The following is a 57,671-nucleotide window of genomic DNA, read 5'->3' as shown; positions in this document are numbered from 1 at the left end:
GAATACCGGCAACGGATAAAATTAAAGCGACCATATAGAGCGGATAAACGAGACTAAAAATGCCAAGCACTTTATCTCCTGCAATATTTTGCAGGGGGATGCGAAAAATGCTGCCAAGCACTTTTGAAATAATCGTCCCAATCGTTAAAATGATCGTCCCTTTGACAAATGACTGGCTCATTTTCCGACAACCTTTTGTTTTAAAATCGTCCACGCAAACCGCGGCAACGCCAACATTCGTTTCGCCCGCGTCGGCTGCTTCAATAAACGATATAGCCACTCTAAATGAAGGCGAATCCATAGTTCGGGAGCGCGTTTGACCACCCCAGCAAGCACGTCAAAACTTCCGCCAACTCCCATCCATACACCTCGTCCTACCATCCCTATATGTTCCGCAATCCATTGCTCTTGTTTTCCCATTCCTAATGCAACAAAAACGAAATCTGGTTGCGCTTGTTTCACTTCTTCGACAATCGTTTTGTCATTCCAATCAAAGTAGCCGTTGCGTACCCCAACTACATGAACGTTTGGATAGTGGTTTCGAATATGCTGTGCGGCAGCTTGTACAACTTCTTCTTTTGCGCCAATCATATATACGCGATATTCGTGTTCATTCGCAAGCTGCAAGCATCGGCATAATAAATCGTAGCCAGCGACACGCTCAGGCAAAGGGGTGCCAAGCAGCTCGGCCGCCTTGACAACCCCAATCCCATCCGCAACGACATAATCTGCTTGTTGAATCGTTGCCATATATGTTGGTTCTTCTTTTGCTTTCATCACAATTTCAGGATTGGCCGTGACGATAAAACACGGCTTTTGTTGTTTGACGCGCTCATGAACGATGGCAACCATGTCATCCATCGTTGCGCGCACAAACGGGACTCCGAGTATATGAACCGTTTGAAACGACATACAAAACGCTCCTTCAATTCAATTGTTCGACAACATTATTAATGATATCACATGACTATGACATTGACTATTTCTTCTTCGACATAACATTGGTAAACTAATGGTATACATACACATAAAAGAAAGGATTGTGTACACAATGGAAAAATGGACAAATGATACGGTCAATCGGACAGTCATGGCACTTGTACAACAACTGACAAAAGACTGGACGAAAACGAAAGTACACTCAGAAATATTAGAAATTTTCATGAACATGCGTTTAGAAACGAAAAATGAGGAAGAATATGTGAATTTGCTTTTAACGAATGTCGCTTTTGCTACGGAATCGAGTTTTGCCTTACAAAAAATATTTGAGCTTATTTTATTAAATAAACAATTTCCACCTGCTGAAGCCGTACAAGCTTGGCTAACGGATGCGCATGAAAAAATTCAACAACAATTGCCAACGTTGCGCGACGTGTATTGGAAACATTTTAGCAACGCACAAGGCGAAGAAAATATGAAAAGAAAGCTAGAATTAAGCTATTGCCCTATGTTACTAAGTAATCGCATCAAAACAGATTTCATTTTCGCTTTCATTCACGAACAAAATCAACCGATGATGAAAGATTTTTTCGACGCAGATCCGAAAGCTGTGCTCGAAGCGCTTCATCATATCAGCGGCTTTTTCGCCAGCATGATTTTAGAAGGAATCGAACTCATATAATAAAGGGAGCCGCGCGCTCCCTTTATTCTTCATCGCAATCTTCACATACTTCGAATATATCTTCATCGTCCCAATCGTCATCGTCCCAATCGTCATCGTCCCAATCGTCCCAGTCTTCATCTACTCCAAGCGCTTCGGCTAATTCGTCAATCTGTTCTTCCAACATGAAATCTAAATCTTCAAGAGCGATATATAAATCATCAATGCGTTTCGAAAGCGTGCTTGCTGATATGCCGTACATTTCCGCCAGCTGTTTTTGTGACATCCATTCTTCTTGCAAAACGGTTTCTATAAGAAGGTAATGCAAAGCAGCCGCATACACTTCCGGCTTGCGAATGTTCGGGTTTTTCGCGCGACAATATTGGCGCCATACAATACGCGCAGTATCAAGAACGCTTCGATCGTCAATGTTTGCTTTTTGTTCAAGTATCGTTAATACTTCTTGATGTTTCGGTGACAACTCGTCCGTATCAATTAATGAAAGCGATAGCGACTGTTGAAAAATATATGGATATTGCTCGATCCATTGTTGACGGTCGTTGTTACATTGCTCGCAATGCTCTTGTACAAAATGTGTTACAGCGTTCGATAACACGATCGGCATCGGGAAAAATGTTGAAAAACAAGTGGTATATTGCCCATGTGGAACGAAAATGCCTGTTATCACTTGTCCCACTTCGAGATCGTAATCAATATGTTCATCTAAAAATTTAATTTGTTTCGTTTCGCCTGTGACGAGATCTGTTCCGAACGCAAACGAACCGTCCATATGATCGATTTGTACAAATGACGGAAACGCTTCTTTCCAAGATGTCAAAATAGACAGCACGGATGGGCGGACGTGATGTTTCCGAATCGTGCTTAAGTAATAATCGAGAATCGTCATGCCGCGCATATCTTTTTTAAAAAACATGACCCACACGCTAATAAAAAATCGGAAAATCATGAGCGCGTCTTCATCTCGTTCTTTTTGATTTATGTATGCTTTTGTATGTTGATATAAAAAGGACTCGTGTTCGAAAGCGGCATAGCGAATGAAATCGTGCATATGCTGTTCCACTTCTTGATCGACGAGCTTATGAATGGAAATGACATTATTGCCGCAACAATGTTTATACTTTTTCCCGCTTCCGCACGGACATAACGCATTTCGTGCTACTTTATTCATCGTCTTCACCTCAATCTCTTTTTCTTTATTGTATCACGCCAAACTGGAACAAGATACATCCTTTGTCTCTTTCATTTTAATCATGTACAATAATGGATAAACTACTTACAAAAAAGGAAGAGATACATGATTGGACAAATGGTTACATGGAAAGTAAAAGAACAAAAACCGTTCGGTTATATCGTCACAGACGGAAAAGAAACGGCGTTGCTTCATGAAAGTCAATGTGAAGGCGAATTACACATTGGGGAAGATGTGCATGTATTTTTATATCATGATCACGACGGACGCATGCGCGCGACGATGAAAAAACCGCTCATTACAACATCGTCATACGGTTGGGTAGAAGTGGTCGATGTTGTGCCGCAATTAGGCGTTTTCGTTCATATCGGCATCGAAAAAGATATGTTATTATCGATTGACGACTTACCGTCGCTTGCGACGCTTTGGCCTGAAAAAGGAGATGAATTGTACTGTTCACTCCAAGTGGACAAACGAGGGCGACTGCTCGCTAAACTGGCAGATGAAGAAACGATGAAACAAATAAGCGTTCCTGCGCCACCTTCTGCGTTTAATACAAACGTGCGCGGGCGCATTTATCGCCTCATCAAAGCTGGCTCTTTCCTCATCACAGACGTTGGCTATCTCGGATTTATTCACGAATCACAAAGAAGACGAGAGCCACGTCTTGGCGAACTTGTGGAAGGACGCGTCATCGCGGTGAAAGAAGACGGAACGATGAACGTATCACTCCTTCCTCGCAAACAAGAAAGTTTACAAACGGATGCCGAAACGATTTACCAATATCTCGAAAGTCGCGGTGGGGCGATGCCATATGGTGACAAAAGCGATCCCGAAGATATTCAAGCGCGCTTTCATATGAGTAAAGCTGCCTTTAAACGGGCGCTCGGACGATTAATGAAAGAAAACAAAGTGTACCAACAAGACGGTTGGACATACATCAAAGGGAGAGAAAACGAATGATTCGCTTTGCGACAATCGGAACAAACTGGATTACAGAGGCGTTTATTCGCGCCGCCAAACAAGTCCCGTCATTTCATTTACAAGCTGTATATTCTCGCCAAAAAGAAACGGCAGATGCTTTCGCCGAAAAAACAGGGGCCACGCAAACGTTTACTAATTTACACGAGCTTGCCGCAAGCGATGATATTGATGCCGTATATATCGCAAGCCCAAACGCGTTTCATGCCGAACAAGCGATCGTGCTTATGAATCACGGCAAACATGTCATATGTGAAAAGCCACTCGCTTCTAACGTAAAAGAAGTAAAAGCGATGATTGAAACAGTAAGAAAAAACGATGTCGTGCTCATGGAAGCGATGAAAACAACGTGCTTGCCAAACTTTCAAGCCATTCAACATCACTTGCCGAAAATCGGGCGCATTCGTCGTTACGTCGCAAGTTATTGCCAATATTCTTCGCGCTACGATGCGTTTAAGCAAGGAACGATTACCAACGCCTTTCATCCTGCCTTTTCAAGCGGCGCATTAATGGATCTTGGCGTATATTGTTTATATCCGCTCGTTGTTTTATTTGGCGAACCGAAGTCGATTCAGGCGCATAGCGTTCGCTTATCGTCTGGAGTAGATGGCGAAGGAAGCATTATACTCGATTACGGTGAGATGGATGCGGTTGTTATGTATTCAAAAATCGCAAACTCTTATACTCCTGCCGAAATTCAAGGGGAAGAAGGAACAATCGTGATCGACACGATTCATACTCCCACGCGCGTCCATATTCATTACCGCGACGGGCGTACAGAAGATATAAGCGTTCCGCAACCGCATGAGCCAATGTACTACGAGGCACTTGAATTTATGACGCTCATCGAACGAGGAGAAAAGGAATCAACGATCAACTCACACGCTCGTTCCCTCGTAACGATGAAAATTATGGAAGAAGCACGAAAACAAACAGGCATTGTCTTTCCTGCAGACGAACGTTTCGCTTAAAACGAAACGTTCTCTTTTTTTATAATGAGTATATTTTTATAAAAATAGGTTCACTATGTTATAATTAAATGTAATCATTTATAAACGAGGTGATATGATGCGCATATACAATTACGAGCTATTGAAACATCTCCCATACTCCATGGAAACGATTCAACTACTTACAAAAATTGATGAATACAAAGGGAAACAAGACTTATACAAAAAGCAATCTCCTCAAATACTCGAAACGCTGAAAAATGTAGCGATCATTCAATCCACAAAATCATCAAATGCGATTGAAGGAATTATCATTACAAATAAACGGCTGAAAAGCATTATGGCAGGACAGACGTTACCGATGGACCGATCGGAAGGGGAGATTGCTGGGTATCGGAACGTGTTAAAACTGATCCACGCCTCATCCGATGCCATTCCGATATCCCCTTCTATCATCAAACAACTACACCGTGATTTATACGAGTATGTCCCTTCACAAGGAGGAGAATGGAAAAGTCAAGATAACTATATTAGCGAAACGTTGCCGAATGGGGAAAAGTTTATTCGTTTCATTCCCGTACCTGCTTTTCAAACAGATGAGCACATGCGCCTTCTCTGTATGACTTTTCAAGATACCGTTCAAAAAGGTGACGTACATCCATTGATCGCAATTGCCATCTTCATTTTAGATTTCCTTTGCATTCATCCATTCCACGACGGCAATGGACGGATGTCACGTTTATTAACACTTCTTTTATTATACAAATTTGGGTACGAAGTCGGTCGTTACATTAGTATTGAAACGCTCATTGAAGAAAGCAAAGAAACATATTACGACGTGCTAAAGCGCTCATCAATCCATTGGCATGAAGGGAAAAACGATATTTTTCCTTGGCTACATTACTTTTTATCGATTATCGTTGCTGCATATAAAAAACTTGAAGAGCGTGTGGGCTATGTAGAAACAAGTCGCGGAAATAAACGAAAGCGCATTAAAGATTTCATTGAAGGGAAAATTGGATACTTTACAAAAGAAGAGATTCGCCATGCCTGTCCTGACATTAGTGAAGCAACGATCAATCGCGTCTTAAACGAATTAAAAGAAGCAAAAAAAATCACCCCAATTGGTAAAGGAAGAAGCGCAAAGTGGAAAAAAACTAGTGAATAAGCGAGCGAGCGTTTATGCTCGCTTATTCGCCTTCCAAACCATCCATAACACAATCGTCGCCCCGATCATATCGATGATGACGTCAGAAAATAGGGCCGTTCGGTTCGGTTGAAACGACTGGTGCCATTCATCAAATATCGCACAGACGAGCGTAAGCAACCATGCGAAGCGATAAGAAGCTGTCGCTTTCCATGCAAAAAACGCAAACGTTCCAAATACCGTCATATGCGCACATTTTCGAACAATAAAATTCCATGAAAATAATCCGTCGCTCACAGGATGGTTCGTATGAATGCCAACATATTCAAGCCAATAGCGAACCCATTGTGCCGTTTGTTCCCCGGTAAATAGCGGAGACTCGGTAAAATAGTAAATAAGCGCACACCATGCAAATACAAGACCCCACCATATCATACGATTTGTTTTAGTCATCATTCAGACCCTTTCTATATACGGAAATCTTCCCACCATTCTATCTCTTTTTCCTCTTTTTCACAACAAAAAAGCCCCTCCCAAATTGGGAAGGACAACATGTTACAGCTGACTAGCAGGACCGAAAAATTCATAATGAACCCGCTCCTCAGCCACCCCACATTGCTGCAGAGCTTCTTTGACAGTTTTCATAAAAGGAATTGGGCCGCACATGTATACATCGACATTCGTTTGCTCGATAACAGACCGCATAAATGAAGCGTCAATAAATCCTTCCTTCTTAAAATACGGATGAGTTCGGTCAGCTTCTGACGGTTGTTCATAACAAACATAATAAGATACGTTCGTTTGTTCTGCGAGCATGCGCAACTCTTGATCAAATGCATGAACGCGACGATTGATTGCCGCACAAATAAAAGTGATTGAACGATTTGGCTGTTGTTTTACGACTGACTTCGCCATACTTAATAATGGTGTAATACCTACGCCACCGCTAACGAATATAACAGGAGTTTCCTTGCTCATGTCGATTGTAAAATCACCAGCTGGTGCACTTAATTCAAGCACGTCCCCTTCTTTTACATGATCATGTAAATAATTCGATACAATACCGGCAGGCTTTTGTGCTGTTTCAACTTCCCGCTTTACACTTATACGGTAGTGCGATTTCCCTGGTACATCCGATAAACTATATTGACGAATGTGCGTATATTTTTCGCTTGGAATTTGCACTTTCACACTTACATATTGTCCTGGAAGAAAATCGCTTATTTCCCCTCCATCTTGTGGAACGAGATAAAATGATGTGATAACATCACTTTCTTTCACTTTTTTCTGCACAACAAAAGGACGAAAATCAACCCATCCTCCTTGTTTTTTCGCTACCTCATCGTACATTTGTTGTTCTACTTGAATAAATACATCAGCAATTACGCCGTAAGCTTCTCTCCATGCTTCAATCACTTCATCTGTCGCAGCTTCACCAAGTACATCTTTAATCGCCATCAATAAATGTTTACCAACGATCGGATAATGCTCCTTTTTTACCCCTAAACTACGATGTTTATGACCAATTTGTTTAACAACGGGCAAAATGTCCTCTAAACGATCAATATGCTTCGCTGCTGCATATACAGATGCGGCCAACGCCTTTTGTTGTCTCCCTTGCTTTTGGTGAGCATGGTTAAAAATGTTCAATAACTCCGGGTGATTAGAAAACATCAGTTCATAAAAACGCCGTGTAATTTGTTCCCCATATTGTTCTAACACAGGAACCGTTGATTTGATAATTTCAATTGTACGTTCGCTTAATAAAGATTTTATTGCGCCCATCACACATATCCCCCAAAAACATATATTTTATATACATGTTTATTGAATCATATAAAAAACAAAAAAGCAATATATAAAATACATGTTTTTTATCACATAACGGCGAGACGAAAGAATGTGCTACTATATAAAGTAAATAACAAATGAAAGGTGAAACATTATGCAGTTAACGAACTATACAGAATATGCGTTGCGTGTTCTTCTCTTTTTAGGAACGTTAGAAGAAGGTGAAAAAACAAACATTAAAGAAATTTCCCGCACGTTTTCCATTTCCGAAAACCATTTAAGTAAAATTGTATACGACCTCGGAAAACTCGGACTTATTGAAACGATTCGCGGGCGAAACGGCGGCATTCGCCTCGCTAAAAAACCAGAAGACATTCGCATCGGTGCTGTCGTTAGGCAAACGGAAGAGAATTTATCTCTCGTTGAATGCTTTGCCGCTCATGGAAACGATTGTGTTATTACACCCGTTTGTCAGTTGAAACATATTCTTCACGAAGCATTGCAAGCATTTTTACAAACACTTGACAATTATACACTTGCTGATTTGCTACAAAATAAGCAAACATTAAAAACATTTTTTAACTTCCCTCGTTTGTAAACAAACGGCGAGCATGCTAAAATAAGGACAAATTTAAGAGAAGGAGATGCTGTCATGTTACAGACGATGTTGCCGCAAGAGTTGATGACGAAAGCGGCTCAACGTGTCATAAAGCTGCTACCGTACAAAAAACATAGCGACATGATTAAACGCGCATGGCATTTGTATCGCACCGGGCATGTATATAACGTGACGATCGAGGACAATGTGCTGAAAGGGAAAGTAACGGATAAGGGACATACATATGAGCCGTCTTTTCGGTTAAAGCAGGTGGCGGGCTCATCGTGTACTTGCACAGCCGTCGGTCTATGTCCGCACAATGTTGCGTTATTTTTATATGCATACAATCAAATTGATGCGGTTGGGAATTTAATTAGAACATGGAAAGAACCAGCGACAAAACGAAAAAAAGCAGAAAGCAATGAAACACAAAAAGACGTACAAGTGAAACAACAAACCGTTCAGCAACAGAAGCTAAACGAGAAAAATAGAAGCAATACGTCAAACAACGCAAATATCGTTGACGCGTGGTGGCAATCGTTTGAAGAAAAATATCGCCGCATCCCGCTATACAATATAACGGAAGAAGAACATATGCGCAGGCTCGTTCAATCGTTTTTCCCAACATTTGAACGTCCGACATCTAAAGCATCGTTTTTAGACCATTTATATTATGTCCATGCCGCCTTATTTACATTTATTAAACTTGTTCATATTCCGCAAAAATCATGGGGCTACTTCGCGATCATGCAAGAGCGACATGTGGAACAATTTTCTTCAACCGTCCAACAAGCACTCACAAATTTAGCAAAAAAACCGCGTACAAAAAGTCATGAACAACTTTTATACGCTACTATCCCATACGTAAGAAACGTATTGTCGGGCGAATTAACGTACTTTAGACAAATATTAGATGTATACGAAATCATATGGACAACCGTATTGACCGACGAAACATATCGCCAAGAGGAATGTACATGGGCGATTGAGCAGTTAAATAAGAAACAAACCGTAGAAGAAAAAATACCGTTTATCGGCGCAGCTTCGTACGTGTCATTTTTGCTTGGAAACGATCAGCAAGCTTATCAGCTCATTGAACCGTTTCCATACTTAGCAACAGGACATATCGTCCGTTTTATGCATATGTCATTTGCGAAAAAGCAAATTCAACGTGGAGCTGATTGGTTTCATCGGCTCGAACAAAATGTGGAAACGTACTTATATTCACTTCATATAAGTGACCGTGAGTGGTTTGTTCAACATGTACTATCTGCCTATGTCCAATATCGTATCGCTACAAAAAATGAACAAACCGAACGGTACGAACAGCTTCTTCAAAGGCTGCTTCCGTACAGCTTTTATACGTACATCGATTACTTATTTGATGAACAAAAATGGAAAGAGCTTATTGAATTATATATGCTTGAAAAAACAACCGTCGATATGATTCATCCGCTCCATTTAAAAGCAGTCGAACAAGCGGATCGTTCGCTCGTTCTTCCGCTTTATCATCAAACGATTATGTATTACATCGAACAAAAAAATCGGAGCGCATACGAACAAGCGATCAAACATTTACGAAAACTACGGGCTCATTACCGTGCTTTAAAACAAATGCCTCGCTGGGAAACATATATTACAAAACTCGCTGAACAAACAAAACGATTACGTGCCTTTCAAGATTTATTACGGAAAGGGAAATTCATATGATGCAACTGGAATTACAAAGCCGCTGGCTTGAGGAACAAAAACAATTTTTCATTTATAGCGACGATACACACCCAAGTAATTGGAGAGGCATCGTTTTTTTATGGCATGAAGAAACGTTTTATGGCACATTCGCCCCTATCGAGACGATTGGGACACATATTGGCGTTCTTCTTTCTCCATGGGAGGCGCTTACGTTTTTTGCCTATCCGTCGACGAGCGCATTGATCGAAGTTGCATGGGATGACCAAAGCAAACAATTTCAAACATGGGCAAAACAAATCATGGGACATATCGAACAAAAGCAGTTTATGCCTGACTTTGAAACATGGAAAAAAGGGCAATTCGGCTGGAAAGGTACAGAAGAAGATCATCCGTTCGTTGCGATGTGGCGCTCCGAAGCAATAAACGACTGGATTCAATCGGACGTGGAGCTAAAACAAACGTGGCAACAAATCGTTGAAACATATCCGCTACTAACAAGCGACAGCGTTTCATTTATAGACGAGCATGACTGGCTCACCGAAATTGGCTGGGACAAAAACCGCCCGCCATTTATCATCGCCATACGTTTAAACGAACCAGAGGAAGATGGTGGAGCATGGTCGCTTGAAACGGTGCTCATCGACGCAGCAACAAACGACATCACCGTGTATCCGCATATGCCGAAAGCTTGGCAAGCGTACGCTAGTCATATTGAACGAGCTCAACAACGCTGGCAAACGATCGTTCCATGGCTGAGCGAAAATGGGGCGCTGCGCACGCAACTAAACGAAGAAGAAGCGTGGCGCTTTTTAGTGGAAGCGACAATCGAACTCACCGAAGCAGGCGTTCGCGTTATCGTGCCGGAATGGTGGGAAGTCGTCAAACAAACGCGCCTTCGTGTAAAAGCACGCGTGAAATCATCGGCAACATCTGTGTTCGGACTCGATGCACTCGTCGATTTCGACTGGCGTATCGCTACAAACGGCATCGAACTGACGGAGCAGCAATTCGCGGAACTCGTCGAACAAAAGCGCCGCCTCGTGCGCATTCGCGATCAATGGGTACAACTTGACCCTGCCGTCATTCAACACGTACAAAAGCTGATGAAACGAGCGAAACAAGAAGGTTTATCAATTCGTGACGTACTTATGCAAACGCTCGCGGAAAAAACAAACGAACAACATGAAGACGATGAAGCGATTGACATTGAACTGAATCGCCCGTTTGCCACGCTCGTACGAAAAATGAAAAACATTGACCATATCCCAAACGTCACCATTCCGAGCACGTTCCACGGCACGTTACGTCCATACCAACAGCGAGGCGTCGACTGGCTTGTCTTTTTACGCCAGCTCGGTTTTGGTGGCTGTTTAGCAGACGATATGGGTCTTGGGAAAACGATACAAATGCTAGCCTATCTCGCCTATGTGAAAGAAAACGAGAAACGAAACGGCCCTGCTTTACTTATTTGTCCAACGAGCGTCATCGGCAACTGGCAAAAAGAATGTCAGCAATTCGTTCCGTCTTTAACCGTCTACGTTCATCACGGATCCACTCGTGGACATGGAGATACGTTTATCGAAAAAGCAAAAAGCTGTGATCTTGTCATTACATCATACAGTTTGGCTCATTTAGATTTCGATGACCTCGCAAGCATCGATTGGGATGTCATTTGTTTAGATGAAGCACAAAACATTAAAAATGCCCAAACGAAACAAGCGCGTGCCATTCGTAAACTAAAAGGGCGTCATAAAATTGCGCTCACCGGTACACCGATTGAAAATCGACTAAACGAACTTTGGAGCATCTTCCACTTTTTAAACCCGGGCTACTTAGGCTCACAAACAGAGTTTCAACGTCGCTTTGCAACGCCGATTGAAAAAAACGGAGACGCACAAGCAACGGAAAAACTACAAAAACTCATTCGTCCATTTTTATTGCGGCGAACGAAAACAGACGAACGTATTGCGCTCGACTTGCCTGATAAACTCGAACAAAAAGAATATTGCCCGCTCACTGCCGAACAAGCATCCTTATACGAACAAATTGTGCAACAGTCGCTTGAAAAACTCGAACAAGTCGATGGGTTTGCGCGACGCGGCATCATTTTACAAATGTTAAACAGCTTAAAACAACTATGCAACCATCCAGCACTATACTTAAAAGAAAAACATCCGAAGCAAATCGTCGAGCGATCGCATAAAGTAGAAAAGCTGCTTGAACTTGTCGGGCAAATTCGCGACAGCGGAGAAAGTTGTTTAATTTTTACGCAGTACATTCAAATGGGCGAGATGATTCAACACCTTCTTTCTACGCATTTGAAAGAAACGGTCGTCTTTTTAAACGGCAGCACACCGAAACAAACACGCGATGAAATGATCGAACAATTTCAAAACGGGCAGTTTCATATATTCATTTTATCGCTCAAAGCGGGCGGGACAGGTCTAAACTTAACAGCCGCCAACCACGTCATTCATTTTGACCGTTGGTGGAATCCGGCTGTAGAAAACCAAGCGACAGACCGAGCGTATCGCCTCGGGCAAACGAAATTTGTTCATGTGCATAAATTCATTACAACCGGGACGATTGAAGAAAAAATCGACGATATGCTTGAGAAAAAACAAGCGCTCAATGAACAGCTCATCCAAAGTGAAACGTGGATTACCGAACTGTCCAACGAACAATTACGTGAACTATTTACCCTTTCATGAGGTGAAATATGGCAAAGAAAAAAGGAACGAAGCAACAAACATTATGGGAAAAACTGCTTGAACAAATGGCCAAAAAACTAGAAGAACGAAAAAAATAAACAGCCGGTCGCGTCGGCTGTTTATTTTTGAATATAAAACTTTCTCGATAACGTAAAGCTGTACACGACCGGAATGACAAATAACGTTAAAAAGGTGCTGCTCAATAGTCCACCAATGACAGTAATCGCCATCGGCTGATTAAGCTCCGCCCCGTCACCGATGCCAAAGGCGAGCGGCAACAGCCCTAAAATTGTCGTTAACGCCGTCATTAAAATCGGACGAAGACGAAGTTTTACCGCTGTGACAATAATGTCTCGTTCTCCGCGTGCACGCAATTGATTCATATAATCGACAAGGACAATCGCATTGTTGACGACAATACCGGCAAGTACGATACCGCCGATAATGACCATGACGCTTACTGGCGTCTGTGTCAACAATAATCCGCCCGCAATTCCGACGATCATTAACGGAATCGTAAACATAATGATGAACGGATGTTTAAACGACTCAAACTGCGCCGCCATGACGAGATATACAAACGTAACCGCCAATCCGAAAGCTAACGCTAAATCGTCAAGCGACGACTCAAGCAACTCCCGATCGCCGCTAAAGACGATGTCCGTCTCAGCTGGAAGATCGAGCTTTGCGATTTCACGGTCGACAAGCGCCGATATGTCGCCAAGCGTCACCGAACTTTTATATTTCACAGTAAACTGAACGGCACTTTGTTCATCGATTCGCTGAATGCGAACAGGGTTTTTGCCGACCGAAACGGATGCAATATCCCCAAGTTTTACGAACGTACCGTCCGGTTTTTTCACAAGCAATTTTTTTATATGTTCAACCGAATGGTTCGCACGATCATCGTATTGAACGTTTACATCGTATACGTTCGCGCTCGCATCAATGATGCGTGTCGCCGTCATTCCGCGCGTCATTTGTTGGGCAGCGATGGCGACTTGCGCAGGGGTTAAACCGTTTCGCAACGCTTTTTCACGGTCAATCTTCACTTGCATTTCATCAACTGTTTCTGATAAATCCGTTGTCACTTCTTTTACTTCTTTTAAGGTCTTTAATCGTTTTTCAATTTGACTAACGACTTCTTTCAACCTTTTCTCATCCGTATCTTTTACGCTAAATGTTAACGTATTTGGCGCACTTCCGGTCGATGCTTGCAAGTTAAACGACACTTCCGCCGTTTTATTCACTTTTTTCACCGCTTGTTGCACAGGAGATTTTAACTCATCAACGACAACGAACACCGAGCGATCACGCTTATCTTTCGGTTTCATTTTCACGTATATTTCCGCGACGTTGCTTTGCGCCGTTCCACGAAACGACTGTTCTTGTGTCGAACCGATCAGGCTGACGTACGTATCGATATCATCCACTCGCTTTAATTCATGTTCAATCGCCGCCACAACGCGCTCTGTCGCTTGCAGCGAAGCACCGTCATCTGTTTGGACGCGAATCGAGAAAAACCCTTCATCAGCATTCGGCAAAAACTGCATACCGACGGTCGTTAAACTAAACACCCCCGCACCGAGCAAGCCGAACGCGAGCAATAATACGACGAAACGATGACGCAACGACCATCGTACACTTCGCTCAAGCGCACGCATCGGAGCGGACGTTAAACGGGCTTCTTCGCGATACCGTCTGCGCGGGCGCAACCAACGGCTCGCAAGCATCGGCACAACCGTCAGCGCAACAAATAACGATGCTAGTAAACTAAACGCAATCGTTAGCGCAAACTCGGTAAATAAATCTCCAATTAAACCGGTAATAAATAATACCGGAATAAACACAGCTACACTCGTTAACGTCGATGCGACAATGGCGGTTCCGATTTCGCTTACCCCATCTTTCGCTGCTTCTTTCGGATCTTTTCCCATCGCTAAATGGCGGGAAATATTTTCAATAACGACAATCGAGTTGTCAACAAGCATCCCGATCCCAAGGGCTAATCCGCCAAGCGTCATAATATTTAACGTAAAATCGGAAAAATACATTAAAACAAACGTCACAATGACAGAGTACGGAATGGCGATGCCGATAATGATTGGACTTTTCATGTTTCGTAAAAAAATAAACAGCACCGCCATCGCAAAAGCGCCACCTAAAACGAGCGATTGTGCGATGTTGCGAATCGTTCGCTGAATAAATTCCCCTTGGTCAAACAATATGTCGACATGTACGTCTTGAAATTGTTCTTTTTTCAACAATTTATCCAACTGCTTTTGAAACGCTGTAGATACTTCCGCTGTGTTCGCATCTGCCTTTTGCAGCACGCTCATTAACACGGATGGCTTTTCGTTCGTTCTCGTAATCGTTTGTTGCTCGTCTGGAACGAGTTCAACGCTCGCTACATCTTGCAAACGAACGCGCTTACTTGTCATAGGGTCGATCAAAAGAACGAGATTTTTTAATTCATCGACAGACTGTACCGTGCTTAAAATGCGTGTCGATAGTTGCCGATCGTCGATGACGACCGTTTCCCCTGGCAACGACACGTTGTTAGCCGAAATGAAATTCACAACGTCTTGTTGGGAAAGTCGGTACGTTTGAAGCTTATTTGGATCGACGACTACGCGCACATGTTTCGTAAACGTTCCTGATACGTTGACGCTAGCTACTCCTTCCGTTTTGGCCAGCTCTGCTTTCAACTGTTGCGCCAACGTCTTCAGCTGTTCATGTTCCTTTTCCGTCGTCAACGTCAGTTGGATGACAGGAAACTGCGACGGGTCAAACTTTAAAAATCGCGGCTTTGACACGTCATCAGGAAGAGGCGCTTGATCAATACGCTGCATGACATCATTTTGGATGTCATCAATTACTGTCGTCCATGAAAACTGTAATAAGATGAGTGTCGAGCCTTCTTGCGACGTCGAAGTCATCGTCTTTAGCCCCGGCAACGTCGCTAAGCTGCTTTCTAACGGCTTCGTCACTTTCTCTAACACTTCCGTCGGCCCCGCTCCCGGATACGTTGCTACAACGACACCGACAGGGGGTTGAATATCAGGAATTAACTTCATCGGAATATTTAACAAAGATACCGCCCCTAAAAGAATGACGATCACCATCGATACGAACGTCAACACCGGGCGCCGAATCGAAAAATGGCTAATGTTCATAACTTGTCTGTTCACCGTCCTATTTTTTGTTCTACTGTTAGGGTAGCAAACAGAACAGCGAGTGTCAAACTTTAGGCAAAAAAATAATCGGTCAAGTCATGACCGATTATTTTTTCTTCATAAATGTTTCTTGTTTAAACGACCGCAACAAAGAAAGAATCATAAGAAGCATGATAACCGTAAATGGAAACGCCGCAATAATTGATGCGGTTTGAAGCGCCTGTAATCCGCCTGTCCAAAGTAAAATGATGGCGGTCGCGGACTGAATGATTCCCCAAGTCAATTTAACAGAGTTTGATGGATTTAAACTTCCATTTGTCGTCTGCATTCCTAGCACAAATGTCGCCGAATCGGCTGATGTAACGAAAAACGTACAAATGAGTAAAATCGCTAACCCCGATAAAATCGTGCTCAATGGGAAATGTTTAAAAACAGAAAAGAGCGCCATCTCAATGCCTGACTCATTCATCGTTTCCATAATGTCTGCCCCCTCAAACATTTCTAAATACAGGGCAGATCCGCCAAACACAGAGAACCATAGGGCGCTAAAAATCGTCGGAACGAGCAATACACCGATCATAAACTCTCGAATCGTTCGTCCGCGCGAAACGCGGGCAATAAACGAGCCGACAAATGGTGCCCATGCAATCCACCATGCCCAGTAAAAAATCGTCCACACCCTCGGCCATTCACTTTGTTCGAACGGACTTAACCGTAAACTCATAGATGGTAAGTTTTGAATATACGAGCCGACCGTTGCGGTAAATACATCCATAATGAAGTTTGTCGGTCCTGCAAACAGCAAGAAAAGCATTAAAAGCACTGCAAGCATCACATTCGTATCACTTAATATTTTAATGCCTTTATTCAATCCTGTTTGGGCTGACAACATAAATAATACCGTAACGACAATGATAACGACGAGCTGTGTCGCAAAACTGTTTGGTATACTTGGAGAGAGGTGAGACAATCCCCCACTAATTTGAATCGCCCCTAATCCAAGTGAAGTCGCTACACCGAAAATGGTCGCGTAAACCGCTAACGTATCGACGGCAATCCCCGTTAATCCATTTACACGCTCACCCAACACGGGACGCAGTACGCGGCTAATCACTCCCGGCTCTTTTTTCCGAAACTGGAAATAAGCTAACGCTAGCGCGACAACCGCATAAATCGCCCACGGGTGCAATCCCCAATGGAAAAACGCATATCGCATCGCTACACGAGCAGCTTCTGCTGTTTCTGCTTCACCAACAGGTGGGCTGTAAAAATGATACATCGGCTCAGCCACGCCCCAAAACACTAACCCGATTCCCATACCGGCACTAAACAACATGCCAAACCACGTTCGATAACGATACTCCGGTTTTTCATCGTCCGCACCTAGTCGAATGTTTCCATACTTTGAAAAGATCATAACGAAACAGAAGACGAGAAAAGCCGTTGCGGCTAGTAAATAAAACCAACCAAACTTATGCACTAGAAAACTTTGTACGTCGCCGCTCACTTTCGCCAAATGAAATTGCGGCAATACACTTTCCGGGATCACTCCCCAACCAATAAATAATAATGCGATGACGATAGAAATGTAAAAAACAGGTGTTGTTTTCCGCATCCAATCCCTCCTTCATTTTATATGCCTTATGGGGATCGTGTTAGCGTCTTCGGGTGTTAATGAAGCATGTATATTAACATGGTAACAAAATGGAAAAGAGAAGTCAAAATATTCGACTTCTCTTTTCTATGATGTATGTTTCTCGTGCCAACGCCATGCGCTTGCAATAATCTCTTCAAGCGAGCGCGTCGCTTTCCAGCCAAGTTCACGAGCAATTTTTTCAGACGAAGCGACGAGTCGAGCCGGATCTCCTGGACGACGCTCCGTATATTCGATCGTCGCCTGTTTCCCCGTCACACGCTCGCACATATCGATCACTTCTTTAACCGAATAACCGAGCCCGTTGCCAAGATTGTATGTCGCTGTCTTTTTTTCATTCGAAAGAAGCGCATGCAAAGCGATGATGTGCGCTTCGGCTAAATCGGTCACGTGAATGTAATCACGAATACACGTGCCGTCTGGTGTATCGTAGTCTGTACCGAACACCGAAATTTTATCGCGCAATCCGAGCAAATGTTGCAAAATAAGCGGAATTAAATGCGTTTCCGGATGATGGTCTTCCCCAATGCCCCCGCTTTCATGCGCACCTGCCGCGTTGAAATAGCGCAACACGACGTAACGTAAATCATACGCTGACGCAAAATCAGCAAGCATATGTTCAATCATCAATTTCGAACGACCGTATGGGTTAATTGGATTTGTTGGACATTGTTCTGTAATGACATCAACGTTTGGAATGCCGTACACCGCTGCAGTCGATGAAAAAATGAACCGCTTCACGCCATATTCCATCATCGTTTCTAACAACGTTAACGTCGCAGCAACGTTGTTTTTATAATATTTCATCGGCTCAACGACCGACTCGCCTACTAAACTATTTGCCGCAAAATGCATCACCGCATCGATCGGATATTTTTCAAATATGCGTACAAGCGTCGCCCGATCGCCTAAATCGCCATGAACGAACACCGCTCGTTTGTCCACAAGATGACGATGCCCTGTCGATAAATTATCGATCACGACGATCGGCTTCGTTTCAACTAATTTCTTTACCACATGGCTGCCGATATATCCCGCTCCACCAACGACCAAAATCATACAATATCTCCTTTCCTTGTCATGCACTTCAATTTTATCACACATATATAGGAAAGATGGAGTTATTTTATATTCGTTATCGGTTTTCGTCCGATCGAGTAATATTCAATTGGGTAGCGCGCTACATCGTGAAGCGCATAACAATTGCGCCCATCAAAAATAATAGGCGTTTTCATTTTGTTAACGTAAACAGATAAGTCCAGCTGGCGAAATTCATCCCATTCCGTTAAAATCATTGCCGCATCCGCACGTTCGAGCGCCTGTTCTACCCGGTCTGCATATATGACTTCTTTCGGCAACACATGTGCCGCTTTCCCCATCGCAATCGGGTCATATGCAACGACGGTCGCCTGTTCCGCAAGCAGCTCGCGCGCAACGACAAGCGATGCAGCTTCCCGCATATCGTCTGTATTGGGCTTAAACGATAAACCGAGAAGAGCCACTCGTTTTCCGGCGAGACGACCAAACCGCTCTTTCGCTTTCTCAATGAGCTTTCGTTGTTGCTTGTTGTTCACTTCAATGACCGCCTTTAACAGCTCAAAATGATGATCGATATTTGCTGCAATTTTCGCCAATGCTTTCGTATCTTTCGGAAAACAAGAGCCTCCATAACCGATACCAGCGCGCAAAAACGAGGAGCCGATGCGCGCATCCATCCCCATGCCAGCCGCCACTTGTTCAATGTCCGCGCCAACTTTTTCACATATGTTCGCAATTTCATTAATAAAGCTAATTTTCGTTGCTAAAAAGGCGTTCGAGGCGTACTTAATCATTTCCGCACTCCGAATATCAGTGTGAAAAATCGGAATGCCAAACGGCCGATGAATATCGGCAACGACCGCTGCTGCCCGTTCATCATCCGCCCCGATCACGATGCGATCGCCATGAAACGTATCGTGAATGGCAGAACCTTCCCGTAAAAATTCCGGGTTCGACACGACTTCGATACGTACATGTGGAGCAAGCTCCGCAAACATGCGCTTCATTTCGTGATTCGTCCCGATCGGCACCGTACTTTTTGTCACAACGATGACATCTTTCGTTACCGCCGCCGCAATGTCTTTCACCGCTTGCTTTAAATATGTTAAATCCGCAAAGCCATCTTCATTTTCAGGCGTGCCGACCGCGATATAAATCACATCCGCTTCCTGATATGCACGCGCACCGTCCGTCGTAAAAAACAACCGATTCGCTTCCATATTTTCTTTCATAAACGGCTCAATACCCGGCTCATAAATCGGCGAAATGCCATGCTTCATCCGCTCAACTTTTTCTTCATCGACATCCACGCATGTCACCTGATGACCAATATGCGCAAGCGCCACACCTGTCACTAAGCCCACATATCCTGTTCCGACAACGACAATGTTCATTGCTAACCTCCGTGCACGTTTTTTTTCAGTTTACACAAACGTGAGCATTTTTGCACGATACGGCTATCGAAAAAAATGAAAGATTTCTCTTATAAAAACATAGAAACTCGTCTATCATTATAGTAAAAGAAAAGGAGGAGAAAGTGTTGCAGAAAAAACAAACCGTTTACCAATTAAAAATCGCCTTGCGTGGCATTCGGCCACCCATTTGGCGACGTGTACTTGTTCCAAGCAATATTACATTCGATCAACTTCATCTGATCATTCAAGAAGCAATGGGTTGGAAAAACTATCACTTATATCAATTCGAAACAGGCGATGCGATCATCGATGTGCCACACCCTCTAGACGATTTTTCACACCCTCGGAAAGATATGCTCGATTCTCGAAAAATACGGATGAAAACATATTTAAGTCATGAAAAGGACAAAGTTTTATATACGTATGACTTTGGCGACAATTGGGAGCATATCGTTACATTAGAAAAAATTGAAAAACGAATGGAACCGTTGACACATCCTGTTTGTATTAAAGGAAAACGAGCATGCCCACCAGAAGATGTCGGTGGCGTTTGGGGTTACCAAGATGTACTCGATATGATGCAAGACGATACAAGAAAACAAGAACGGGAAGAGTTTCTCGAGTGGTATGATGAATGGTACGGAGATGACTTTGATCCAGAATATTTTGATATAGAGGAAGTAAATAGAAGACTAGCAACAATCAAATTCAAATAAATGCCTTTTTTAGGGCTGACTCAAAAGTCCGCTTTTTAGCGGTCTTTTCGGTCAGCCCCTTTTCTGTATCTCCAAATGCTCCTTTAACCGTTGCGAAATGGCTGAGTGGGGCGTGACAGGCACCGTTACAAATCCTAATAAAAACAAAAAAGAAGAGCTGTTCGGTTTTTACGGTGATGAGCTCTCCTTCCCTTTTATCTTATCAACCTTTTTCGGATAGTAACAAACAACATTTACTTTTTATGCCTTGCTAATCTTACATCTACAAAGGGGGTTTTTACCTTCATCTTTTTTGGACGAAATCGCATCGCCTTTTCGATCTCGACATTTAGCTTTTCAGTTTCGGCATATAACTGATGAGCCTTTTCAAAAAGCTTATCAATTTCTTTCCAGCCAGTTGTATTGATCATTGTATATCGTCCCCCTTTCGTACTCCTATTATCCCCATTTTATCACACAGCAATAGGTAAGTACATATATTAGCATAAAATTGCACCGCTTTTAAATCTTCCTCACCAAACCCCTCTTTACTTTCCGACTGTAAACATAATACTCCATATGTTTGCTCATCGACTACTAAAGGTAAGCCCATAATAGAATAAAACTCATGATTGGGCTTGTTACCCCCCTTAAACATTTCATCCTCTTCATAATCAATATTATTTTTTATAATCGGTTCACTTTTTTTCCATACATAACCAGCAAAACCTTCCCCTTTGGCAAAGGAGCGTTTATAAGCTGATTCTGCACCAATTCGAACGTACTCCCTAATTTTCAATTTTTCTCCCACGACCTCAAACAATGAAATGGATTTGTCGCTAAGATCTCGATGAAGCACAGTAATACATTCTTCCAATGTATCTTTCAGCATCCTATTAATAATGTCATCATGGTTTATCTTTGTTAAATAAATAAGCGAATCAATGATGCGATTAGCATTATCGTGATGTCGAAGTTGGACTCTTAGCTTTGACTCTGTGCGTTGCAAAAGATCAACGTACTCATTATTTTGTTCCATTGCCTTTTGCAATAAACTTCTCTGAACATTAAATTGTGTCAAAAGTTCATTATACTTCGCCTGCAACCGGAAAGGTCCTTTTTCAAAATTAGGGTCATAAAACGGGTTTCGAAAATTAGTCACCGCTGTTCCGATTTCCTGTAACTCATTAGCACGCCATGAATCACCAAAATATTTACCCATGTACAGAACAAGAAAGGTTCCACCTATATACCCAATTATCTCCTTTTTACTAAATTCCCCTTCCGTCAGATAACTTAATATTTCTGAAATGCCCGGTGCTACCACTAAATGCAAAATAAATAAACTCACCAACAAAGCTGTACTATAGCATAACAACCATTTATACCATGGGTACTTTTGAGTTTGTGGAACGTCACCATTCAACTCTTCATGATTATGTATATGATCTTGATCATTCATTGTACTCCCCCTTCCTTTACTCATTTTTGTAAGAAAAATTCTTGAATGATGACAGAAACCGGACACACATCCCTAGAAAGAGAGAAAACAGCCCTAACTTTAACCACTATTCAGGGTTGATCATTTTTTGACGCCCGCCATCTTCATGAGCGATTAAATTACATTCATCATGGCCGTTTTACTGAAAAGCACCTTTGTTTCTCAATATCAGACACACGAACATTCCCTCGTCAGAAAGCGACACGACTGGAAATGCTTCTTTTCTTTTAAATCATAGATACGATTTTTCTTTCATATCATATTACCTAACAGATATTTCCACATTTGTTCCACGAATCGCTCCTGATTCATTTTTCCATCCTCCATATTACGATATTGACACCAATTTTTTTATTTCGACACTCATCCACTCCAATCCTTTTCCTTCCATACCATTTTTATAAAAATATACATGAGATATATGTGCTACTCCTTAATTCTCTTGCCATCACGCACAGCACCACCAACCAAATATATACAGAATATTCAGTTATTTATACGCATAAATAAATCTGTCACCCTCTGCAACAAGGGTGACTAGTCTTTCTTACCCTTTCCGCTGATGCCATTTCCATGCGCTTGCGATAATCTCCTCGAGTGAATATTCCGCTTTCCATCCCAACTCTTCATAAATTTTTTGCGAGGAAGCGACAAGGCGCGCCGGATCGCCCGGACGGCGGTCAGTGTATTCGATTACCGCTTTGCGGCCGGTTACTTTTTCACATGTCTCAATCACTTCTTTGACGGAATATCCTAAGCCGTTGCCAAGGTTGTTGATCGGGGCGTGACAGGCACCGTTACAGGCGGTCCTTTATACATTCCTCCACATAAAATAACCGCACGGCTTTCAAATTTGGTGAAATGTATAAAAATAAAAAACTGTATTGTAAGCGTTAACAAACATCATTATAATAACTTCAAACGCGTTTATACTTAAGTGCAAACGTTTGCATCTTTACTTCACATGAAAGGATGCGTATAGATGAATAATGTGAAAAAAGTATGGTTGTATTATTCTATAATTGCTACCTTAGTTATTTCCTTTTTCACACCTTTTTCAACAGCACAAGCTAATACTGCACCTATTAACGGAACAATGATGCAATATTTTGAATGGGATTTACCGAACGATGGAACCCTTTGGACAAAGGTGAAAAATGAAGCCGAAAATCTTTCTTCGCTCGGTATTACAGCGTTATGGCTTCCTCCAGCGTATAAAGGAACAAGTCAAAGCGATGTCGGATACGGCGTGTACGATTTATATGACCTTGGGGAATTTGATCAAAAAGGAACGATTCGAACAAAATACGGAACAAAAACACAATATATTCAAGCCATCCAAGCTGCCAAAGCCGCAGGGATGCAAGTATATGCAGATGTTGTATTTAATCATAAGGCGGGGGCTGACGGCACAGAATTTGTCGATGCGGTTGAGGTAAACCCTTCTGATCGAAATCAAGAAACATCTGGAACATATCAAATTCAAGCATGGACAAAATTTGATTTTCCCGGTCGGGGGAACACATACTCGAGTTTTAAATGGCGTTGGTATCATTTTGACGGTACCGATTGGGATGAAAGCCGAAAATTAAATCGGATTTACAAATTCCGCGGTACAGGAAAAGCATGGGACTGGGAAGTCGATACAGAAAACGGAAACTATGATTATTTAATGTTCGCTGATTTAGATATGGATCACCCTGAGGTTGTGACAGAATTAAAAAACTGGGGAACGTGGTACGTCAATACTACAAATATCGATGGATTCCGCTTAGATGCCGTAAAACATATTAAATACAGCTTTTTCCCTGACTGGCTAACATATGTACGTAATCAAACAGGAAAAAATTTATTTGCCGTTGGGGAATTTTGGAGCTATGACGTCAATAAGCTGCATAATTACATTACAAAAACAAATGGATCGATGTCATTATTTGATGCACCTTTGCATAACAACTTTTATACCGCTTCCAAATCGAGTGGATATTTTGACATGCGTTATTTATTGAATAATACATTAATGAAAGATCAACCTTCACTCGCTGTAACACTTGTCGATAACCACGACACGCAACCAGGGCAATCTTTACAGTCATGGGTCGAACCTTGGTTTAAACCACTTGCTTACGCCTTTATTTTAACAAGACAAGAAGGGTATCCTTGCGTATTTTACGGTGACTATTATGGAATCCCGAAATACAATATTCCAGGATTAAAAAGCAAAATCGACCCGCTTTTAATTGCTCGTCGGGACTATGCCTATGGAACACAACGTGATTACATTGACCATCAAGACATTATCGGATGGACACGCGAAGGCATTGATACAAAACCAAACTCTGGACTGGCGGCTTTAATTACCGACGGTCCTGGCGGAAGTAAATGGATGTATGTCGGCAAAAAACATGCCGGAAAAGTATTTTATGATTTAACTATATAAGTTGAAACTTTGTTTTACATCCAGTAGAGCGCCCGCTGCATTCTATCAAAATGACTTGTTATGAAGGAAAACAGAATCGAACAATCGGAAAATCTTTATTGCAACTTATATAGCAATCGAAGTGACACAGTAACGATTAATGCGGATGGTTGGGGAGAATTTAAAGTAAACGGCGGCTCCGTTTCGATTTGGGTGGCTAAAACGTCAAACGTCACATTTACAGTTAATAACGCCACAACAACTAGTGAACAAAACGTATATGTTGTCGGCAACATTCCAGAACTCGGAAATTGGAATACCGCAAATGCGATTAAAATGAACCCATCTTCTTATCCGACATGGAAAGCAACAATCGCTCTCCCACAAGGAAAAGCAATTGAGTTTAAATTTATTAAAAAAGACCAAGCTGGAAATGTGATATGGGAAAGCATTTCTAATCGAACGTATACTGTTCCTTTCTCATCAACCGGATCATACACCGCTAGTTGGAATGTACCATAAGCATATGTTCATTCACATGAAAAACATACATTTTTGTGTAGTTATAAAGAAAAAGGATGTCCCCCGGGACATCCTTACTTTATTCCTAAATGCTCCTTCAACCGTTGCGAAATGGTTATACGTTCTTCCTCTGGTACAATCAAATAGTAGATCCCGTTTATTTTTTGACCTTTTCCTTGTATGTGTAGCTGCTCGATATGACGTCGTGCTTCTTTATAGTTCGCTTGAATTTGTTTCATGTCGTCAAATGTCAAATTTGTTTTTATATTTTTTCCTATCGCTTCAAGTATGTCACCATAGTTTGTAAGCGAAGAGAAACTAGCTCCCTTTTTAATAATGGCTTCAATGACTTGTTTTTGGCGATCTTGCCTACCGAAATCACCGCGCGGATCGTCATAACGCATACGAGTGTACTTTAATGCTTTTTCCCCATTTAACGTAATTTCTCCTTTCGGAAACGACTCTCCTTCATATTCAAATGCAAAAGAATTATTTACCGTTACACCGCCAACGGCATCTACGATATCTTTAAAGCCTTCCATGTTCACTTTAATGTAATAATCAATTGGAATGTCTAAAAATTGTTCGACCGTCGCAAGCGTCATTTCCACCCCACCAAAAGCGTACGAGTGGTTAATTTTATCCTCTTTCCCTTTACCGACAATCAATGTGCGTGTATCTCGCGGAATGCTTACCATTTCTATCGACTGCTTTTTCGGGTTCACTGTCATAACGATTAACGAATCTGCCCGACCGCGATCATTTTTTCGTTCATCCACTCCGATCAGTAAAATCGAGATAGGTTGTCGCTTTGTAAATGATAGCTCCTCTGGGCGTTTCTCTGAATGTTCACGTTGAATAGGTTCGTGTATTTCGCTGATCGTTTGTTGTAGTTTATAGTAAACAGAAAATGCATACGCCCCTACCAACGCAAGAAATAAAACAACTGCTCCGATCCATATACGTTTTACCCTTTTTCGTTCCGATTTCATCTACATCTTCCTCTTATCATGAAGTTATTTTCATGTGAAGGATATCATATAGCTCGACGAAGGGGAAGAGAAAGTTTGTACATCCTTTTATAACTAATTTCATTCTCTACATTAAATGAACAATTTCTATATCCGAATAAAATTTTCGCAAGTACTCTGCTAATAAACGACGATGACAGTAATGTGGGGCGTGTTCACTACATAGTAGACAAACCGTTTTCTTTGCGATGAGATCTTGATGGGACTTCTCTACTTTTCTCATTTTTAATAACTCTACATATTTCTCCTCATAATCTCCCCAAGCCATCTCCTTGTTTTTATACGCTTTGAGAATTTCCTCCGTGGGGGCAAGAAGGGGATCATGAATATAACCAATACCTAATATTTCTAAAATAAATGCTAAATCGTCTTTTTTAGCGTATCCCGATAATTGCGACGTATTATGCAAACGTGTGTCAATAACTACTTGAACATTTGCTTGTTTTAAAAGTTCCACAAACGTTCGCAACGGTTTCTTCGCAAACCCAATTGTGCAAATTTTCGCTTTCATTTTTTCACTCACCTAAAACAAACTTAATTGCTCTGTTTTCATAGGATTTAACTCCACCGCTTCAACTCCATACGGCTTAAAAAACTCCCCCACTAAACGGCGATGACAATAACGATGATCCGGGCAAAAACAAAGGAGTACAATATCTTTCCCTAGAAGCAATTTTTTATAAATATCTCGGAGCGACTTTAGCTTTTCTTCTTCTCTTAGTTCAGAAAGAAAGGCATTTTCATATAAAGGCCACCACTCATTCGTTTGTGTCCCTTTCCACTCCCTTAGATAACGCTCAAACAACTGAGGGGAAGGTGACAAACTACGGACAACAATAGCACCTGTGATATTATGACCAGCACGTGTAATTTGCCATATTTCTGCATGAGGGGGCGCATACTTTAATCCTTCGATATTTGAGGTGTATAACTTTCCCTTTAGTTCCCTCATTCACCATTCCCCCTTCTTTTTACATTAAGTATACCATTAAGCAAGCGTAAATATCCACTTCCATTATGGGTATTGCGGCGGATAATCCACAAAGGGATTTGTGATAATACTAATAACCATCGGATATTCACGTGTAATATTCTTATTCGGTTCTGTTCGTGCCAATCCGATACACAAATATAAATTTTGAAACCCTTTAAAGGATATCGAGCGATGAGAGCGAAAAACGGAACGCCATTTTAAATCTGTTACCGGATAACCTTCTTTATAAGTATTGTTCCGATATTCTTTGGCATTCATTGTAAAGCAAATACGGTTCGCTCCTTCTATTTTCCAAATATCATCCACTTTGATTAAACATAACGATCGTCCGTTAGCATTTAGCGTATCATGTAGTGTTTGCTCACTTTCGAGATGCTGCTTAACAAATGCACATAGTTCAGTATTGTTTAATTCCCCGCATTTGTATAAGGATTCATAGCTCAGTACTCGAATATCTTCCGTATGCCCCGGTGAAGTAGGATCATTATATTTGACATAGTCGGTGACCTCCCATATGTCTCCCGGCTTAATGAACGTACCATCATCATATTTGTAGCTTGCCCAAAAACGATGATCAGGGGGCAATGGTCTGATCCATTGTCCACGTTCAGTCATCCCTGCAACACAATAACGCTCGTATGTTTGTGTAATAGCTAGAATGATTATTTTCAATGGCCTATTCAAACTAACCATCCCCTTATCATCCCATAAAAAAATATGTAGAATATTAAGACTATTCGATCTAAAAATAAAATATCCTGCAATCGTTTAGAAAAAGATTTTTCACGTTTGTTTTAATTGTTAGCAAACGGATGAAAAGACACACAATTAAAAAATGTGACAGTATTAAATTCCTATAAAATCTAATAATAACTTATTTTTCACCATCTACACATAACTTCTGTGCCAATTCTTGAACCATCTCTTTGGCTGTCACTTCATTCGACTGCCCTCGTTCGTACGCTTCGATTAAAATGCGTTTAAACTGCTCAATTTCTATTTGTACGGCTTTTGTCTGCACTTTCATCCCTCGATGCAATAAAAAAATCAGCCTCCCACCTATTTAAGCAAGAGGCTTGTAATTACATCAATAACTCGTTGTTGTTCCTCAATCGTCATACTTGAACCCGATGGCAAGCAAAGACCATTTGCAAACAGCTCATCCGATACGCTCCAACCTTCTTCATGCGAATAATACCGCGTTCCTTCAAACAATGGCTGCAAATGGAGCGGTTTCCATACAGGACGCGCTTCGATGTTTTCATGAGCTAAGGCATTAATAATATCTATCGGTGTGACGCCAAGTATCTTTTGGTCAATCGTTAGCGCTGTTAGCCAACGGTTGGACATTGTACCTTCAAGTTCAGGCATGAAATGAATGCCATCAATCTCCTCTAACGCTTGTGCGTAGCGTTCAAAAATTGCCCGTCTTGCTTGAACACGTTTGTATAGCGATATAGATTTGTAATAAGTTGAAATATCAATACAACTAAGAGACTTTAATAAACTGTACTTTTTACTATTCATCTATATGCTTCTTAGAAAAATACGCAAAGAATCTCTCCAATTTGGCATTACCTTAAAACTATTTAATCTTAATGCCATATGCTCAAACACCGAATACATCGGTCGTGGTGCTGGTCTTGGGAACTCTCTTGTCGTGCAAGGATTTACCTTAACTTTTATCCCAGCTTCTTCAAAAATGGCTTTCGCAAATTCATACCAAGAACAATGTCCCGAATTGGAAACATGATAAACGCCGTACTTTTCTGTTTGAATTAGTTCTAAAATACAATTTGATAAATCGACTGTATATGTCGGACAGCCGATTTGGTCGTTGACGACCATTAGCTCATCTCGCTCTTTGGCTAACTTTAACATCGTCTTGACAAAATTATTTCCATGCTTCCCATACACCCAAGAAGTTCTGACGATAAAAAACTTCGCATGCAAGTCGCGAACAAACTGCTCACCAGCTAGTTTACTTTTCCCATATACGCTAAGTGGGTTCGTCGGCGCAAATTCGTTGTATGGGGTAGTTGCCATCCCGTCAAAGACATAATCCGTGCTTATATAGACAAGTTTCGCTCCCACTGCTTCTGATACAACGGCAACATTTCTCGTCCCGTACGCGTTAATTAAAAAAGCTTGATTCGGCTCGGATTCGGCTAAATCGACTTTTGTGTATGCTGCGGCATGTATGACAACATTAGGATGGACTTCCGTAATAACCCGTTTCACTTGCTCAAAGTTTGTGATATCTAACTCTTCCCGTCCGTATCCGTAAACCTCATAACCTCTATCTGACAACAAATTAACTAAATCTGTACCAAGTTGACCTTTTGCACCTGTTACAACCACTTTCATAGCTTGTCACCATACTGTTTTTGATAATAGTTCATATATTCACCGGATTTAATATTTTTCCACCATTCTTGATTGTCGATATACCATTGGATCGTTTCCACAATCCCCGTTTCAAATGTATATTGGGCGGTGACAGGCACCAAACCCTCTGGTAGCGGGGCTATGCGGCACCGAGACCCGCATTGCGCACATCGTTTCCTTCCCCTCGCTAAATCCCCATATTTGCTAAATACCGCCTTACTGCTACATACGACTTTAAAAAAATGACAGAGGGGCAATCGATGGCTCTCTGTTAAACATCACAATCACACCCTTATTTCAATTTTTCAATCTCTTCAATCGGCAGTTCGGTTAATTCGTGAATCGTTTGGATGTCGTACCCTTTTACCAACATCTTTTTCGCAATTTGTCGCTTTTCTTGTTGTAATCCTTTTTTTACACCCTCTTTTAATCCTTTTTGCTCATACGAAATTAACAATTCGAGCACTTGTTCTTTTTCTTTCGTTTCCATCTTGTTCACCTCGTTTCGTAATTGTTGTTCTTCTTCATCCGACAGTTGCACATATGTTTCGAAAAAGCCGATTAACAATCGTTGCTTTGCTTCGTCTAATTCCATGCGCACAAGCATGCGTAAAAATTGTTTTTTCAATTCAATTCGTTCACTTTCAGTATACCCCATTTTGCTTAACAACGCAGCGGCGATCGGGTTGTCGTTGCGAATATAATGACGCCAGTTTTGTTTGCGCAGCTCGACGGTGAAAAAACGGAAGTGGAGTATGTTCCCAAATGGAAGTCGAAGCGTAAATGAAGATGGTTCGTCGCGGATTGTATCGTAGCTGAAGACGGCAATCGGAACGATGTTCGTGCGGTATTTTTCAAACAAGCGGCTGAAGTAAATAAACATACGCTCTGGAAACGATGGTTGAACGTAGCTTTGGTTTTCGATATGGACGATAATTAAACCGTCTTCCCCTTTTAGCTTCGTTTCCACTAACAAATCAACGCGATATTTTTCCCCAGCGGTCACGTCCGTGAACAGTTCTTCAGATAAAAATGATAAATAGTGAAAATCAATATGCTCGTGCACTTGCGGGAAAAAGAGAAGAATAAACTCTTCAAAAAACGTTGTGATGAGCTCTTTAAACAAGCGGTCGTGATCGATGGCCATACATTTACCTCACCTCCAAAAATTTTACATGCTTTTTCGACAAAACGAACCAAATTCCTGCTTGGGAATGAATTTTTTAAACAAAAGCAGAGAGCCAATCTATGACCCTCTGTTTCTACAAATCTCGACATATATCGGGGCGTGACAGGCACGCTGCACAAGGAAACGACTCTCCTTCATATTCAAATGAAAAAGCATTATTTACTTTTACACCGCCAACGGCATCTACGATATCTTTAAAGCTTTCCATGTTCACTTTAATGTAATAATCAATGGGAATGTCTAAAAATTGTTCTACCGTCGCAAGCGTCATTTCGACCCCACCAAAAGCGTACGAGTGGTTAATTTTATCCTCTTTCCCTTTACCGACAATCAATGTGCGTGTATCTCGCGGAATGCTTACCATTTCTATCGACTGCTTTTTCGGGTTCACTGTCATAACAATTAACGAATCTGCCCGACCGCGATCATTTTTTCGTTCATCCACCCCAATAAGCAAAATCGAGATCGGTTGTTTTTCTGTAAACGATAGCTCATCTGGGCGTTTCTCTGACCTCTCTCGCCCAATCGGCTCATGCATTTCATTCATCGTTTGTTGTAGTTTGTAATAAACGGAAAACACGTATCCCCCTACCAACGCAAGACATAAGACAATTGCTCCGATCCATATATGTTTTTTTCGCTTCGGTGTCATTTGCATCTTCCTTTATTCATGGATATTTTCATGTGAAGCGTAGCATACAGCTTGAAAAAAGACAAGGAATGTTTTGTCATTTCCTCAAGAAAACATTTCACTCTCCAAATCAACTCGGCAAACATTTTTTGTGAGCATGCGATAAAACAGATCAACATTGGTGTATTTCAAGGGACGTTATGACTTTTTCACATGTTTCAATCACCTTGTGGACAGGATACAAGCATCGGTCTGTTTTGTTAAATTATTGATTTTTAGGATGGAGCGGTACATATTGATTATAACCATTATTCATTAAGAGGAAGAAGTAGTGTGAGTAAGTTCCTACAATGAGAAGAAAAACGCATGTTAATTTTACAATTGAACCTTTTATAAAGTCAGTTTCAAAACTACTAACTAAAATAAAATTTCTAAATTAATATTTATAGTTGGGGGACAAGGAACGTTCCCCTGTCATTCATTTCGAACATGCATAAATTGCATCGCTAAATTCTCCAATGTCCCAAATTCCAATTCGTAATTAATAATGATTAAAACTCCGATTAGGATTATGCACAGGGTCTGGTACGTTTAAATCTACTTGACGATCCCTCAATTGAGCAACATGTTGATAAATGGCACTCTCACTACAACGAGCAATGGTGCTAGACTGTTCGTATTCTTTAATGATCTGTGCTATTTCTTTATTACTTTTTTCAGGAAAACGATCGAGGTAGTAATAAATGCATAAATTTTCTTCCCTTGTCCAATGAGGTGCCTTCACTTTCTTCACCATCCGATCTTCAAAATTTTTTCTCATTTATCATTTCGATAACTCTTCTCTCTCTATTCCTTCTGGATAAATAACTTTTTTTGTAAATATGATACTTATTTGTATAATATAGTTTTTTACTAACTTAAAATATTGAATATTCAGTTTTTTATCAAAAAATAAATGGCTCTAAATCAAGCATATATTCCAAAAAAGATGCCCATTGTATAGGACATCTTTTGAATAACATTGTTATTTATCCCTCAACGCCTGTTTCGCAAGCGCTAAAGCTCCACATATCCCTGCGTTATCTCCTAATCCTGGGAGCGTAATGTAATGATCAATATGTTTTAAAATCACCTCATGTTGTACATATCCGTTTAGATGATTTAAAACGTGATGGTGAATGCGAGGTAGCAAGGTGGATTGTTTCGCTACCCCTCCCCCAATAATTACTTGTTCCGGAGATAAAACTAAAATGTACTGTGCGATCGCTTGCCCTAAATAAAAAGCTTCGAGTTCCCACACTTCATCTTGTTCAGAAAGGTCAGCGCCTCGTTTCCCCCATCTCTTTTCGATCGCAGGGCCGGAAGCTAGCCCCTCTAAACAATCGCCGTGAAACGGGCAAATGCCAGAAAACGTATCATCTGGATGGCGTCGAACGAGAATATGTCCCATCTCTGGATGGAGTAATCCGTGAACGAGACGTCCCTCGACGATCGCCCCGACACCGATGCCTGTCCCCACCGTCATATAAATGCAACTGTTTTTCCCTTTTGCCCTTCCCCAAAACAATTCTCCTAACGCTGCTGCATTGACATCCGTATCGAATCCGATAGGGACATCGAAATATTTTTCAATCATGCCAACAAAATTAAAATTGAACCAATGTGGTTTTGGTGTATTTGTAATATAGCCATACGTTGGGCTTTTCCGATTTAAATCGACTGGACCAAACGTCCCAATCCCAATCGCGTCTAGTGAATAACTCTTGAAAAAATCAATAACCTTTTGCATCGTTTCTTCTGGCACAGTAGTCGGGAACTGAATACGTTCATAAATATTTCCTTCATGATCACCGACAGCACAAACAAATTTCGTGCCACCCGCTTCAATCGCTCCTAAATACATTTCTCTTCTCTCCCCCATCTACAAACATTATTTTAATGCTTTTATTTATTTCGTCGAATATTGACAGTCGTAAAAACAAATTTATCATAACGATGTCGGGAAAACGAATATTCAAACGGTACACCATTATTTAGAAAGCCGACTTGCTCCACTTCCAAAATTGGATCGTCAGGTGCACAATGCAAATATTTTTGATCGAGATCTGTTGGTTTAGACGCCCGGATTTTTCGATGACAGCCGGCAATCGTCAAACCAAGCTTATTTGTAATATGATTGTAGATTGATGAATGCAATACATCTTCATTTAAGTCACGGATAAGTGGTGTAGGCATATATGTTCGTTCAATGACATATGGTTCATTCTCGACAATTCTTAATCGAATCAAATGATATACTGGCGTTGTCAAATTAACTGCCAACTGTGAAGCCACCTCTTCTGAAGGAAATGACACTTCAAACCGAATAATGTGGCTCGTGATTTTTTTTCCTTTCAACAAATTCGTCAAACCAAGGTTTTCCTCACTAGTCACATTTACTAAATCCTTTTGAGCCGCTGGTTTTACAATAAATGTCCCATGCCCTCGTTTGCGATACAATAACCCTTCGGTAACTAACAAATCGAGTGCCTTTTTCATCGTCATTCGGCTACAAGAAAACTCTTCCGCCAACGACAATTCGTCAGGTATTGGTTCATCGAGTGAGTAAACTCCTTCTTTAATCCTTTTGCGTATTTCATTCGAAATTTTTTCATATTTGAACATTTCATCACCTGATTCCCATCGTCGTAAACTTAGCTCGTGTTAATTGTAAAACTTCTATTCCGTTCTTTGCAATCTTTTTTCAATTTTATAACAAGGAAAGAAAAAAGATGGTCAGATGACCACCTTTTCAAAACCCATTTTGCTGTGCAACAGACTTAAACCAATATCCACTCTTTTTTACAGTTCTATCCCCCGTATTTAAATCGACATGTACAAGACCATAACGATTTTTATAAGCGTTCGTCCATGACCAGTTATCCATAAATGTCCATAGATGATAACCTTTCACGTTTACCCCTTCTTCAATGGCACGATGCACCCACTTCAAATGCTCACGAATAAATTCGATGCGATAATCATCATGAACGATTCCCTCGTCATCACGAAAACGTTCTTCCCCTTCTACGCCCATACCATTTTCAGAAATAAAACACTCAATATTTCCGTAATGTTCTTTAATGTTCATCAAAATATCGTAAATTCCCTTTTCATAAATTTCCCAACCGCGGTACGAATTCATCTTCCTTCCTGGCATCGCATAATAGTCGAAAAACCACTCTGGCATAAATGGTGCATAAGGATTAGGTAAATGCTCTTTCGCTTTCACACGACGTGGCTGATAATAGTTAATACCTAAAATATCAACTGTATTTTCTTTAATAATTTGCAAATCACCTTTTTCAAAAATCGGTAAATAACCGTACTCCTTTAATAGAGCGATCAAATCACTCGGATATTCGCCTTTCACTGCTGGATCTAAGAAACTACGATTAAAAAAGAGATCTGCAATATGTGCCGCTTTCACATCCGCTGGGTGCTGACTACGAGGATAAGACGGCGTTAAATTTAGAATGATGCCGATTTTTCCATCCCGAATGTTCATACGACGAAACACAGCGATCGCCTTAGCATGAGCAACAACCGTATGATAAGCAACTTGAACAGCGCGGCGAAAATCTACAACGTTCGGATAATGAAAATCATACAGATACCCACCTTCGACTGGCACAATTGGTTCGTTGTGAGTAAACCATTTCTTCACTCGATCTCCGAATCGTTCAAAACATATTGTTGCATACCTTACATAAGCCTCGACAACTTCGCGATTTTCCCATCCACCCATTTTCTGGAGCGTAAGTGGCATATCAAAATGATACAAATTCACAAACGGCTCAATGCCAGCAACCAGTAATTCATTAATTACATTATCATAAAAGCGGACAGCTTCTACATTTGCCTCTCCAATTCCATCTGGGATGAGCCGTGACCAAGAGATTGAGAAACGAAACGAGTTATGTCCTAGATCTTTCATCAACTGAATATCTTCCTTATACCGATGATAAAAATCAGACGTCACATCTGGACCAACTCCATCAAAAAAGCGATGTGGCTCTTGTTCATACCAATAATCCCAAATGTTTAGACCTTTTCCTCCCTCACGTGCCGCGCCTTCAATTTGTGTCGCAGATGTAGCACTTCCCCACCAAAAACCTTGCGGAAAGCGAAACTGTAATTGCTGATCGGTTTCTTGTATTGTCTTCATGTCAAAATCACCTTTCTTTACGATGCGTTTTGTGTCGATTCTCCTTTTCCTTCTTCTCTTTCTTTTTGCAAGTTCATTCGATCAATAAATTTTAAAAATGGAAACCATATAGCTAAAACAATCGTAAAATTCACAAGTTGCAACAATCCACCTGCAATTGAATTTGTCGCCATGATTCCATTGATAAGGATCGGAACGGTCCAAGGAACAGCTACACCTGTTGGTGGTGGAACAATGCCTGTTGACATTGCTAAATATGTTACGAGCGTCACAACCATCGGTGCAACAATCCATGGAAACAGAATTAATGGATTCATAACGATTGGTAGACCAAAAATCACAGGTTCATTTACGTTAAAAATACCTGGTCCAATCGCTAACTTTCCTACTTGTTTTAATTGTTTACTTTTCATGAACAATAGCATCGCCACAACAACAGCTAATGTCATACCTGTTCCACCCATGCCAACCGTATAAATTTCAATAAATTGTTTGCTGATCACGTGCGGAACTTCTCCTTTATCCATATAAGCATTTAGGTTTTCTAACGAAAGGGTATTCCAAATAGGATCCATAACCGAGTTAATAATAATTTGACCATGCAAACCGAAAAACCATAAAATTTGCGTGACAAAAACAGCAATAAGTGTTGGAACAATACCACTTCCTAAACCGACAAGCGGCGCCTGAATCGCATGATAAACCACATCATGCATATTCGTTTTGAACAATTGTGTCACAACGATATTAATAATGAGAAAAACCGATAATGTCATAAGCGTCGGAATTAAAGCTGAAAATGAACGTGAAACAGCTGGTGGAACACCTGCTGGCATCTTAATTGTAAAATCTCTTTGAACAGCCCAGCGATACATTTCACCTGCTGTAAAAGCAACAATCATTCCTAGAAACATTCCTTTTGCACCAAGACGATCAAGCGGAATGACGTTTTGCACCACTTCTTGTCCTTCTGATTGAAGGAAAAATGGCGTCAATAGCAAAAAGGATACGAGCGCAATAGCACCACCAAAAATGGCTTCTATCTCGTAACTTTTTGATAAATAATAGCCGATACCAAAAACAACAAATATAGACATGATGCCCATCGTAGCTTGTGGTGCAATATTTAATGCCGAACGGAAAGTATTTAATGCCCCTTCACTCATCACTCTATCTAGAAATGGTAGGTTGGCGAGCACAACTGCAATCGATCCAAAAATCGTGAGCGGGAAGGCCAACATAAAAGCATCACGCAATACTTTTAAATAACGGTTGTTGTTGAGTTTTCCAGCAATCGGAACTAAAAAACGACTAAATGCATCAAACCATGATTTTTGCATCCTGTCTCCCCCCGATATAGTTAGATGTTACGTGCCTTGAATAAATCAAGTATTTCTTTGACTAACTCCTTCATCGTTAAAGTTGACATCAAATGATCCTCCGCATGAATCATAAGTAGTGAAAACTCTGTCTGCTGACCAGAGGCTTCACTTTGAATCATTTGAAAGTGGATATGATGAGCTTGCCCTAAGTCCTTTTCCGCGTCATTCAATAACCGTTCAGCTTCCTCGCTGCTTCCTTGTCTGTATTTACGGATCGCTTCAATAATTTTGCTACGGGCACTGCCACTATGAAGAATCAACTGGAAGCTAATTTGCTCTGCTGTTAAATGTTCGAGACTTTCCATGTTAACGCTCCTCCATAAGTTGTATTGCTTGCTCATATACTTTTTTGCCGTCTGCCAACCCATATGCTACCATATCGATCACTTCGACAGGTATACCGTACTTTTTCGCTTCGTTTTGTAGTTCTGCTTTTAAAAAGCTCATTTGTGGGCCAATTAATACAATATCTGCTTTTGCCATTTCCTCCTTCGCCTTCTCTTGTCCAACAGCCCAAATCTTTACATCATCTCCCATTTCTTTTGCATACGCCTGCATTTTCGTAACAAGTAAGCTAGTAGACATTCCAGAACTACAAGCAAGTAAAATTTTTCTCATCACCTATTCTCCTTTCTTCATTTTAAGCGCTTACAACAATAATTTTAAGTCATATAAAATTAAATGTCTATACATTTAATAATAAAAATATTGATATTTTTCGACATTTTATTTAACAAAAAACCTATTGCTCACGAAAAAGCAATAGGTTTTTACTTATTATTTCCCCCATGTTGGTGAAGAAACAATGCATTGCAAATTCCCTTGTATCGTAAAACGATCGAACGAATGGGGAATGAGAAAATGGTCTCCTTTTTGTAACGGATATGTCTCTTGTGCTGTACAAAACTCCCCTTTTCCATCTAGAACGCTAACTAATAAAAAATAATCCGTTTGTTCAACGCTCCATTCGCGCTCAATATCCCATTTTTGTACGGTAAAATACTCGTTTTGAACAAATGTTGTAATCTTCGCTCCTGTTGTTTGGATCACATGTGGTTCACAATACATATCAACATGTGGAACGGTAATAACATCGAGCGCTTTGTCTAAATGTAATTCCCGTTTGTTTCCATGTTCGTCTACACGATCGTAATCATACATCCGATACGTCGTATCTGAGCTTTGCTGTGTTTCGAGTACGAGCGTTCCTTCGCAAAGCGCATGTACCGTACCACTTGGGACGTAAAAAAAGTCCCCAGGACGAATCGGCACTTTCCGAAGCAAGTCATGCCACCGGCCTTCTTCCATCATTTGTCGCAGTTCTTCTTTTGTTTTTGCATGATGCCCGTATATTAGCTCTGCTCCTTCTTTACAGTCAATGATATACCAGCACTCTGTTTTTCCTAATTCTCCATTTTCATATGTACGAGCATATTCATCGTCAGGATGCACTTGCACCGATAAATCAGCATTCGCATCTAAAATTTTCGTCAATAATGGGAAACGATCCGATGGAAAATGACCAAATAACTCTGGATGATCGTCCCATAACTCACCTAACGTCTTACCTCGAAATGGTTCGTTTATGACAGTCGTCTGCCCGTTCGGATGTGCAGAAATTGCCCAACATTCCCCCGTTTGCTCTGAAGGAATATCGTATCCAAACTGCTCACGAAGACGATTTCCACCCCAAATTCGTTCTTGAAACACAGGTGCGAAAAAAAGAGGTATGTTCATGATTCATCTCCTTCCCCCATTAAGATTGAAACGTCTCAAATAATTGTAAAACATCTTCCACTTTTCGTACAGTTAACAGCTGTTCCCTAAACGTCTCATCCATCAGCTTTCTCGCTAACAATTGCAAAATTTTCAAATGCTCATTTCCTGCATATCGCTCAGGCACTGCAATCATAAAAATAAGTTTCACTTTCTCCCCATCTAAACTATCCCAATCTACCCCCTCATGCTTCATACCAAATGCTAAACAAGGGTGTTTAACTGCATCACTTTTCCCATGAGGAATCGCAATTCCAAATCCAATTCCAGTACTCCCCTCTCTTTCCCGATCATATAATGCCTGTTTATATTGTTCTCGATCAACTAACCCCCCTGCTTCATCGATCAATCCAATCATTTCTTCCATAATCTCATCTTTCGTTGCTCCATCTAACTGTAATTTTACTAATTGCTTCGTCATTAATTGTGTCACTGTCATCCTACTCGACTCCTTTATAAACATTGATAAAATTCACTCGTTGTTTTCGCTTGTTTCAACTGCTTCAGCAGCTCTTCATCTTCCGATAGGGCAACTAACTCTTGAAATAGTTGCTTCACGCGCTCTTTGTCTTGTATACCATTAGCCATCATAAAGACGAGCCTCACACGCTCTCCTCCCCAATCAATGGGCGTTTGCAAACGTCCAATCGCAATAGCCGATTGGTGAATTAAACGCACTTCTCCGTGGGGAATGGCCATTTCGTTACCAATATACGTGGAAGAGATACTTTCTCGCTCATTCGCACTTTGTTTGTACAACTGATCTACATATCCTTGTTCATACAGCTGCCCCCCTAAATAAGTAATAACATGTTCACGCGTTTTAAATGGTAAATCGAGAAAAATCAATTGTTCATCCACTAACGCTTTAATCGTTCTGTATGATGGTTTTTCTTTTTGTTTGACTCGCAAATGAAACAGCTGATCTTTAACCATTTCTAACTCATGCTCACGAAGCAAAGGACTTACGATGACCGTTGGTACGTTTGTATGAGATGGCAACGGCACCGTACTAACTAAAAGATCAGGCTTTTTTTCTTCCATCGCTTTATATAACTGAGAAATGGAAGCAATCCCGACCACATCCACTTCAGGAAAAGCGGCCGCAAATTTTGCCTCTACAAAACGTGACGTCCCTGATCCCGTTGTACAAACGATAAGTACTTTCTTGCGCTCGTGTTTTCTATGATGCATGCGTTCAAGCGCTGCTTGAATATGCAAAACAATGTACGCAACTTCATCTTCAGGAATTGTTAACTGTATATCTTTCTCCATTTGTTTCATAAAAGAGAGCACCACTTCAAATGCATAGCGATACATCCGTTTAATTTCCCACAACATCGGGTTTGTAATCGCCAATCCATTTCGCAAACGATTCAACGTAGAATGGAGATGAATTGTCAATCCAAATAGTAACTCTTGGTCATTGAGTAATCGATCATCTATATGATTCGACATATACTCGATCAATAAACGCGCCAATCGCAACGCTTCCTCATCTATTTCACGGAAAAATGGCTCAACCCCGTCCTTTATATGTACTCGATCGTAACGAATGCGCGCACCTAATAAATGTAACGCCATATATCCTACTTCCGCATCGGGAATTTTAATCGCTAACCACACCTCAATTTTGTGCGCTAACTGCTTAGCTAACTCATACTCTTTCTTTTTCTTTAACTCATGCAATTGGGTTGCATTCATTTGAATACGACATCCTTGTTTTATGCGTTTCACCGCAATAGCAATATGAATGGCTAAACTAATCTTTGCTTCATCGGTTAACGGAAACGGTAACACAGCTTCCGTTTCTTGAACTTCCTTTTCAATAAAAGCTAATTCATACGGCTGCAATACATCAGCGACCATGTTCAACTGTTGCTCATTTAACATATAATGAGCGTGATCAACTAATCCCTCTACCAACTTTGCCAACGCCATACGCCAATTTTTCTCTTCCCCTTCAACCCTCAAGCCTAAATTCGGCTTACGAACGAGCTGTAAATGGAACGGACGCAACCAACGATCAATGTGTTCTAAATCTTGATGAATAGTAGACTTGCTCATATACAGCTCATCTGCCAACTGTTGCATCGTAACCGGCTTGTCCGTCATTAACAACCGTTTCAACAACTGAAGTTGGCGTTCTTCCTCATCGCTTATATGTAAAAGATCTCGAAGCAACTTCTCTTTTGCTTCATCATCCCCCTTCAACCGCACCCCTACACTCGGCTTTCGCTCAATTTTTAATGTCGGATACTGTTTCAACCATTGATCTAACACCTTCAAATCATTACGGACGGTTTTCTCGGAACAATGCAAATCGTAGGCAAGTGAAGTGACAGATACATAATCATTCGCATCTAATAGCGCTTTTATTATTCTTTTATGCCGAGCAATCATCCTGTCACCACCATCCCTTAAAATTTACAAAGAAAGGAGGAATGCTCATACGAGAGATTCCGTTCCTCTATCACTTTTCTACATCTACCGGCTTTTTCACTGCATTTACAAGCAACGCTGTCACGATCATACCAATAACAATCGAAATGAAAAACATCGGCACATTATCTACCGCACGAAACACAGCAACAATCGGTCCTCCGTGTGGCACATGATCAGCAACATTACTTAACATCGCAATGACTGCCCCAACCATGGAACCAATCATAATGCTCGGAATAACCCGCAGCGGATCACGTGCCGCAAACGGAATTGCTCCCTCTGTAATTCCCACAAGTCCCATCGCAAGCGCTGCTTTGCCTGCCTCACGTTCTTCGTCTGTATATTTCGCCTTCCCTAATAACGTTGCCAAACCTAAGCCAAGAGGTGGAATGCAGATAGCTACCGCGATCGATCCCATAATGTTCGCATGTCCTTCTGCGATCATCGCTGAACCGAATAAAAACGCCACTTTATTGACTGGACCACCCATATCAAAAGCAATCATCGCACCTAAAACCATCGCCAAAACAACTTTACTTGCCCCTTGCATACTATTTAACCACGACGTTAATCCTTCCATGATTCCCGCAATCGGTTGCCCAATAACAAAAATAAATGAAGCCGCTACAAGCAGTGAAGATACAATAGGAATGACTAAAATCGGCATAATCGGCTGAATCATTTGTGGAACACGAATACGCTTAATGGCTTTTACGATATACCCTGCTAAAAATCCTGCAATGATACCGCCAATAAATCCAGCTCCTGCATCACTACCATAAAAACTACCGTTCGCCGCAATGTAACCGCCAACCATCCCTGGCGCAAGACCTGGCCGGTCAGCAATACTAACCGCAATGAAACCTGATAAAATTGGTACCATAAATGTGAAACTCGCTACACCGACGTCTAAAATACGATTCCAAATCGAACCTTCGGGAATGACTAACCCTTTTGCCGTTGGCTCCCCGCCAATCGCAAGCGAGAGTGCAATAAGCAATCCTCCAATGACGACAAACGGAATCATATATGAAACACCATTCATCAAATTCCGATATATAGGGTTTTGCTTCTCATTTCGCTCTTTTTTCGCTTCCGCTACACTCTTCAGCTTCTCTACTCCTTCATATACTGGCACTTCATTTTGCTCAAAGCGCGCAATCAACTCCTCCGGACGACGAATACCATCCGTAACCGACACTTCCAGCACCCGTTTCCCTCGAAAACGACTTTTATCCACTTGCTTATCCGCCGCAATAATCACCCCATCGGCCTGTTCAATATCTTCTCGTGTCAACTCATTTTCCACACCAATAGATCCCTGAGTTTCCACCTTCATCTCATGCCCCATCCGTTCAGCTGCTTTCGCTAGCTTCTCTGCTGCCATATACGTATGGGCAATTCCATTTGGACAAGACGTAATCGCTACAAATTTCATCCATCTCTCCCCCTTCTGTAAGCGCTTTATTTGTTACACTGTTATCATAACGGACAATCCGACCAACATTGTCACAAATTTTTACCGTAAATTGTGGTAAAATACAAATCATTACCGTGCAAGGGGGAGAAGACAAATGTTCACACAACTACATCACATAGCAATTATCTGTTCGAATTATGAACGATCCAAACATTTTTACACACATGTTTTACAACTACCAATCATTCACGAACAATATCGCGCTGATAAACGATCATATAAGTTAGATTTGCAAATCGGGGATTTACAACTAGAGCTTTTTTCTTTTGAGAACCCTCCAAAAAGACAAAGCTATCCTGAAGCATGTGGCTTACGTCATCTAGCATTTGCAGTAGATTGTATTGAGGAAACGATCGCTTATTTACAAGCGAATCACATTGAGGTCGAACCGATTCGTATCGATCCGATAACAGGGAAAAAGTTTACGTTTTTCCAAGATCCAGATCAACTACCGATTGAGTTGTATGAAAAAGAATAGATGGGGAAAAACTCCCCATCACTTCATTTGATATAAAGCATCTTCCACAAGCGACATAACGGCTTGTTCAAGTTCGGCCAACAGCGCATCACTTTCTTGTTGTGACTTGCCTTTTACGCCAAAATAAAATTTCGCTTTCGGCTCTGTGCCTGACGGGCGAACACAAAACCATGAACCGTTGGCTAACTCATATTTCAACACGTTCGACCGTGGCAAGCGAAGCGGTTGTTCTACACCGTTTTCCCATCGTTTACTAACTGCGTAATCTTCCAGCGCAACAACCCCCACACCTGCGATTTCACGTAACGGTTGGCTACGAAACGAAGACATGATGTGAGCGATTCGCTCTGCTCCTTCTTTTCCTTTTAACGTCAACGAACGCAATGATTCTTTATAGTAGCCATACTTTTCAAAAATATCCATTAGTCCTTCATATAACGTTTTCCCTTGTGCTTTATAATATGCAGCTACTTCTGCCGCAAAAATTGCCGACTGCACGGCATCTTTATCACGAACAAAATCACCGATTAAATAGCCATAACTTTCTTCGTATCCAAATTGGAACGTGTATTCTTTCGTTCGCTCAAATTCACCGATCTTTTCACCGATGAATTTAAATCCTGTTAACGTATCGATCGTTTCCAATCCATAATGCGCCGCAATCGCTCGGCCAATTTCCGATGTCACGATCGTTTTCAAAACGACACCATTCGTTGGCAAGATGCCCTTTGCCTGTTTTTGCGAAAGCAAGTACTCTAACATTAATGCACCCATCTGATTTCCTGTTAGCACGACATACTCGCCATCTTGATTTTTCACCGCAACTCCAAGTCGATCGGCGTCCGGATCCGTCGCCATTAAAAGATCGGCATTTATTTTTTCACCGTATTCCATCGCCAAAGCAAACGCCGCATGCTCTTCTGGATTTGGTGAGGAAACGGTTGAAAAATTCGGATCTGGATGCTCCTGTTCTTTCACAACGGTCACATTTTTAAAACCGAACGCTTCTAATCCTTTCCGCACGAGCATATTCGCTGTTCCATGCAACGGAGAAAAGACAATGTTTAAATTTTGCGCAACACTCGCCACAAGCTCTGGATTTAATTGAATCGTTTTTAACTGCGCAATATACGCCTCATCCATTTCCTCCCCGATATACGTCAACAGCCCTGTTTCAAGCAGCTCTTGCTCGCTCGCCACATCGACTGCTAATTCATCCTCAACCGCATTCACATATTCAATTAATACATCTGCAATCGCTGGAGGAATTTGTCCTCCGTCTTCACCATACACTTTAAATCCATTATATTCTGGTGGATTATGGCTCGCCGTAATAACGACTCCCGCAAACGCGCCTAAATAACGAACCGCAAATGACAACTCTGGCGTTGGACGAAGCTCTTTAAATAAGTACACCTTAATGCCATGCTTTCCAACCGTCTTCGCGACTTCCAACGCAAACTCCGGCGACTTATGGCGGGAATCATAAGCAATCACAACACCGCGCTCTTTCGCTTCTTCGCCTTGTTCAACGATATAACGCGCTAATCCTTCTGATGCTTTGCGAATGGTATAGATATTCATCCGATTCGTACCAGGGCCAATTTCCCCGCGCATACCTCCTGTGCCGAATTCTAAGTTTTTGTAGAAGCTATCTTCGAGCAGTTTTTCATCTGTTTGCATTGCAAGCAGCTGTTGTCTTAACTGTGCATCTAAGTGCGGATATGAAAGCCATTTTTCATTTTTTTCTTTCCAACTCATGTTGCTTTCCCTCCTTGTCTATGGATGCGACACGATCACTTGCACATTTCCTTTCACTTGAAACGTTCCAAGTTGATAAGGAAGAGGCAAGCAGGTTCCCCTTCTTCCGTAACAATCGTTCCTGTAAATTCTCCAAAGCGACTTACACTTTGATCGTTTGAATGTGCAGAAATTGACCAACACTCCCCTGTTCGCTTGGAAGGAATGTCATATCTAGTTAAATCCTTTCGTTTTTCGTTCTTAACACGCGCAAAATTTCTTTTGAGATGATATCTGTTTGATTTCCAAAAAAACCACCATCATGTGTATGCTGACTCTGCAGCTCATCGATAAATTCTTCGTTAATGACAAACTGACATAATTCATCCCATGTAATCGTCTTACACAAATGATTGGTCTTTAAAAATGAAATGGTATTTTGGTCTTCTTTCATCGTTTGACGCTCTAAAATCAATAATGGCTTACGAGCACATACCGCTTCACTGACGATTCCCCAACCTGGCTTTGAAATAACGAAATCCGCTGCGGCAATATAATGTTGCGATTCGAGATAGTCTTTTGGAATTGCGAAAACGTTTGGCCGTTTCACTTGAACATTCGATGAAACGATAAACATACAATTAGGACTATCCCAAATCGGTAGATGTTCTAGTTGTCCGACATCGATTTTCATCCCAAGTCCGAAGAACACAACGAATTGCTCGCCATTTGGATTCATAAGCTGCCTTATTCTATTAACTTCATTGCTGTCTACGTTTCTGGCAAAAAAGCCAAACTGCTTTGTTCCTTTCATTCCCCAGTCTGGCTCTTTGCTTCCGGCTAAAGAGAAGAAATAAGTCATTTTTTCATAGGCCTCTTTTAAAGGTTCAAGTAGCCGATCAGCAATTAGCACTTGATACGCTGTATGCCAAGTAAAGTTGGATATACCAAGGGAAGGGATTCCTAGTGTATACGCTGCTTCGAACGGAAAAGCGGAAATATCAGAAATGACTAAATCTACGCGATTTGTCTGTAAAAAATTCCGTTCTCGTTCGATGAGGAGGGGCCACTTTGTGAGATATTTTTCGTATTCAACATTTAACTTTTCAACATCTGGCTCGATTGAATCTTTTCGCAACACATAACCAATATCCGTTTCAATCGTGCGAAATGCTACACGGTTCTCTCCCTTCAAAGACTCTCGCAAAAAGTGAAGGGCAAAAGAGTGACAAATAATCACCCTTACGTCTTTCTTTCTCTTCAACAACTGCCGGATGAGCGCAACACTTCTTGCCGCATGCCCAAAACCGTAATCAGAAATGTAGTAAGCAATCGTCTTCATCGATTTCTCAAGCCTCTCTGTTTCTTTACATAAAAAAGCACGGGGAGAGTGCCAGTTTGTTCTCTCCCCTTCAAAAATTAAGAAATCACTTTTGCCTTTGATTTTTGGAAATGACGAATGACATCGTCCCAATTAAAATAAAGCCGCACAAAATCTTCATCACTAATACCAGAACCTGTTTGCACTTCAATAAACTCTAATTCTGTAATCGCACGAATTCCATGTTTTCGTCCTGCTGGAAGATGAATGATATCCCCTGCTTTTACGCGGGTAATATGTTCATCTAACGCTAGTTCCCCTTCACCGCGAACAATCGTCCATACTTCGTCTCGTAAATGGTGATAGTGGTAGCTTGAGTTTTTCCCTTCATGAATACAAATTCGTTTTGTGACCATTTCTTGTCCATCTTCATATTTCGCATAGTCTAGAACGCGCGACCAGCCCCAAATCCGCTCTTCGTACATTGGCGGCTGATGAAAACCGTTAATTAAATCTTTAATTTTTGGACTGGAAGCTTTATCGGCAACTAAGATTCCGTCTGGGCTTGCTGCCACAACAAGGTCTTTTGTACCAATCACCGTCACAGGAATGTCTAATTCATTCACCAAATGGGTATTCACTACATCTTCCGCTAGTACGCCTTTCCCAATTTGTTTCGTCGCCATTTCCTCTGTCAACGTATTCCATGTACCAAGGTCTTTCCAATAACCATCATACGGAAGGACGACAATATGGTTTGCTTTTTCAACTACCTCATAGTCAAAGCTAATTTTCGGCAATGTGCTGTATTGGCTAGAAAGCTGATCAAAATGAAGCGGAATGCCTTTCTCCATTAGGAGATTGACTAAATACTTTAATTTAAACGCAAATACACCGCAGTTCCAGAAAGCGTTCATCTCGATTAATGTTTGCGCCTTTTCTTCACTTGGCTTCTCTGTAAAGTGATTCACAACAAAATATTCTGCGCCTTCCGCCTTTTCCTTAGGAACGATGTATCCATATTTAGAAGAAGGATACGTTGGTTTCACGCCAATTAACGCCAACTCGGCATTGGAATGCTCAAGGACATTTTCTAATTCTTTTACTCTTTGAAAGAAAGAATCTTCTACATACGGATCCACCGGTAACACAACAACCGTTTCATCTTCCGAAACATTCTCGATCGTATACAAATAAGAAGCCGCAAGCGCAATCGCTGGAAACGTATCGCGGCGCTCCGGCTCAATAATAAGCGGCACATCCATTCCTAATTGGCGATGAATCATATCGCGCTGCATTTTCGACGTTGCAATGACCCCAGACTCGGCAAGCCCAACGGCTTCTAACTGCCCCCACACCCGCTGCACCATCGACTGCTTCTCACCATTCTTCCCTTCTAACACTTTCAAAAACTGCTTCGAACGCGTATCATTCGATAAAGGCCAAAGCCGTTTGCCAGATCCGCCTGATAAAAGGACTAGTTTCATTTATAACCCTCCATAATAAAAAAATCAGATCTTAAACGATCTGATCGTTGAATTCATTATTAAACCGTTTGGAACTGATAATTATAAATTGGTTTACGGCCAATCGAATGGTATTCGATTGGATATTTTTGCACTTCACTTAGGCTATAACAATTCCGTCCGTCAAAAACGATCGGTTGTTTCATCTTCTGAACATATATATTTAAATCTAATTCCTTAATTTGTGCCCATTCAGTAAGAATAAAGGCCATATCTGCATTTTCAAGCGCATCCTCAATAGATTCTGTGTATACTACCTCTTGCGGCAAAACCTTCTTTGCATTTTCAATCGCAATTGGGTCGTAAGCAACAACTTCGGCTCCTTCAGCAATTAGCTCTTTCGAAACAACAATCGAAGCCGCTTCACGCATATCATCCGTATTCGGTTTAAAAGATAAACCTAATAAAGCGATTTTCTTACCAGCTAGACTTCCAAAGCGTTCTTTTGCTTTATCAATTAAAATGCGTTGCTGATGATTGTTTACTTTAATCACTGCTTTTAGCAATTCAAAATTATGATCAATATTAGCCGCAATTTTCGTCAAAGCTTTTGTATCTTTTGGAAAACAAGATCCTCCATATCCAATCCCCGCTCTTAAAAACATCGAACCGATACGCTTGTCCATTCCCATTCCTAACGCAACGCTTTCCACATCGGCTCCTACTTTTTCACATATATTAGCTATTTCGTTAATAAAACTAATTTTTGTCGCTAAAAAGGCATTAGAAGCATATTTAATCATTTCAGCACTTTTAATGTCCGTTTTAAAAATCGGAATACCAAAAGGTTTGTTAATTTCTTCAATGACCTTTGCCGCTTCTTCATTATCCGCTCCAATGACGATACGATCGCCATGAAACGTATCATAAACCGAGGAACCTTCACGCAAAAACTCTGGATTTGACACTACTTCGACATTGATATGCTTAGGAACTAAAGAAATTAACAACTCTTTTATATAATGGTTCGTTCCAACCGGTACTGTACTTTTCGTAACAACAATGACGTCCTTCGTGATATTCGCCGCAATATCTCGAACCGCTTGTTCAATATACTCTAAATTAGCAGAGCCATCTTCTTTTTCAGGCGTACCAACAGCGATATAAATCACGTCAACATCTTTAAAGCCTTCTTGATGGCTTGTTGTAAAAAATAAGCGCCCAGCTTGAATATTTTCCTTCATTAACTCTTCAAGTCCAGGTTCATAAATAGGTGAAATTCCTTGGCGCATTTTTTCTACCTTTGTTTCATCTATATCAATACATGTCACATGATGACCAATATGAGATAAAGCAACGCCCGTAACTAGACCTACATAACCTGTCCCTACAACAGAGATTTTCACTTTTATTCCCCTCTTTTTAAATTAAATAGATTTTAATAAGTTACGATATTTGTTAATAGAAGTTTCCCTTTTTAGATACTTCTCTAAATATGCTCTTCCATTAAGCCCCATTTGTTTTCGTTGCTCTCGATCTAAGCTATAAAAATATTTAATAGCTTCAACAATTCCTTTATAATCTTTTGGCTCGACTACTACTCCACAGTTGCTCTTATCAATCAATAACTGAGCTTCACTACCTTGTTCTAAAACCCCAAGAATTGGCTTTCCCGCTGCCATAACGCCGTAAATTTTACTTGGCACAGAAACTCCTTTAATTCCTTTTTGATTCACAACAAAATGAACATCCGCAGCATTTAATGAATACTTAATAAACTCTTTTGGTTGATAAGGCAAAAACAACACATTTTCAATACCATTTTCCGCAACATATTGCTGCATTTGTCTTTTTACAGCACCTTCACCGATAAAAACAAATGCCGAATCTTTATAGTCTCGAAACTCATTTGTCACTTTAATAATATTTTCAAGGTCATAATATAACCCTAAATTACCTGAATACATAACAATAAATTTATCAGTTAAGTTATGTCTTTCTAAAAACTCTGCTACATGTGGCTCATCTTTATCTAAAGGAATAATTTCCTTTTCATTTGTCCAGTTATTGATAACAACATGATTAGGTACATTTTTATTATTAAAACGTTTCTTTAAAGTCTCTGCCATATCATGACCAACTACCACAATTTGGTCAGCATATCGGCAATTTAATTTATCAATCGCTCTTGCAACATCAAACACGAATTGTTTATTTGTATAGCTAACCGCTTCCGCCTGTTCTGGGTTAAAGTCTTGAATATTATAAACATGTTTGGCCCGTTTAATAAACTTGCCAATCGTCCCAATTAAACCGCCTAAAATCGGCGGTGTGGAGATGGTATAAATAATATCCACCTTCTCCTTTAATAAAGCTATATTAGCTAAAATAAAATAGGAGAATATATATTTCATCCGACTGAATTTAGAAGTTTTATCAACTTTAGGTAAGCGAAGTCGGATAATTTTTATATTCTCCAAATAATCTGTTTCAAATATTCGATTAGATTTTACTTCTTCTCCCGCATATCCTGGCTGTGCAGCGATAACGGTAATATCAAAATCATGTTGTAAATCCAAACAAAGTTCGGTCATTAGTTGACCAGTAGAAGCGAAATCTGGATAAAAGTAATTAATTACAAAAGTAATTTTTTTCTTTTTCATAATAGTTCATCTTCCTCAAATCTTTTCTTCACAAACTTAGCTGGTGATCCAGCATGAACTTCATTTGCTGGGACATCCCTAACAACTGTACTTCTAGCGACCACAACTGCCATTTCATGGATTGTTACACCAGGATAGACAAACACGTCACTCGCAACCCATGCACCGTCTTTAATGACAATTGGTTTGGTAATTAAGCCAAAGTGCGGATCTTTAATATCATGGCTACCTGTGCATAAATAAGACTCCTGTGAAATGACACAGTTACTACCAATAATAATCTCATCAAGACTGTAGAGCTTTACATTGTCCCCTATCCAAGAATAGTCACCAATGGAGACTTTCCATGGATAAGTAAACTTAGCAGACGCTCTCACTTTAACCCCTTTTCCAATTTTAGCTCCAAACAATCTTAATAGGAAGTTTCTCCATCCATACATATTATGGAGCGAAAAACGAAAAAGGGTACCTTGAATAACCACCGCAGTAAAACAATGATATTAGATTTTTCTCTCGAATGCCATGAATGATTGTATTTAGTCAGATTAACTTTTATAAAGCAATACCTCATTGAATATTTTCTCTAATCGCTTTATATAATCAATCTCTTTAAATTTTTTTAATGTATAAAACCGATTAGTTTCAGCCATCCTTTTTAACACATCTCTATGTTTTATTAAATTTTGAATAGCTTTTCTTATTTCATCAGGAGCTTTCGGATTAACAATAACGCCATTCTCTTCACTTACAATATCAGGTATACCAGCATGATTCGTCGTAATTATGGCCAAACCATTTCCCATAGCCTCAATAATTGATATAGGCTGTCCTTCATATGGATAATAAGTAGGTAAAACAAAAAGGTCTGCTTCTCTTAATAGTTGTTTTTTACTATCACCACTTACCACCCCATGGTATTTTACTATACTTTCTAAATTAAACTTTTTAATATATTCTCTAAATTCATTTTCATCTTGTTGATTAAAAAAGTGACCTGCAAAATGGAAAATTACTTTTTCATCTTGCAATCCTTTAGCAGCCTCTAACACATCTAAGTATCCTTTAGATTTAATAAAATTACTTAGGTATAATACCTCTATTTTTTCCTTATTATTTATTTCGTTTAATTTTTTATTAAATTCATCATTACCAATTAAGCTAGATTCCTCTATAAAATTTTCACATACTTTAATTTTGTTTACATCTATAACATCTACAAATAAATTTTTCAAGCTTTCGCTTAAAACAATCATACAATCTATTCTAGAGATAAGCCTTTTATTTACAAACTTCTGTGCAAGACTCATTTTTTTATATAAAGTCTTATAATGACCACCATGATAATGGATAACTACTCTCTTGTTTTTATTTAGTAGTTTCTTCAAAATAAGCATATCTCTAATGTTCCCAAAAATTGAATGAGAAATGGTGAAATAATATAAATCTGCTTGAGATTTCTTTATTTTACTAACATGATTTAAGAACTTTTTATTATTTTTTATATCGATATATTCTATTGAAAATTTGTCTTTTAGATAATCTGATTTAACAATTACGTCTAGTGCTTTTGATAAACCATGAATAGGGGGAGGGAATTGCCCTATTAAACAGATTTTTTTCATTTAAACCTCCTATTTTTTGATTAAAAGTAGTTTGTTTTAAAAACTTTATCCTTAAGATTATTTTTTTCCTATATTATGTTATGCTACATATTTCCTATTTCTTGACCAAAAATTTATTAAATGTGTTGTAAAACGCATAATGGATGCATAAAAGAACGTAAAAAATCCACCAGCTTGGAAGTCATATACAGTGACCAAAAAACATATTTCCAAGGGGTGGACATGATCATGATTTCCAAATTTGTTATCGAACATGCAATGTCTAGCAAAACGGTTCCTCTTTTACAGGCATTATTTCAATACATCGACTAACTTTCCTTACCAGAAACATCTTATATAACAGGGCGACCACCGCTTTCGAAAAAATCGTTGTTAAAATGTTTCTTTGTAAAAACTTATTTTTCCATTGATTCTTTATGTCAGTTAGTGGACATACTGAATCGCTTCGGCTACTTCCGGCACATTTGTGGACTCAAAGAGATTCCCCATCTTTCTACGTTTTCACGTGCAGGAAAGTAGCTTCGGGAACAAAGATTTTCCTCTTTTAATGTCCAGCTTCTTAAAGAGTTAAGTGTGCAGCGCCTCAAAATAGTAATAATCGACAGTACAGCACTCACAGTAGTCTCTATGATTCTCAAGCTAGGTGGGGAATTTCTACTCGTTACATTGGTTTAAAAGGTAGAAATTACATCTTTGTACAACGACAGAGAGAATGATTTTATCCCATGTCTTTACGATTTCCAACCGAAATGGTGCATCCTTTGCACTCGAACTACTTCCATCTTTAAACAAATGGAACATTCAATTTGTCCTTGGAGATGCCGTCTATGACAGCGAAAAAGTCCGTCAAATCACCGAAACAAACAGGAATCTTTTATTTTGTCTATTAATCCTCGAAATAGTGGTGAGGAACGAAAAGAAGCTTATGGTCGTTTGATTCTTTAGTTTCTGAAAACGAAATTCGGAAAGTGGTTATTTCGTTTCCACAACTCGATTGAACAGACATTCAATCAGTTAAAAAATGACGACTTATAGCACCCACATTGGTATGGGTTTCATCGCTATTAACTGCATGTCCAATTATGCATTCTTATGCAGAATTTTAAGTTTTTACTCTAGTTTTGCAACACCATCTAAATATAGAATATTCCATTTAGAATTACTGCAAATACTTTTTAATTTTTTCAACTTTATTTAATCCAAATAATATAAGCAAAAAACACTTTATTACATCTTTATCAATACGTTTCTTATTTCTAATCAGTTTAATAAGATATTTATATGCATTTATTCGATTGTTTTTTATATGCATATACGCTCTAATAATATTGATATAATGAGCATTGTTTATATTTCTTATTTCTTCCTTGGATAATTTATCATAGAAGCTTGAAACATATTCATGTAGAAAAATAGCACCTTCTGCTTTTTTCATACTCGTAGAGATTCTTGCTCCATTATGATGATATATATTAACTACTGGAGCATCAACATAATCATACAAAGGATTTACATTAAATATTTTTATGAACAATATATGTTCTTGTGAAGAAGGGACATTACTAAAACCACCAGCTTTAACAAAAACCTCCTTATTTATCATAGCAATACTCGTTGTACAAATATTCGTGCTTAGCTGAAATTTAAATACGTTCCCCCTTATTTCATTTTTTTCAATCCTTTTTAAATTTCCATCATTATCTAAAATATTTGCATATCCCCCAACTACTGAAAGTTTGAAATTTGATTCAATGAACTTATTCACCTGTAATTCTATCTTATTTGGTAAATATTCATCATCATCATCTAAAAAACAAATTAATGCCCCAGAACACACTTCAACACCTTTATTTCTTGCAAGTGCACCGCCAACATTCTTATCCATTTTTATATACATAATCTTATTTTCTTGAATATATTTTTCTAGTAATTTTTGAGTTTGATCCCGTTCCAAAGAACCAGGATTGTTGTCATCAACTACAATGATTTCGATATTAGAATAGCTTTGATTTAATACACTATTTATCGCTCTTAATAATAAATTTGGGCGACCATATGTTGGGATTATTACACTTACTAAAGGTTTAATGTTATCCACTTAAATTTTTACTCCTTTTCATTAATATAAAAAATACTAGTACCTCTATAATACAAACACTTAAAGCATTAACTTAATCGTTTAAAAATCACCTAAAGTTTTTATCGTATTTATATAAATTCAGATTGAAAAACCGACATAAGCAAAACCGTTTAAGTCGACTGAAAGAACGATCAAAACGGTTTGCATATGTCGGAAAATCAATCTGTATTTATATATCTTAGATAATGAGTTGGCAATACTGTTCTCACATTCTGATTATTTATTTTTCGTACCTCATAATATTCTAATTGAATTAATACCATGAGTATTATCAAATAAATTAAATTATTATCAACATTCAATGGCACAGAAAATGGTATCTGAGTGCATGAATATATACAAAAAATCAAATACAAAATACTTTTTTCACGACTATGTTTAAATATCCGATATGTAAAGTAGATAAATCGAGCAATCATCACTATATACAATAATAACCCTACAAAACCGTACTGAAATATAAATCCTATAATACCTACATCTTCAGCATAGTACTTATAAATACTTCCATTTAAATATTTTCCTTCTTCATATTCACCATGATACAATCCTAACCCAAGTATAGGATTTTCTTTAATTTTTTCCTTCATATATTCCTTTGCTTGTATTCTTATATAAGCAGAACCATCTGTTCTATTAAGATCAACTTTTATACTATCTAAGATATTTGTTACGTACGGTGCTAAAATAATTACACCCAAAAAAAGAAAAAATGCTACTTTAAAATAACTCAAAACATTATTTACACTTAATTTTGATAATAAGAGAAAAATTATTATTATTAAAATAGGTATTATTGAACTCCTAGTTTGAGCAACAAATACTATATAACTAATTTGAAATAAAAATGCAATATAGTATTTGAATTTTTCATACCTGTTGTAATTTTTGTATAAATATGAAATCGTAATAAACAAACCAATTGTAACAAAATATGCCCCATCATAAAATCTTGTAAATCCATACCGTTCTGCATAATTTACTTTTAAAAAAATAAATGTGGGATACAAAACGGATTGTGATATATATATAAAAGACAATAAACTAGTAATTGTAACAATTAGTTTTTTTATTCTATCAGCACCGACTTTATATATCATTATGCATAATGGAAAATATAACAATGCTAAAAATGTATACTTATAGCGCATCAAAGCTAAAAATATGGGCTGTCCAAATTCCACATTTGTTAAAATTAAACTAGTTATATTAAGTAATAAATAAAAAAGAATTACTCCTTTAAATAAAAACTTTTTTGTGAAAAAAGATTTAATATACACTAAAAACAAAGTTACTGTAATTAAAAATAAGCCCATTACATGTATAGAACTTCCAACTTCTAACATATAAAACATTCGTTCATTTAAGAAAATAATTATTATTACACAAACTACTATCAATGAACTCTTTTTTATTTCCATAGTTACCTCTTTACTCAGTCAGTTTATTCAATATTCTCCCAATGCGCAGTTTTATATATGTTAACAAATATATTTTTTTATCTATAAACCCATATTCCATCCTAAACTTTAGTGCTTCTATAACTGATTCCAGGCAATCTCCTGCTCCACCATCAAAAAAATTAGCAATAACTTTATCTATTAGTTTAAATTTTCCACCATTCTTTTTTATTCTACATAACAACTCATAATCAGCAACATATTTATATTTGCAATTAAAATAGCCGTACTTTTCATAAGTTTTTTTCTTTAAAAAACATGTTGGATGTTCGATCATATGCTTAGGCAAAACACTACTATCTTCACCTTTTATCATTGATAACTTTCCAGAGTTGTAGTACTTTAATAGCCCATGATATACATCATAAGAACTATCTTTTAAGTACTCCGTTGCAACTATTTCAAGGGCTGAGTTTTCGTAGTAATCATCACTATTAATAATTCCAATAAGTTCACCTGTAGCCATGGTTAATCCTTTATTCATCGCATCATATATACCCTTATCTGGCTCACTTATCCATTTAAAAGTAATATTTCGTTTTTGAAAATATTTTTCATACTCTTTTATTAACTCAATAGTTCCATCTGTAGACTTTCCATCCACAACAATATATTCAATATTGGGATATGTTTGATTAAGTATTGATTTAAACGTTCTTTCTATCGTATCTTTACTATTATAGCAAACAGTAATAACTGAGATAAGTGGTTCTTGATTCATCATGCCTTTTTCTCTCCATCTTGCTTTTCTAATCCTAAAATTTTTTCCCAATGATGCATAATAACTTCTACATCATATTGCTTTGCTTTCTTTTTAGCATTGACTCCCATATTCATTCGTAAAGTATAATCATTTATTAACAGTTTGATCTTATTTGCGAGCTCTTCTATATCAAAACAATCTACTAAAAAGCCATCTATTCCATCACTAATTATTTCTTGAGGGCCAATTTTGCAATTAAAACTGATGCATGGTAGTCCACACTCCATAGCCTCGATTATAACCATTGAAAAACTTTCACTTCTAGAACTACAAATAAAAATTGAAGCATTTAAATACTTTTCCATGATATTTGAAGTAAACGTTTTAAGAAATATCTTATTTTCTAAACCATATAATTTAATCTTTTCACTCAATGCATCATACTCTTTACCTTCACCATAAATCTCTAATTTCCAATCTCCAATCTGATCATGTATTAAGTTAAATGCATCAATAAGCATATCAAATCCTTTTTCATAGCTTAATCTTCCTACAGATATTAAAGTATGATTTTTATAATTTGAGGTTTGATTAGAGATAAATGGTTTAAAATTTGGTATAACAAAAACATTTTTTAAATACCCTCGAAATATGTTTCCATCATGTTGACTTAAAGTAATTATTCCGTCTAAAAAAGGATAAATAATTCTCCTTATTGCCTTGATAATATAACTTGCATGTTCATATTGACTATGTTCCCATGCATATATTTTAGTAGAGGTTTTCCCAAAAATTTTAGAAAAAAGAGTAAGTACAGATATAGGTACACTACAACATAACATATAATTATACTTTTGTTTATTACACTCAAGAAACTGTTTAAATACTCTAACACTCTTTAAATTTTTGTTACCTAAATGAATTACTTTGATATTCGAATTTATGTCATAAAAAATCTCCGATTCATTAGTACTGAATAAACTAATAATATGGATCTCACAATGATACTTATTATAAAGTTGATTAGATAAACTTGTAACTACCCGTTCAACTCCACCCTTACCTGATATATTATTTAAAACAATTGCAATTTTTTTCACATCAATCCCTCTTAATTACTTCATTACTTGTTCTTGATATTTATTAGGATTTTTTCGGCTCTTCACCACAAGTTGTACTTGATGATTTAAGATCGGTGTGCATAGCGAAAATAGAGGGTACAAAAAATGCGAATTTTCCTGTATGGTAAAGGTGACCAAACCAAACCATTGGAGGAAAATTCGCATGTACTCTCAGTTTATCAAAGAACTCATCGATTTACCAGATGTTTTGATTCAAAAGGTGCGAAAAGAAGGAGATCGTTGGATTTTCGAACTTTCTCTACCTGAACAATGCCCGTTATGTCCTGTCTGCTTGAAACGCACGATCAAAATGACAGGAAAAAAGAAGCAATGG

50 protein-coding genes and 6 pseudogenes (1 of these 56 running past the window's edge) are annotated in these 57,671 nt (G+C 39.5%); 12 read left to right on the top strand and 44 right to left on the bottom strand.

The features are described 5' to 3' along the window. Together JV16_RS08775 and JV16_RS08770 are read right to left on the bottom strand one after the other, a co-directional pair. Positions 1 to 181, bottom strand: partial view of a putative polysaccharide biosynthesis protein gene (locus tag JV16_RS08775; protein WP_042535310.1) — the 5' end (the start) only. Its footprint begins 1,352 nt before the window's first position; the window shows 181 of its 1,533 coding nt (coding positions 1-181); the start codon lies at positions 179 to 181; the stop codon falls past the left edge of the window. Further along, on the bottom strand, positions 178 to 912 hold the full coding sequence (locus JV16_RS08770; protein ID WP_021094686.1) for a WecB/TagA/CpsF family glycosyltransferase: 735 nt from the start codon (positions 910 to 912) through the stop codon (positions 178 to 180). Before JV16_RS08770 ends, JV16_RS08775 begins: the two co-directional genes overlap by 4 nt. A gap of 139 nt (positions 913 to 1,051) precedes the next feature. Here JV16_RS08770 and JV16_RS08765 point away from each other — a divergent pair, with 139 nt between their 5' ends. Next, entirely contained in the window at positions 1,052 to 1,621 is a 570-nt protein-coding gene (locus JV16_RS08765) for a hypothetical protein (RefSeq protein WP_244463811.1), read from the top strand. Between the two features lie 22 nt (positions 1,622 to 1,643). On the opposite strand, the gene JV16_RS08760 is transcribed toward JV16_RS08765, so the two are convergent. Continuing rightward, positions 1,644 to 2,789 (bottom strand): SEC-C metal-binding domain-containing protein, encoded by a 1,146-nt coding sequence (locus JV16_RS08760; protein WP_042535306.1) that lies wholly within the window; start codon positions 2,787 to 2,789, stop codon positions 1,644 to 1,646. A gap of 126 nt (positions 2,790 to 2,915) precedes the next feature. Here JV16_RS08760 and JV16_RS08755 point away from each other — a divergent pair, with 126 nt between their 5' ends. From JV16_RS08755 to JV16_RS08745, 3 genes are all read left to right on the top strand, one after another. Further along, entirely contained in the window at positions 2,916 to 3,773 is an 858-nt protein-coding gene (locus JV16_RS08755) for a CvfB family protein (protein ID WP_042535304.1), read from the top strand. Next, a complete protein-coding gene (locus JV16_RS08750) occupies positions 3,770 to 4,762 on the top strand; it encodes a Gfo/Idh/MocA family protein (protein ID WP_042535302.1) in 993 nt (330 codons plus the stop codon). The genes JV16_RS08755 and JV16_RS08750 overlap by 4 nt, the downstream gene beginning before the upstream one ends. A 94-nt stretch (positions 4,763 to 4,856) precedes the next feature. Next, entirely contained in the window at positions 4,857 to 5,909 is a 1,053-nt protein-coding gene (locus JV16_RS08745) for a Fic family protein (protein WP_084220321.1), read from the top strand. Between the two features lie 12 nt (positions 5,910 to 5,921). Here JV16_RS08745 and JV16_RS08740 read toward each other — a convergent pair whose 3' ends face one another. Next, on the bottom strand, positions 5,922 to 6,341 hold the full coding sequence (locus tag JV16_RS08740) for a VanZ family protein (RefSeq protein WP_042535360.1): 420 nt from the start codon (positions 6,339 to 6,341) through the stop codon (positions 5,922 to 5,924). 102 nt (positions 6,342 to 6,443) lie between these two features. Next, positions 6,444 to 7,673 (bottom strand): NO-inducible flavohemoprotein, encoded by a 1,230-nt coding sequence (hmpA, locus tag JV16_RS08735; RefSeq protein WP_042535298.1) that lies wholly within the window; start codon positions 7,671 to 7,673, stop codon positions 6,444 to 6,446. A gap of 160 nt (positions 7,674 to 7,833) precedes the next feature. On the opposite strand from hmpA, the gene JV16_RS08730 reads away from it, so the two are divergent. The 3 genes from JV16_RS08730 to JV16_RS08720 are packed head-to-tail and all read left to right on the top strand — an operon-like array spanning position 7,834 to position 12,680. Next, positions 7,834 to 8,277: an Rrf2 family transcriptional regulator gene (locus tag JV16_RS08730; protein ID WP_042535296.1), complete on the top strand. Its 444-nt coding sequence runs from the start codon at positions 7,834 to 7,836 to the stop codon at positions 8,275 to 8,277. A 54-nt stretch (positions 8,278 to 8,331) separates the two neighbouring features. After that, the gene (locus JV16_RS08725; protein ID WP_042535294.1) at positions 8,332 to 9,987 is read left to right on the top strand and encodes an SWIM zinc finger family protein; all 1,656 of its coding nucleotides are present in this window, start codon (positions 8,332 to 8,334) and stop codon (positions 9,985 to 9,987) included. After that, a complete protein-coding gene (locus JV16_RS08720; RefSeq protein ID WP_420864989.1) occupies positions 9,987 to 12,680 on the top strand; it encodes a DEAD/DEAH box helicase in 2,694 nt (897 codons plus the stop codon). The genes JV16_RS08725 and JV16_RS08720 overlap by 1 nt, the downstream gene beginning before the upstream one ends. A 119-nt stretch (positions 12,681 to 12,799) precedes the next feature. On the opposite strand, the gene JV16_RS08715 is transcribed toward JV16_RS08720, so the two are convergent. The 4 genes from JV16_RS08715 to JV16_RS08700 all read right to left on the bottom strand — a co-directional run bounded on the left by JV16_RS08715 (position 12,800) and on the right by JV16_RS08700 (position 19,942). Further along, positions 12,800 to 15,856, bottom strand: a complete 3,057-nt coding sequence (locus JV16_RS08715) for an efflux RND transporter permease subunit (protein WP_042535290.1) — start codon at positions 15,854 to 15,856, stop codon at positions 12,800 to 12,802. A 106-nt stretch (positions 15,857 to 15,962) separates the two neighbouring features. Next, the gene (locus tag JV16_RS08710; RefSeq protein WP_042535288.1) at positions 15,963 to 17,471 is read right to left on the bottom strand and encodes a glycine betaine uptake BCCT transporter; all 1,509 of its coding nucleotides are present in this window, start codon (positions 17,469 to 17,471) and stop codon (positions 15,963 to 15,965) included. 126 nt (positions 17,472 to 17,597) lie between these two features. Then, a complete protein-coding gene (gene galE, locus JV16_RS08705; protein ID WP_042535286.1) occupies positions 17,598 to 18,569 on the bottom strand; it encodes a UDP-glucose 4-epimerase GalE in 972 nt (323 codons plus the stop codon). Positions 18,570 to 18,631: 62 nt separating this feature from the next. Then, positions 18,632 to 19,942: a UDP-glucose dehydrogenase family protein gene (locus JV16_RS08700; RefSeq protein WP_042535284.1), complete on the bottom strand. Its 1,311-nt coding sequence runs from the start codon at positions 19,940 to 19,942 to the stop codon at positions 18,632 to 18,634. A 143-nt stretch (positions 19,943 to 20,085) separates the two neighbouring features. Here JV16_RS08700 and JV16_RS08695 point away from each other — a divergent pair, with 143 nt between their 5' ends. Continuing rightward, positions 20,086 to 20,679 (top strand): plasmid pRiA4b ORF-3 family protein, encoded by a 594-nt coding sequence (locus JV16_RS08695; protein WP_042535282.1) that lies wholly within the window; start codon positions 20,086 to 20,088, stop codon positions 20,677 to 20,679. Between the two features lie 233 nt (positions 20,680 to 20,912). Here the strand turns inward: JV16_RS08695 and JV16_RS15700 are convergent, their stop codons facing one another. The 3 genes and pseudogenes from JV16_RS15700 to JV16_RS08685 form a co-directional block, all read right to left on the bottom strand. Beyond that, entirely contained in the window at positions 20,913 to 21,089 is a 177-nt protein-coding gene (locus JV16_RS15700) for a hypothetical protein (RefSeq protein WP_160289327.1), read from the bottom strand. Beyond that, positions 21,086 to 22,120: a GAF domain-containing protein gene (locus JV16_RS08690; RefSeq protein ID WP_042535280.1), complete on the bottom strand. Its 1,035-nt coding sequence runs from the start codon at positions 22,118 to 22,120 to the stop codon at positions 21,086 to 21,088. Before JV16_RS08690 ends, JV16_RS15700 begins: the two co-directional genes overlap by 4 nt. A 586-nt stretch (positions 22,121 to 22,706) precedes the next feature. After that, positions 22,707 to 22,937: pseudogene (locus tag JV16_RS08685) on the bottom strand (GDP-mannose 4,6-dehydratase); the annotation flags it as partial. A gap of 204 nt (positions 22,938 to 23,141) precedes the next feature. On the opposite strand from JV16_RS08685, the pseudogene amyS reads away from it, so the two are divergent. Continuing rightward, positions 23,142 to 25,100 (top strand): annotated as a pseudogene (gene amyS / locus JV16_RS08680) (alpha-amylase). Positions 25,101 to 25,174: 74 nt separating this feature from the next. Here the strand turns inward: amyS and tagU are convergent. The 21 genes and pseudogenes from tagU to JV16_RS08585 form a co-directional block, all read right to left on the bottom strand. Beyond that, positions 25,175 to 26,092 (bottom strand): polyisoprenyl-teichoic acid--peptidoglycan teichoic acid transferase TagU, encoded by a 918-nt coding sequence (gene tagU, locus JV16_RS08675; RefSeq protein ID WP_042535277.1) that lies wholly within the window; start codon positions 26,090 to 26,092, stop codon positions 25,175 to 25,177. Between the two features lie 106 nt (positions 26,093 to 26,198). Next, positions 26,199 to 26,642 (bottom strand): DUF488 domain-containing protein, encoded by a 444-nt coding sequence (locus JV16_RS08670; protein WP_042535275.1) that lies wholly within the window; start codon positions 26,640 to 26,642, stop codon positions 26,199 to 26,201. Positions 26,643 to 26,654: 12 nt separating this feature from the next. Continuing rightward, on the bottom strand, positions 26,655 to 27,083 hold the full coding sequence (locus JV16_RS08665; RefSeq protein WP_004892819.1) for a DUF488 family protein, N3 subclade: 429 nt from the start codon (positions 27,081 to 27,083) through the stop codon (positions 26,655 to 26,657). A 63-nt stretch (positions 27,084 to 27,146) separates the two neighbouring features. After that, a complete protein-coding gene (locus JV16_RS08660; RefSeq protein ID WP_042535272.1) occupies positions 27,147 to 27,818 on the bottom strand; it encodes a dual OB domain-containing protein in 672 nt (223 codons plus the stop codon). A 181-nt stretch (positions 27,819 to 27,999) separates the two neighbouring features. Continuing rightward, entirely contained in the window at positions 28,000 to 28,146 is a 147-nt protein-coding gene (locus JV16_RS15695; protein WP_162484113.1) for a YwzD family small protein, read from the bottom strand. A 38-nt stretch (positions 28,147 to 28,184) separates the two neighbouring features. Continuing rightward, positions 28,185 to 28,652, bottom strand: a complete 468-nt coding sequence (locus tag JV16_RS08655; RefSeq protein ID WP_042535271.1) for a DegT/DnrJ/EryC1/StrS family aminotransferase — start codon at positions 28,650 to 28,652, stop codon at positions 28,185 to 28,187. Continuing rightward, entirely contained in the window at positions 28,653 to 29,492 is an 840-nt protein-coding gene (gene rfbD, locus JV16_RS08650) for a dTDP-4-dehydrorhamnose reductase (RefSeq protein ID WP_042535269.1), read from the bottom strand. Beyond that, positions 29,489 to 29,617, bottom strand: a pseudogene (locus tag JV16_RS15220) (dTDP-glucose 4,6-dehydratase); the annotation flags it as partial. The gene rfbD and the pseudogene JV16_RS15220, both read right to left, overlap by 4 nt. Positions 29,618 to 29,805: 188 nt before the next feature. Beyond that, on the bottom strand, positions 29,806 to 30,660 hold the full coding sequence (locus JV16_RS08645; RefSeq protein WP_042535267.1) for an Rpn family recombination-promoting nuclease/putative transposase: 855 nt from the start codon (positions 30,658 to 30,660) through the stop codon (positions 29,806 to 29,808). A gap of 160 nt (positions 30,661 to 30,820) precedes the next feature. Further along, positions 30,821 to 31,354, bottom strand: a pseudogene (locus JV16_RS08640) (LCP family glycopolymer transferase); the annotation flags it as partial. A 520-nt stretch (positions 31,355 to 31,874) separates the two neighbouring features. Further along, positions 31,875 to 32,153, bottom strand: coding sequence for a hypothetical protein (locus JV16_RS08635; protein WP_042535265.1), 279 nt, complete (start codon positions 32,151 to 32,153; stop codon positions 31,875 to 31,877). Between the two features lie 204 nt (positions 32,154 to 32,357). Then, a complete protein-coding gene (locus JV16_RS08630) occupies positions 32,358 to 33,236 on the bottom strand; it encodes an ROK family protein (RefSeq protein ID WP_042535263.1) in 879 nt (292 codons plus the stop codon). Positions 33,237 to 33,277: 41 nt separating this feature from the next. Then, a complete protein-coding gene (locus JV16_RS08625; protein ID WP_042535261.1) occupies positions 33,278 to 33,997 on the bottom strand; it encodes a GntR family transcriptional regulator in 720 nt (239 codons plus the stop codon). A gap of 127 nt (positions 33,998 to 34,124) precedes the next feature. Next, positions 34,125 to 35,540 (bottom strand): glycoside hydrolase family 1 protein, encoded by a 1,416-nt coding sequence (locus JV16_RS08620; protein WP_042535259.1) that lies wholly within the window; start codon positions 35,538 to 35,540, stop codon positions 34,125 to 34,127. Between the two features lie 17 nt (positions 35,541 to 35,557). Next, positions 35,558 to 36,880 (bottom strand): PTS cellobiose transporter subunit IIC, encoded by a 1,323-nt coding sequence (celB, locus tag JV16_RS08615; RefSeq protein ID WP_042535257.1) that lies wholly within the window; start codon positions 36,878 to 36,880, stop codon positions 35,558 to 35,560. Between the two features lie 20 nt (positions 36,881 to 36,900). Continuing rightward, positions 36,901 to 37,227, bottom strand: coding sequence for a PTS sugar transporter subunit IIA (locus tag JV16_RS08610; protein ID WP_042535255.1), 327 nt, complete (start codon positions 37,225 to 37,227; stop codon positions 36,901 to 36,903). Position 37,228: 1 nt separating this feature from the next. After that, entirely contained in the window at positions 37,229 to 37,540 is a 312-nt protein-coding gene (locus JV16_RS08605) for a PTS sugar transporter subunit IIB (RefSeq protein WP_042535253.1), read from the bottom strand. 159 nt (positions 37,541 to 37,699) lie between these two features. Continuing rightward, the gene (gene manA, locus JV16_RS08600; protein ID WP_042535251.1) at positions 37,700 to 38,659 is read right to left on the bottom strand and encodes a mannose-6-phosphate isomerase, class I; all 960 of its coding nucleotides are present in this window, start codon (positions 38,657 to 38,659) and stop codon (positions 37,700 to 37,702) included. Positions 38,660 to 38,678: 19 nt separating this feature from the next. Further along, the gene (locus JV16_RS08595; protein ID WP_042535248.1) at positions 38,679 to 39,137 is read right to left on the bottom strand and encodes a PTS sugar transporter subunit IIA; all 459 of its coding nucleotides are present in this window, start codon (positions 39,135 to 39,137) and stop codon (positions 38,679 to 38,681) included. 14 nt (positions 39,138 to 39,151) lie between these two features. Continuing rightward, positions 39,152 to 41,101, bottom strand: a complete 1,950-nt coding sequence (locus JV16_RS08590) for a BglG family transcription antiterminator (protein ID WP_042535246.1) — start codon at positions 41,099 to 41,101, stop codon at positions 39,152 to 39,154. A 70-nt stretch (positions 41,102 to 41,171) separates the two neighbouring features. Continuing rightward, positions 41,172 to 42,581 carry a PTS fructose transporter subunit IIC gene (locus tag JV16_RS08585; RefSeq protein WP_042535243.1) on the bottom strand — a complete coding sequence of 470 codons (1,410 nt, stop codon included), beginning with the start codon at positions 42,579 to 42,581 and terminating at the stop codon, positions 41,172 to 41,174. Positions 42,582 to 42,717: 136 nt separating this feature from the next. On the opposite strand from JV16_RS08585, the gene gloA2 reads away from it, so the two are divergent. Continuing rightward, positions 42,718 to 43,101, top strand: a complete 384-nt coding sequence (gloA2, locus tag JV16_RS08580; protein WP_042535241.1) for an SMU1112c/YaeR family gloxylase I-like metalloprotein — start codon at positions 42,718 to 42,720, stop codon at positions 43,099 to 43,101. Positions 43,102 to 43,119: 18 nt separating this feature from the next. Here gloA2 and JV16_RS08575 read toward each other — a convergent pair whose 3' ends face one another. From JV16_RS08575 to JV16_RS08545, 7 genes are all read right to left on the bottom strand, one after another. Beyond that, positions 43,120 to 44,862 (bottom strand): phospho-sugar mutase, encoded by a 1,743-nt coding sequence (locus JV16_RS08575; RefSeq protein ID WP_042535239.1) that lies wholly within the window; start codon positions 44,860 to 44,862, stop codon positions 43,120 to 43,122. 217 nt (positions 44,863 to 45,079) lie between these two features. Further along, a complete protein-coding gene (locus JV16_RS08570) occupies positions 45,080 to 46,183 on the bottom strand; it encodes a hypothetical protein (protein WP_042535236.1) in 1,104 nt (367 codons plus the stop codon). A gap of 77 nt (positions 46,184 to 46,260) precedes the next feature. Beyond that, positions 46,261 to 47,649, bottom strand: coding sequence for a sugar phosphate nucleotidyltransferase (locus tag JV16_RS08565; protein ID WP_042535234.1), 1,389 nt, complete (start codon positions 47,647 to 47,649; stop codon positions 46,261 to 46,263). Positions 47,650 to 47,708: 59 nt separating this feature from the next. After that, the gene (locus JV16_RS08560) at positions 47,709 to 49,034 is read right to left on the bottom strand and encodes a UDP-glucose dehydrogenase family protein (RefSeq protein ID WP_042535232.1); all 1,326 of its coding nucleotides are present in this window, start codon (positions 49,032 to 49,034) and stop codon (positions 47,709 to 47,711) included. A 21-nt stretch (positions 49,035 to 49,055) separates the two neighbouring features. Further along, positions 49,056 to 50,291: a glycosyltransferase family 4 protein gene (locus JV16_RS08555; RefSeq protein WP_042535230.1), complete on the bottom strand. Its 1,236-nt coding sequence runs from the start codon at positions 50,289 to 50,291 to the stop codon at positions 49,056 to 49,058. After that, positions 50,288 to 50,731 carry a WcaF family extracellular polysaccharide biosynthesis acetyltransferase gene (locus tag JV16_RS08550; protein WP_084220326.1) on the bottom strand — a complete coding sequence of 148 codons (444 nt, stop codon included), beginning with the start codon at positions 50,729 to 50,731 and terminating at the stop codon, positions 50,288 to 50,290. Before JV16_RS08550 ends, JV16_RS08555 begins: the two co-directional genes overlap by 4 nt. Before the next feature lie 105 nt (positions 50,732 to 50,836). Beyond that, positions 50,837 to 51,913: a glycosyltransferase family 4 protein gene (locus JV16_RS08545; protein WP_042535227.1), complete on the bottom strand. Its 1,077-nt coding sequence runs from the start codon at positions 51,911 to 51,913 to the stop codon at positions 50,837 to 50,839. Positions 51,914 to 52,141: 228 nt separating this feature from the next. Between JV16_RS08545 and JV16_RS16220 the strand changes: the two are divergent. Further along, positions 52,142 to 52,981 (top strand): annotated as a pseudogene (locus JV16_RS16220) (transposase). Positions 52,982 to 53,072: 91 nt separating this feature from the next. On the opposite strand, the gene JV16_RS08535 reads toward JV16_RS16220, so the two are convergent. The 4 genes from JV16_RS08535 to JV16_RS15015 form a co-directional block, all read right to left on the bottom strand. Continuing rightward, positions 53,073 to 54,011, bottom strand: coding sequence for a glycosyltransferase family 2 protein (locus JV16_RS08535; RefSeq protein ID WP_052481244.1), 939 nt, complete (start codon positions 54,009 to 54,011; stop codon positions 53,073 to 53,075). Between the two features lie 200 nt (positions 54,012 to 54,211). Beyond that, positions 54,212 to 55,474 carry an O-antigen ligase family protein gene (locus JV16_RS08530; protein ID WP_042535225.1) on the bottom strand — a complete coding sequence of 421 codons (1,263 nt, stop codon included), beginning with the start codon at positions 55,472 to 55,474 and terminating at the stop codon, positions 54,212 to 54,214. 10 nt (positions 55,475 to 55,484) lie between these two features. Further along, a complete protein-coding gene (locus JV16_RS08525; RefSeq protein ID WP_004577788.1) occupies positions 55,485 to 56,237 on the bottom strand; it encodes a glycosyltransferase family 2 protein in 753 nt (250 codons plus the stop codon). Next, positions 56,234 to 57,316: a glycosyltransferase family 4 protein gene (locus JV16_RS15015; protein ID WP_004577789.1), complete on the bottom strand. Its 1,083-nt coding sequence runs from the start codon at positions 57,314 to 57,316 to the stop codon at positions 56,234 to 56,236. The genes JV16_RS08525 and JV16_RS15015 overlap by 4 nt, the downstream gene beginning before the upstream one ends. Positions 57,317 to 57,500: 184 nt before the next feature. Here JV16_RS15015 and JV16_RS15935 point away from each other — a divergent pair. Continuing rightward, a pseudogene (locus tag JV16_RS15935) lies at positions 57,501 to 57,671 on the top strand (ISL3 family transposase); the annotation flags it as partial.

This window comes from Anoxybacillus ayderensis (assembly GCF_000833605.1).
Classification (GTDB): domain Bacteria; phylum Bacillota; class Bacilli; order Bacillales; family Anoxybacillaceae; genus Anoxybacillus; species Anoxybacillus ayderensis.
The sequence above is the reverse complement of the archived record's forward strand: the minus strand, read 5'-3'. Positions and strand labels throughout refer to the sequence as shown.

What these genes read in the sequence shown, in the direction of transcription:
- JV16_RS08770 (WP_021094686.1), bottom strand. Translation starts at nt 912, where the DNA reads ATGTCGTTTCAAACGGTTCATATACTCGGAGTCCCGTTTGTGCGCGCA.
- JV16_RS08765 (WP_244463811.1), top strand. Translation starts at nt 1,052, where the DNA reads ATGGAAAAATGGACAAATGATACGGTCAATCGGACAGTCATGGCACTT.
- JV16_RS08760 (WP_042535306.1), bottom strand. Translation starts at nt 2,789, where the DNA reads ATGAATAAAGTAGCACGAAATGCGTTATGTCCGTGCGGAAGCGGGAAA.
- JV16_RS08755 (WP_042535304.1), top strand. Translation starts at nt 2,916, where the DNA reads ATGATTGGACAAATGGTTACATGGAAAGTAAAAGAACAAAAACCGTTC.
- JV16_RS08750 (WP_042535302.1), top strand. Translation starts at nt 3,770, where the DNA reads ATGATTCGCTTTGCGACAATCGGAACAAACTGGATTACAGAGGCGTTT.
- JV16_RS08745 (WP_084220321.1), top strand. Translation starts at nt 4,857, where the DNA reads ATGATGCGCATATACAATTACGAGCTATTGAAACATCTCCCATACTCC.
- JV16_RS08740 (WP_042535360.1), bottom strand. Translation starts at nt 6,341, where the DNA reads ATGACTAAAACAAATCGTATGATATGGTGGGGTCTTGTATTTGCATGG.
- hmpA (WP_042535298.1), bottom strand. Translation starts at nt 7,673, where the DNA reads ATGGGCGCAATAAAATCTTTATTAAGCGAACGTACAATTGAAATTATC.
- JV16_RS08730 (WP_042535296.1), top strand. Translation starts at nt 7,834, where the DNA reads ATGCAGTTAACGAACTATACAGAATATGCGTTGCGTGTTCTTCTCTTT.
- JV16_RS08725 (WP_042535294.1), top strand. Translation starts at nt 8,332, where the DNA reads ATGTTACAGACGATGTTGCCGCAAGAGTTGATGACGAAAGCGGCTCAA.
- JV16_RS08720 (WP_420864989.1), top strand. Translation starts at nt 9,987, where the DNA reads ATGCAACTGGAATTACAAAGCCGCTGGCTTGAGGAACAAAAACAATTT.
- JV16_RS08715 (WP_042535290.1), bottom strand. Translation starts at nt 15,856, where the DNA reads ATGAACATTAGCCATTTTTCGATTCGGCGCCCGGTGTTGACGTTCGTA.
- JV16_RS08710 (WP_042535288.1), bottom strand. Translation starts at nt 17,471, where the DNA reads ATGCGGAAAACAACACCTGTTTTTTACATTTCTATCGTCATCGCATTA.
- galE (WP_042535286.1), bottom strand. Translation starts at nt 18,569, where the DNA reads ATGATTTTGGTCGTTGGTGGAGCGGGATATATCGGCAGCCATGTGGTA.
- JV16_RS08700 (WP_042535284.1), bottom strand. Translation starts at nt 19,942, where the DNA reads ATGAACATTGTCGTTGTCGGAACAGGATATGTGGGCTTAGTGACAGGT.
- JV16_RS15700 (WP_160289327.1), bottom strand. Translation starts at nt 21,089, where the DNA reads ATGATCAATACAACTGGCTGGAAAGAAATTGATAAGCTTTTTGAAAAG.
- JV16_RS08690 (WP_042535280.1), bottom strand. Translation starts at nt 22,120, where the DNA reads ATGAATGATCAAGATCATATACATAATCATGAAGAGTTGAATGGTGAC.
- tagU (WP_042535277.1), bottom strand. Translation starts at nt 26,092, where the DNA reads ATGAAATCGGAACGAAAAAGGGTAAAACGTATATGGATCGGAGCAGTT.
- JV16_RS08670 (WP_042535275.1), bottom strand. Translation starts at nt 26,642, where the DNA reads ATGAAAGCGAAAATTTGCACAATTGGGTTTGCGAAGAAACCGTTGCGA.
- JV16_RS08665 (WP_004892819.1), bottom strand. Translation starts at nt 27,083, where the DNA reads ATGAGGGAACTAAAGGGAAAGTTATACACCTCAAATATCGAAGGATTA.
- JV16_RS08660 (WP_042535272.1), bottom strand. Translation starts at nt 27,818, where the DNA reads ATGGTTAGTTTGAATAGGCCATTGAAAATAATCATTCTAGCTATTACA.
- JV16_RS08655 (WP_042535271.1), bottom strand. Translation starts at nt 28,652, where the DNA reads ATGAATAGTAAAAAGTACAGTTTATTAAAGTCTCTTAGTTGTATTGAT.
- rfbD (WP_042535269.1), bottom strand. Translation starts at nt 29,492, where the DNA reads ATGAAAGTGGTTGTAACAGGTGCAAAAGGTCAACTTGGTACAGATTTA.
- JV16_RS08645 (WP_042535267.1), bottom strand. Translation starts at nt 30,660, where the DNA reads ATGGCCATCGATCACGACCGCTTGTTTAAAGAGCTCATCACAACGTTT.
- JV16_RS08635 (WP_042535265.1), bottom strand. Translation starts at nt 32,153, where the DNA reads ATGAGAAAAAATTTTGAAGATCGGATGGTGAAGAAAGTGAAGGCACCT.
- JV16_RS08630 (WP_042535263.1), bottom strand. Translation starts at nt 33,236, where the DNA reads ATGTATTTAGGAGCGATTGAAGCGGGTGGCACGAAATTTGTTTGTGCT.
- JV16_RS08625 (WP_042535261.1), bottom strand. Translation starts at nt 33,997, where the DNA reads ATGTTCAAATATGAAAAAATTTCGAATGAAATACGCAAAAGGATTAAA.
- JV16_RS08620 (WP_042535259.1), bottom strand. Translation starts at nt 35,540, where the DNA reads ATGAAGACAATACAAGAAACCGATCAGCAATTACAGTTTCGCTTTCCG.
- celB (WP_042535257.1), bottom strand. Translation starts at nt 36,880, where the DNA reads ATGCAAAAATCATGGTTTGATGCATTTAGTCGTTTTTTAGTTCCGATT.
- JV16_RS08610 (WP_042535255.1), bottom strand. Translation starts at nt 37,227, where the DNA reads ATGGAAAGTCTCGAACATTTAACAGCAGAGCAAATTAGCTTCCAGTTG.
- JV16_RS08605 (WP_042535253.1), bottom strand. Translation starts at nt 37,540, where the DNA reads ATGAGAAAAATTTTACTTGCTTGTAGTTCTGGAATGTCTACTAGCTTA.
- manA (WP_042535251.1), bottom strand. Translation starts at nt 38,659, where the DNA reads ATGAACATACCTCTTTTTTTCGCACCTGTGTTTCAAGAACGAATTTGG.
- JV16_RS08595 (WP_042535248.1), bottom strand. Translation starts at nt 39,137, where the DNA reads ATGACAGTGACACAATTAATGACGAAGCAATTAGTAAAATTACAGTTA.
- JV16_RS08590 (WP_042535246.1), bottom strand. Translation starts at nt 41,101, where the DNA reads ATGATTGCTCGGCATAAAAGAATAATAAAAGCGCTATTAGATGCGAAT.
- JV16_RS08585 (WP_042535243.1), bottom strand. Translation starts at nt 42,581, where the DNA reads ATGAAATTTGTAGCGATTACGTCTTGTCCAAATGGAATTGCCCATACG.
- gloA2 (WP_042535241.1), top strand. Translation starts at nt 42,718, where the DNA reads ATGTTCACACAACTACATCACATAGCAATTATCTGTTCGAATTATGAA.
- JV16_RS08575 (WP_042535239.1), bottom strand. Translation starts at nt 44,862, where the DNA reads ATGAGTTGGAAAGAAAAAAATGAAAAATGGCTTTCATATCCGCACTTA.
- JV16_RS08570 (WP_042535236.1), bottom strand. Translation starts at nt 46,183, where the DNA reads ATGAAGACGATTGCTTACTACATTTCTGATTACGGTTTTGGGCATGCG.
- JV16_RS08565 (WP_042535234.1), bottom strand. Translation starts at nt 47,649, where the DNA reads ATGAAACTAGTCCTTTTATCAGGCGGATCTGGCAAACGGCTTTGGCCT.
- JV16_RS08555 (WP_042535230.1), bottom strand. Translation starts at nt 50,291, where the DNA reads ATGAAAAAGAAAAAAATTACTTTTGTAATTAATTACTTTTATCCAGAT.
- JV16_RS08550 (WP_084220326.1), bottom strand. Translation starts at nt 50,731, where the DNA reads ATGTATGGATGGAGAAACTTCCTATTAAGATTGTTTGGAGCTAAAATT.
- JV16_RS08545 (WP_042535227.1), bottom strand. Translation starts at nt 51,913, where the DNA reads ATGAAAAAAATCTGTTTAATAGGGCAATTCCCTCCCCCTATTCATGGT.
- JV16_RS08530 (WP_042535225.1), bottom strand. Translation starts at nt 55,474, where the DNA reads ATGGAAATAAAAAAGAGTTCATTGATAGTAGTTTGTGTAATAATAATT.
- JV16_RS08525 (WP_004577788.1), bottom strand. Translation starts at nt 56,237, where the DNA reads ATGATGAATCAAGAACCACTTATCTCAGTTATTACTGTTTGCTATAAT.